General features: G+C 39.0%; 38 protein-coding genes (2 of these 38 running past the window's edge). 18 read left to right on the top strand and 20 right to left on the bottom strand.

Translation table 11 applies throughout. From position 1 onward, the window contains the following. Positions 1-852, bottom strand: the 5' portion of a protein-coding gene (locus tag ACE1ET_RS08430) for a xylulokinase (protein WP_375727944.1). 645 nt of this gene lie to the left of the window's left edge; the window shows 852 of its 1,497 coding nt (coding positions 1-852); its start codon is at positions 850-852; its stop codon lies beyond the left edge, outside the window. A 5-nt stretch (positions 853-857) separates the two neighbouring features. Beyond that, positions 858-1,586: an NUDIX hydrolase gene (locus ACE1ET_RS08425; protein WP_375727943.1), complete on the bottom strand. Its 729-nt coding sequence runs from the start codon at positions 1,584-1,586 to the stop codon at positions 858-860. 345 nt (positions 1,587-1,931) lie between these two features. On the opposite strand from ACE1ET_RS08425, the gene ACE1ET_RS08420 reads away from it, so the two are divergent. Together ACE1ET_RS08420 and ACE1ET_RS08415 are read left to right on the top strand one after the other, a co-directional pair. Next, positions 1,932-2,807 (top strand): tetratricopeptide repeat protein, encoded by an 876-nt coding sequence (locus ACE1ET_RS08420; protein ID WP_375727942.1) that lies wholly within the window; start codon positions 1,932-1,934, stop codon positions 2,805-2,807. Between the two features lie 21 nt (positions 2,808-2,828). Further along, the gene (locus ACE1ET_RS08415; RefSeq protein ID WP_375727941.1) at positions 2,829-3,647 is read left to right on the top strand and encodes a toxin-antitoxin system YwqK family antitoxin; all 819 of its coding nucleotides are present in this window, start codon (positions 2,829-2,831) and stop codon (positions 3,645-3,647) included. Positions 3,648-3,719: 72 nt separating this feature from the next. Here the strand turns inward: ACE1ET_RS08415 and ACE1ET_RS08410 are convergent, their stop codons facing one another. Further along, positions 3,720-4,583 carry a DUF4861 family protein gene (locus tag ACE1ET_RS08410; protein WP_375727940.1) on the bottom strand — a complete coding sequence of 288 codons (864 nt, stop codon included), beginning with the start codon at positions 4,581-4,583 and terminating at the stop codon, positions 3,720-3,722. Positions 4,584-4,767: 184 nt separating this feature from the next. On the opposite strand from ACE1ET_RS08410, the gene ACE1ET_RS08405 reads away from it, so the two are divergent. Beyond that, a complete protein-coding gene (locus tag ACE1ET_RS08405) occupies positions 4,768-5,220 on the top strand; it encodes an FKBP-type peptidyl-prolyl cis-trans isomerase (protein ID WP_375727939.1) in 453 nt (150 codons plus the stop codon). Positions 5,221-5,315: 95 nt separating this feature from the next. Then, complete coding sequence (locus ACE1ET_RS08400; RefSeq protein WP_375727938.1) at positions 5,316-5,681, top strand: DsrE family protein; 366 nt, start codon at positions 5,316-5,318, stop codon at positions 5,679-5,681. Between the two features lie 71 nt (positions 5,682-5,752). On the opposite strand, the gene ACE1ET_RS08395 is transcribed toward ACE1ET_RS08400, so the two are convergent. The 3 genes from ACE1ET_RS08395 to ACE1ET_RS08385 form a co-directional block, all read right to left on the bottom strand. Continuing rightward, positions 5,753-6,757 carry a DUF3078 domain-containing protein gene (locus ACE1ET_RS08395; protein ID WP_375727937.1) on the bottom strand — a complete coding sequence of 335 codons (1,005 nt, stop codon included), beginning with the start codon at positions 6,755-6,757 and terminating at the stop codon, positions 5,753-5,755. A gap of 76 nt (positions 6,758-6,833) precedes the next feature. Beyond that, positions 6,834-7,892 carry a magnesium/cobalt transporter CorA gene (gene corA, locus ACE1ET_RS08390; RefSeq protein ID WP_375727936.1) on the bottom strand — a complete coding sequence of 353 codons (1,059 nt, stop codon included), beginning with the start codon at positions 7,890-7,892 and terminating at the stop codon, positions 6,834-6,836. Further along, complete coding sequence (locus tag ACE1ET_RS08385; protein WP_375727935.1) at positions 7,892-10,120, bottom strand: amino acid permease; 2,229 nt, start codon at positions 10,118-10,120, stop codon at positions 7,892-7,894. The genes corA and ACE1ET_RS08385 overlap by 1 nt, the downstream gene beginning before the upstream one ends. 153 nt (positions 10,121-10,273) lie before the next feature. On the opposite strand from ACE1ET_RS08385, the gene ACE1ET_RS08380 reads away from it, so the two are divergent. The 3 genes from ACE1ET_RS08380 to ACE1ET_RS08370 all read left to right on the top strand — a co-directional run bounded on the left by ACE1ET_RS08380 (position 10,274) and on the right by ACE1ET_RS08370 (position 12,333). Beyond that, positions 10,274-10,966: a DUF1003 domain-containing protein gene (locus ACE1ET_RS08380; RefSeq protein WP_375727934.1), complete on the top strand. Its 693-nt coding sequence runs from the start codon at positions 10,274-10,276 to the stop codon at positions 10,964-10,966. A gap of 84 nt (positions 10,967-11,050) precedes the next feature. Beyond that, positions 11,051-11,794, top strand: coding sequence for a C40 family peptidase (locus ACE1ET_RS08375; RefSeq protein WP_375727933.1), 744 nt, complete (start codon positions 11,051-11,053; stop codon positions 11,792-11,794). A gap of 32 nt (positions 11,795-11,826) precedes the next feature. Beyond that, complete coding sequence (locus ACE1ET_RS08370; protein ID WP_375727932.1) at positions 11,827-12,333, top strand: GtrA family protein; 507 nt, start codon at positions 11,827-11,829, stop codon at positions 12,331-12,333. A gap of 105 nt (positions 12,334-12,438) precedes the next feature. Here the strand turns inward: ACE1ET_RS08370 and ACE1ET_RS08365 are convergent, their stop codons facing one another. The 3 genes from ACE1ET_RS08365 to ACE1ET_RS08355 form a co-directional block, all read right to left on the bottom strand. Further along, a complete protein-coding gene (locus ACE1ET_RS08365) occupies positions 12,439-13,317 on the bottom strand; it encodes a hypothetical protein (RefSeq protein WP_375727931.1) in 879 nt (292 codons plus the stop codon). A gap of 113 nt (positions 13,318-13,430) precedes the next feature. Beyond that, positions 13,431-13,895 carry a hypothetical protein gene (locus tag ACE1ET_RS08360; RefSeq protein WP_375727930.1) on the bottom strand — a complete coding sequence of 155 codons (465 nt, stop codon included), beginning with the start codon at positions 13,893-13,895 and terminating at the stop codon, positions 13,431-13,433. Between the two features lie 67 nt (positions 13,896-13,962). Then, positions 13,963-15,168 (bottom strand): S8 family serine peptidase, encoded by a 1,206-nt coding sequence (locus tag ACE1ET_RS08355; protein WP_375727929.1) that lies wholly within the window; start codon positions 15,166-15,168, stop codon positions 13,963-13,965. A 196-nt stretch (positions 15,169-15,364) separates the two neighbouring features. Here ACE1ET_RS08355 and ACE1ET_RS08350 point away from each other — a divergent pair, with 196 nt between their 5' ends. The 3 genes from ACE1ET_RS08350 to ACE1ET_RS08340 all read left to right on the top strand — a co-directional run bounded on the left by ACE1ET_RS08350 (position 15,365) and on the right by ACE1ET_RS08340 (position 19,743). Beyond that, complete coding sequence (locus ACE1ET_RS08350; protein WP_375727928.1) at positions 15,365-16,978, top strand: thiamine pyrophosphate-dependent enzyme; 1,614 nt, start codon at positions 15,365-15,367, stop codon at positions 16,976-16,978. A 9-nt stretch (positions 16,979-16,987) separates the two neighbouring features. Next, positions 16,988-17,578 (top strand): indolepyruvate oxidoreductase subunit beta, encoded by a 591-nt coding sequence (locus ACE1ET_RS08345; protein ID WP_375727927.1) that lies wholly within the window; start codon positions 16,988-16,990, stop codon positions 17,576-17,578. A 140-nt stretch (positions 17,579-17,718) separates the two neighbouring features. Further along, complete coding sequence (locus ACE1ET_RS08340) at positions 17,719-19,743, top strand: beta-N-acetylhexosaminidase (protein ID WP_375727926.1); 2,025 nt, start codon at positions 17,719-17,721, stop codon at positions 19,741-19,743. Here ACE1ET_RS08340 and ACE1ET_RS08335 read toward each other — a convergent pair. Further along, positions 19,740-22,175 (bottom strand): hypothetical protein, encoded by a 2,436-nt coding sequence (locus tag ACE1ET_RS08335; protein WP_375727925.1) that lies wholly within the window; start codon positions 22,173-22,175, stop codon positions 19,740-19,742. The genes ACE1ET_RS08340 and ACE1ET_RS08335 overlap by 4 nt on opposite strands. 190 nt (positions 22,176-22,365) lie before the next feature. After that, on the bottom strand, positions 22,366-26,016 hold the full coding sequence (locus tag ACE1ET_RS08330) for a pectinesterase family protein (RefSeq protein ID WP_375727924.1): 3,651 nt from the start codon (positions 26,014-26,016) through the stop codon (positions 22,366-22,368). 216 nt (positions 26,017-26,232) lie between these two features. Between ACE1ET_RS08330 and ACE1ET_RS08325 the strand changes: the two genes are divergently transcribed. The 7 genes from ACE1ET_RS08325 to dcp all read left to right on the top strand — a co-directional run bounded on the left by ACE1ET_RS08325 (position 26,233) and on the right by dcp (position 38,148). Continuing rightward, positions 26,233-27,426 carry a M24 family metallopeptidase gene (locus ACE1ET_RS08325; RefSeq protein ID WP_375727923.1) on the top strand — a complete coding sequence of 398 codons (1,194 nt, stop codon included), beginning with the start codon at positions 26,233-26,235 and terminating at the stop codon, positions 27,424-27,426. A 329-nt stretch (positions 27,427-27,755) separates the two neighbouring features. Beyond that, positions 27,756-29,009 (top strand): efflux RND transporter periplasmic adaptor subunit, encoded by a 1,254-nt coding sequence (locus tag ACE1ET_RS08320; RefSeq protein ID WP_375727922.1) that lies wholly within the window; start codon positions 27,756-27,758, stop codon positions 29,007-29,009. Between the two features lie 6 nt (positions 29,010-29,015). After that, positions 29,016-30,500 carry a TolC family protein gene (locus tag ACE1ET_RS08315; RefSeq protein WP_375727921.1) on the top strand — a complete coding sequence of 495 codons (1,485 nt, stop codon included), beginning with the start codon at positions 29,016-29,018 and terminating at the stop codon, positions 30,498-30,500. A 131-nt stretch (positions 30,501-30,631) separates the two neighbouring features. Beyond that, entirely contained in the window at positions 30,632-31,843 is a 1,212-nt protein-coding gene (locus tag ACE1ET_RS08310) for a hypothetical protein (protein WP_375727920.1), read from the top strand. A gap of 210 nt (positions 31,844-32,053) precedes the next feature. After that, positions 32,054-34,981, top strand: a complete 2,928-nt coding sequence (locus ACE1ET_RS08305) for a sensor histidine kinase (protein ID WP_375727919.1) — start codon at positions 32,054-32,056, stop codon at positions 34,979-34,981. Positions 34,982-34,997: 16 nt separating this feature from the next. Then, the gene (locus ACE1ET_RS08300) at positions 34,998-35,741 is read left to right on the top strand and encodes a LytR/AlgR family response regulator transcription factor (RefSeq protein ID WP_375727918.1); all 744 of its coding nucleotides are present in this window, start codon (positions 34,998-35,000) and stop codon (positions 35,739-35,741) included. A 280-nt stretch (positions 35,742-36,021) separates the two neighbouring features. After that, on the top strand, positions 36,022-38,148 hold the full coding sequence (gene dcp, locus ACE1ET_RS08295) for a peptidyl-dipeptidase Dcp (protein WP_375727917.1): 2,127 nt from the start codon (positions 36,022-36,024) through the stop codon (positions 38,146-38,148). A 57-nt stretch (positions 38,149-38,205) separates the two neighbouring features. Here the strand turns inward: dcp and ACE1ET_RS08290 are convergent, their stop codons facing one another. Together ACE1ET_RS08290 and ACE1ET_RS08285 are read right to left on the bottom strand one after the other, a co-directional pair. Beyond that, on the bottom strand, positions 38,206-38,916 hold the full coding sequence (locus ACE1ET_RS08290) for a LytR/AlgR family response regulator transcription factor (protein ID WP_375727916.1): 711 nt from the start codon (positions 38,914-38,916) through the stop codon (positions 38,206-38,208). Continuing rightward, positions 38,916-39,956, bottom strand: coding sequence for a sensor histidine kinase (locus tag ACE1ET_RS08285; protein WP_375727915.1), 1,041 nt, complete (start codon positions 39,954-39,956; stop codon positions 38,916-38,918). The genes ACE1ET_RS08290 and ACE1ET_RS08285 overlap by 1 nt, the downstream gene beginning before the upstream one ends. 215 nt (positions 39,957-40,171) lie before the next feature. On the opposite strand from ACE1ET_RS08285, the gene ACE1ET_RS08280 reads away from it, so the two are divergent. Then, a complete protein-coding gene (locus ACE1ET_RS08280) occupies positions 40,172-41,527 on the top strand; it encodes a serine hydrolase (protein ID WP_375727914.1) in 1,356 nt (451 codons plus the stop codon). A gap of 370 nt (positions 41,528-41,897) precedes the next feature. Here the strand turns inward: ACE1ET_RS08280 and ACE1ET_RS08275 are convergent, their stop codons facing one another. From ACE1ET_RS08275 to ACE1ET_RS08245, 7 genes are all read right to left on the bottom strand, one after another. After that, complete coding sequence (locus ACE1ET_RS08275) at positions 41,898-44,219, bottom strand: ABC transporter permease (RefSeq protein ID WP_375727913.1); 2,322 nt, start codon at positions 44,217-44,219, stop codon at positions 41,898-41,900. 117 nt (positions 44,220-44,336) lie between these two features. Further along, positions 44,337-46,673, bottom strand: a complete 2,337-nt coding sequence (locus ACE1ET_RS08270) for an ABC transporter permease (RefSeq protein ID WP_375727912.1) — start codon at positions 46,671-46,673, stop codon at positions 44,337-44,339. A gap of 59 nt (positions 46,674-46,732) precedes the next feature. Next, the gene (locus ACE1ET_RS08265) at positions 46,733-49,099 is read right to left on the bottom strand and encodes an ABC transporter permease (protein ID WP_375727911.1); all 2,367 of its coding nucleotides are present in this window, start codon (positions 49,097-49,099) and stop codon (positions 46,733-46,735) included. A 170-nt stretch (positions 49,100-49,269) separates the two neighbouring features. Then, complete coding sequence (locus ACE1ET_RS08260; protein WP_375727910.1) at positions 49,270-51,672, bottom strand: ABC transporter permease; 2,403 nt, start codon at positions 51,670-51,672, stop codon at positions 49,270-49,272. 179 nt (positions 51,673-51,851) lie between these two features. Further along, a complete protein-coding gene (locus ACE1ET_RS08255) occupies positions 51,852-54,221 on the bottom strand; it encodes an ABC transporter permease (protein WP_375727909.1) in 2,370 nt (789 codons plus the stop codon). Positions 54,222-54,293: 72 nt separating this feature from the next. Then, positions 54,294-56,696 carry an ABC transporter permease gene (locus ACE1ET_RS08250; protein ID WP_375727908.1) on the bottom strand — a complete coding sequence of 801 codons (2,403 nt, stop codon included), beginning with the start codon at positions 56,694-56,696 and terminating at the stop codon, positions 54,294-54,296. A gap of 18 nt (positions 56,697-56,714) precedes the next feature. After that, on the bottom strand, positions 56,715-57,671 hold the 3' end of the coding sequence (locus tag ACE1ET_RS08245; RefSeq protein WP_375727907.1) for an ABC transporter permease. 1,398 nt of this gene lie beyond the right edge of the window; the window shows 957 of its 2,355 coding nt (coding positions 1,399-2,355); the start codon falls outside the window, past its right edge — the gene reads right to left on this strand; the stop codon is at positions 56,715-56,717.

Genomic DNA, 57,671 nt, shown 5'->3' with positions numbered 1-57,671 from the left:
ATTAACCCTTGATAACGCATCGTATTTCACTTCATCGCTGACCCCGTAAACGACGCCCGAAGTACCCGCTGTTGTGGCAATCTCGCCCGGATTCAGCACATTTAATGACAGGGCGTTGTTGGGCTGATCACCGGCACGGTAACCGATTTTTATTCCGGGAACCAGGCCGAGTTCTTTAGCTGCTCTTTCTGAAACAGTGCTTTGAACCGAAAAGGTTGGGACGATGTCGGGTATGAAATCCGGGTCAATACCATAATGATCCAGTAGGGCAGAAGCCACTTTGTTTTCCCTGAAATCCCATAATATACCTTCTGATAAGCCACTCGCTGTGGTATTAATGATTCCAGAGAGTTTCATGGCAATGTAATCGCCCGGCAACATCATTTTGAAAATGCGCTTATACAGTTCCGGCTCGTTGGATTTAACCCATTTTAATTTCGAAGCGGTAAAGTTACCCGGCGAGTTCAGGTAACATGACAAACACTCTTTGGCACCTAATTCTTCAAATGCTCTGTCACCTATGCCTGCAGCGCGGCTGTCGCACCATATAATGGATGGACGGAGCACATTATGATTCTTATCCACCAACACTAATCCATGCATCTGGTAAGAAATGCCGATAGAATCAATGGTTTTCGGATCAACACCACTGGACTGCATCACATCTGTCAGGGCCAGTTTCAGGTTTTCCCACCATTGTTCCGGTTCCTGTTCGGCCCAGCCGGGCTGTTTGGCAATAATTGCCATCTCCTGTTTCGGGTAAAACGAGCTTGCAACACAGTTGCCGCTTTCGCCGTGGATCAGCGAGACTTTAACCGAAGAACTTCCAATATCAAATCCTAATAAATGCATGTTGTTTAAATAAAAAATCCAATATCTTTTTTGTACTTATTAAACAGTTTCGGGTCGAACCTAAAAAGCTGAGCTGGTTTGTGACTAACGCCGGTTTCCTTCTCTTCAAGCGGAACGATGTATTTGAGGTTGCGGATCTTTTTCCTGAAATTCCTGCTGTCAAGTTCACGTTCAAATACAATCTCGTATAACAGCTGCAATTGCCTTATGGTAAATTTTTTCGGAAGCAGTTCAAAACCAACGGGTTCAGTTCTGAGTTCCCGCTGTATTTCCTCAAAAGCACGTTTAACAATGGCATCATGGTCAAATATCAAATGCGGCAATTGGTCAACCGGGACCCAGTGAAGATTTTCGGATACATCTTTCGGCTCACTCTGATCAATCTTTACCAATGCCAGGTAGGCGAGTGTGATCACACGGTCAATATCTATTCCGGTAGTTTGCCGCAACCAAAGCAGGTCGTTTGGCGACTTAATACGACCCGGTGTTCCGAAAACCTCAAACTGTTTTAAAAACAGCCTGTCCCTTCCGGTATAGTTGTTCAGCACGCGGAATGCCGTATCCTGAGGACTTTCATTATTTCCGATCATATCGCCTGGTAATTTATATTTACCTGAACGAATCTTAGTATCTTCCTGAAGTAGAATATTGCGCTCAGAAAGTAAAACATGAAGTTTTGTCCCGTCAAATCCCAGGATAACACAGTCAACTGATATGTGTGAGAGTAATTTCAAATTGGTTCAATTCAGGGTGCAAATATATTGGTTTTTTACTTAACGTACATTGTACGCTAAGTAAATTGTGTGACAGCAAGGGTTAATTTTTCTGAAGGATTGAATTTAAAAGCGTTGCGGGTGATATGTTTTTCAGCATAATGGATTAAATTTGTAAAACATCAATTGATATACCTCCGGTATCTATTGAAAATCTGAATGGATACATTTTTGGTACAGTATTTGATTTTAGTTAGCGGGAAGTTAAATATTCCCGGCGTGATGAACCTAATCATCAGGGATGTATATAAAATAATAATTTGTTTATTAATCAGCTAACTAATATTTTTGTTAAAAATTAAAATCATGAGAACTAAAATTGCACTACTGACATTATTAACAGGTTTGTTGTCATTCAGCATAAATGCCCAAACATTAGAAGAACATCTGAAAAAGGGTGTTGCTTATATGAACCAAACCAAAAACGAAGAAGCGTTGTCCGAATTTAAACAAGCGATCGCTTTGGATGAAGATAAAACAGCAACACCTTTGCTGTATTCATACGCTGGTATTTGTGCTAAAGCAATTGGACAGGACAATGAAGCGAAAGGATATTTTCAAACGTCTATTGACAGAGGAGTGGATGACAGTGAAGTATTTAACTTGCTTGGAGATATTTGTCGTGACCAGGATGATATGGAAGGTCAGATAAAGACGTATTCAAAAGCAATGGAAGTTTTACCATCAATGTCAAAGGATTATGGTGAAAAACTGGCATATGTTTATTACAAGGCTAAAAAATATCCGGAGCTCGAAAAGTTGACCACAGAGTTACTGAAGGATGATCCGGATAACCAGAAATTAATGCGATTGCAAGCCGTTTCTTTACAAAAAAACAAAAAGATAAACGAGGCAAAAGCTGTTTATGAAAAGATACTGGAGAAAGATCCGGATGATTTGTCTGCCAATGTATTTATGGGAAATTATTATTACCAGGTCGGCAAATCAAAACTTGATAGAGAAGAGGCCGCATATAAAAAGAATGCAAATCCTGACCGGGTTCAATGGAGCAATTATCAGAAAAAATGTAAAGTTATTCTGGATGATTATTATGTTAAAGCGGTCGGTTATCTTGAAAAAGCTTATGCCCAAAAAGAAGATCCTAATTTAAAAAAGTTGCTTTATGCAGCTTATTTTAAACTGGGAGACCGGGCAAATACTGAACGTTTCAGAGATCAATAAATCGATAAAATAAAGAGAATTATGAAATTAACAAAAGCGCTTTTACTGGTATTAATTGCAGTATTCACCTTTGCATCGTGTAATTTTTTTCCAAAAAAGGGAGGTGATTCGTCAACTACTGCTAAAGCAGATGAATCTGGTGATATAAGTTATAATGATACATTTAAGGTTCATTTTAACTATTATGCTGATGGTAAGTCCGTAAAGGAAAAAATTGAAATTAAGCAGGTAAAAAAGGATGGTAAAGAAGTATGGATTAAAGATGGAAGACAATGGGTATATTATCAGAATGGCAAATTGCAGGCTGAGTTTAACTATGTGAACGGCAAACGAGAAGGTGTTGCACATCAGTATTATGGTGATGGTAAAACTCCTTATATTGACTGGTCATACAAGAACAGTAAGAAGGATGGAATAACAATAAAGTATTATCAGTCGGGACGCGTGATGGCTGAAATGCCGTATAAGAGTGACTTTTTAGGAACAGGTTCACAGGATTATGCCGATGATCAGGAGCATACCAAATTAACTATGCCGGAACTAAAGGTTTGGGCTGATGACCAGAGAAGGTACAAAGGTAAATATACCGTTTACGCGAAAGTTGAGGATAAATTCGGGAAAGTGGTACCAAAAGTAAAATTTACAGTAGGTCAGCTTATTCCTGCAGACGGAAGATTATATGAAAATCCAAATCTGAAAGAGATCGCTGCAAAGAATAATGTTGCTTCGGTTACGTATTATGAAATTAATGGATTTCCACCTTCAGTTACAGTTAATGCAAGGTTTTCTTCCAGCAAGGGAACCCCGGTCTTATTAAGCAAGACGATTAAGATTGACTAATTATATAAAGAATTAAAAAAGGGAGCTGATTTTTGATAACAGCTCCCTTTTTTATGTTTTAGAGGGTAAAGGTTATTGTGCCTTTTCTTTTACATAGTCCACAAACTGATCCATTGACTTAAAGCCTTTTTCTTTTTCACAGGCTGATGTAATCCAGGTTGCAAGGTATTTGGTAGGCTTTGAAATCAGCATATACTGTTTATCGGCTTTTGTAACGGTTGTAAAATCTGCAGGATTATACATAATGGCCCCACCAATGATTAACTGAAAAGCGGCAACGTCTTCGGGGTGCAAACCCCAGGTACAGATATAGTTGTCGCCTTCTATAGTTTTTGTTGTAGGAAAATAATTGATTCCGGTAACAAATTCTACCGGTTTATCACAAAGTGCAAAAGCTTCAACTTTAGCTTCTCTGAAACCGGAAAATACCGTAACGCGAATCAGAATATCTACTGAATCTCCTTTGTAAGGGATACCTTCCGACAGCATCTCCATCTGGGAAAAGTTAGCTTCTTTTCTTACACGTGCTATGCGATCTTTCACCGGGTTAAGAAACACTTCTTTCTCCCCATCCCAAAGCCTTACGCCTCCCAGTCCTACAGTTTGCCCAACTTTATATTGATCTGCTCCCCAACCTTCTTTCTGCTGTTCCGGTGTAGGATACCAGCCTGCCTCTTCAAGTTCCAGTCCCGGGCGGGTTTTATTGTACACATCAATGGCGCATTTGTAATCGAAATAAAGCCTTAATCCTATCCACTCATTTTCAATTGCAGGTCCGTGATGTTCGACTAGTTTATACATGTCACCGGTTTCAGAAACAATTTCTTTTACCTGTTTTCCACTTCCTTTTTTACTCAGACTGATGTCTGTCATATTCTGAGCACTGACAAAGCCCAGAAAAACCATAAGAAAAATCCCTGATATTGTTGTTTTCATAAATTTTGTATGTAGTATATTAATAATTTATACGAGATAAATCCCGACCGGAAATTTATCTTTAAAGATAATAAAAAACGATGAAGTGAGTTGTTTTTCATAATTACGTCAAATTCTGTGTGAAATTCCAGAGTTATCCGTCTTTTTAATATCTTTGATTTTTTAATATTGAAATTTTAAACATATGAAATTAAACTATCTTTTGATTGTATTAGCGACAATTTTATTTGCTTCCTGCGATAAGGATCACAGCCGTATGGATGATAAGGAAATTCAGGATTATCTGGATTCTCATAATATTACAGGTGCACAGAAAGATGACTCAGGAATTTATTATGTAATGCATAAGGAAGGAGCAGGTAACCATCCGTATTATTATACTACCGTAATTATTAAATACAAAGGTTATCTGACAGATGGCGAAGTGTTTGACGAGACAGAAGATGATGCTACACTTGAATCAAGGGTAGACCGTTTTGTTGATGGTTTTCAAATTGGACTGAAGTTGATGAGACCTGGAGGTAGGGCAACTTTTTATATTCCGTCACATTTAGCCTATGGATCAGACGCGACCGGCACAATACCGAAATGGGCCATTCTTATTTTTGATGTGGAATTGATTGGTTACAAAGAATAAGAGCCGATAAAAATTCCTGGTTCTTTGTACCATTTGTTTTTTAAGCGAGGTAAAAATTGTAAATTAGCTTATTCGTACAGTTAAATTAAATGATTATGGAAAAGCAATCTCCTATAATACCTGACAGTGAAAAACTTGTTGTGGTTTGGTCAAGTGGTGAGCGTGAAGTTGCTCTGAGAACAGTACTTTTGTATACCTATAAATCCATCACACAGGGATGGTGGCAGGATGTTACGCTAATTGTATGGGGCCCTTCCGCAAAACTACTCCTGGAGGACAGCCTGGTCCGAAACTTCCTGCAAAAAAATATCGACAGTGGCGTTAAGGTAGTGGCCTGTAAATCATGTTCCGATGATTATGAAGCAACAGAGGAACTAACGGGCATGGGCATTGAGGTCAGATACGTGGGAGAACTTACCACTAAATATATAAAGTCAGGAAGGCATGTTATAACCTTTTAATGAAATTATGCACATAAAAGAAAGGGATGTATCATCAGATGCATCCCCTTTGTATTTTGGTTCAACCCGGGTTATTGATTCTGGAAAGTGTATACTAGACCTACACCAAGTAAATTCCGGAACTGAATTTTTGGTGAATATTTAGTAACTCCGTTTTCCACAATTTCGAAACGGATATCGTCATCATAAATCATCTGAGTATTGATGTTCATAGACAGATATTTGTTAAACTGGAATGTTAACCACAATTCCCAGTCGATGTCAATTTTATTCAGGTGGGCATAAGCTGCAAACAGGTCAAGCCTGGTTTTCAATCCAAAACCTTTGACCATATCCGGATGATCATATATAATCTGGGCCAGGGCACCAATTTCGTTTTTTACGTTTTCCCTCCAGGCAAGGCCGTAAGTTTCCGTGCTTTGTAAAATTGTGCGAGCAGAATCCAAAAAAAACTGATCAGGCTCCAAATTTTCATCTACAATTTCGCCAGAATATTGCAGCTCGATAGCTTTATTAATTATTTTCTTATCGTAATATGATTCTTTTACAATCGTTGTTTTTTCTGAAAACGGAGAAATAAAGATCTTCAGTTTATCATCACCAAGGTATTCAAGACCAACAGATGCGGTCACATAAGCCGGAGCTAAAAAATCGGATACAAGAATTTTATTGTTCTCATATTTAAAACCTTCGGTAAACTGAGTTTTAAAATTAAGCAGTGCTGTGTACCGCCATTTTTCACTGAATCCGTTTATACTGTACTTAGAAAGGAAATCGATTTTATCGTTCATTTTGCGTACATTCTGATCTCCTTGTTGTAAAAGTCCGTAGCTAAGGTCCAGCGTATTATTCCACGCACCTTTCTCACCGGCCCAGTTAGCGTTCAGTAATCCACGCCATAGCAGGGAGTTCGAATTATCACCTCCGGCAGCCCAGTAGTTTCCAAAATAAGCATTGGAGTATGTTAAACCAGTTTCACCTTTTATAGTCCAGGGCTTCTTTTCAGGTTGTGCATCCTGCGCAAATGTCGATCCAATAACAGCAAACAGGAATAGTAGTAAAATGAGCTTTTTCATGTTTCATCAAGTTTTTAGATGGTTATTAATTTAATCCGTAGTTAAACAGCAGTTATAATTATATTGTTCGTTTAATCTACAGCCATTTTTTTCGTCTGAAATAGAGCAACATGATGCCGGCCATTATAATCATGACACCCCACATAATAAAATAACTGTATTTAAAGTGTAATTCTGGCAAATAATCAAAGTTTGTTCCGTAAATACCGGCTAAAAATGTCAACGGAATAAATATGGCCGCAAATATAGTTAATACTTTCATCACATCATTTGTCTTATTGCCAATAAGTGTATTTAGTATATTTAACTGATCCGAGTTCATGGTGTAGTATACCTCCAGGGCTTCTGTAGACTGCGTAACCAGGTCGTCGAGATCTCTGTAAAATGAATCTGTTTTTTTGTGCAGCAAATGTGATTCTGAGCGTAACAAGTTATTTGTAATCTCTTTAACCGGTCTTATGGCTTTTCGCAGGTAGTTAAGTTCAGTTTTAAATGAATAAATGGATTTGATAATATCCGTATTTGGATTTTCGAAAATTTCCTTATCCAAACCTTCAATTTTATCGCCAATATTTTCAACCGTATCAATGTATTTATCTGCAATAGTGTCCATTAACGCATACAACAAATAATCACATTTCATATTTCTTAACCTGCCATGCCCTGAACGTAACCTTTCCCTGACAGAATCAAAATATGTTCCTTTTTTCTCCTGAAAGGATATCAGGTAATTATTACCCATAATGAATGAAACCTGATCTGTAAACAGGTGTTTGGTTTCTTCATCGTACCCCACAAATTTCATGGCTACAAAAATATGATTTGTATCGTCCTCCATTTTGGGACGTTGATCGGTGTTCAGAATATCCTCCAGAAACATCGTATTTATACCAAACAAAATACCTATCTCTTCAATGAGTTTCGTATCATGCAAACCATCGATATTAACCCAGTCCATTTTGTTGTCATCAAGCTTTACATCACTTATCTTACTGTACTCATACTCTTCAAGCGTATTTTTATCGAACTGCATCTGACGGATGGTAGGTTTATCCGTTTTTTGTTTCCCCAAAAAAATCAGTGATCCGGGAGAGGTCCCCTGCGATTGTTTCCTGTTCTTTAAAAACCGTGCCATTATACGATATCAATTTGTTTATGTGAATTAATAAATAAAACTGTTCCCAGTTCATCGTAACCCTGAAAGACCTCTTTACCGGTATGTTTAAGCATTTCTTCATGAAAACCGATCATTGTCAGTGCCGCTTCTTTCGACCGTTCATTGATAATTTTCTTAATGCTTTGATTCTCGGGCTGCGTAATAATCTCAATATTTTTTGTGGTGATCTGCAGACGTCCGTTCTGGATGAGTTTTTCAAATTCTTGCTTCGATGTTTCCTCTTCTCCTTTTTTACAAATCTCAAAAATACGGATATTTGATTTATGCCAGTCCGGATGAGCCATAATGATGTAACTTAACAGGACCATCAGGTTGGAGTTTTCCTCATCGGTTGATCTTATCCATACATGTATTCCTTTTTTAGGATCCATGGTTCGGGCTGAACTGCCTAAAATGCACACATCAAAATCGCCGCTTCTTACCAGGGCAAAATTTTCGGCTATGGCATCCAGGTTATCAGGATTACTTTTTTCAAATTCCAGAATAACCATGTTATTTTCCATTCCCGAAATTCCGGGAACCTGAATGGCCTGTGCCACTGCTGTAGTATACGAAGGACTGATCATGGTATCAATGTAAACCTGATTCAGGTCGCTTTTAAATCTTAATATCAGCTGATCCAGCTCCTTGGCAGCCTGTTCATGTGTTTTGGATGAATAGTAACCATGTATCAGATGAATGTAGGTTCCAAAGCCAAAACGGTAAGAAATCCAGTTCAGCAGGTCGAATGCACTGTTTCGCTCAAAGGAATCGTCTGAAATACAAATTGCGCTTGGGCGCCATTCGGTTTTCTTCTTTTTACGTGAATTCTTTTGCAGGTATACCTGCAGGTTCCGGTTCAGCTGGAACAGGGCATTCGAAAATATTGCTTCGAGCCCTTTTCTGTCCTTATGATAATAGTTGATTCCTATGTAAAAAAGGATTATGATAATGGTTGAAAGGATAGCATATAACGGATCTATCATAAACATTACCCATACTGAAATAACAAAGCCGATTAGAGAAATGCCCCAGCGTGACCGAAAAGAAGGTCTGTAAGACGGAGAAGCGCCAAAATGGTTCAGAAAAGAAATAAGGCTCAGAGAGCCATAGGTTACCATAAAGAACATAGAAATGATAGATGCTACAGTGTTAACATCGCCAAGCGCCACAAAAACCATGGCAATAACACATGTTACCAACGTTGCATTGAACGGTTCGCCTTCTTTACCTTTACCTCTTGCCAGAAAGATATTTAGCCTTCTTGAAGGAAGCGAGTGATCTTTTGAAAGTGCCTGAAGCGTTCTTGGAGCCACCATAACCGAACCAATGGCCGAAGAAATGGTAGAGGCTGCCAGACCAAGCGGAACAATTATCGCACCGCCGATAGCAATTCTACTCATTATAAGCTGATCCCCCAGCAAGTCATCCGGGGAGGCTGAAATAGCCAGTTTGTAAACCACAAAAACGTAAAACAACATGCCGGTAAGCGTGGCTGCAACCGTCCCTAAAGGAATGGATTTTGACGGATTACGGAGTTCTCCCGATAGACCTACGCCGGCTGTCATTCCTGTAAATGCAGGAAAAATAATGGCAAATACCATAAAAAACTTATCCGTATTTCTTAAGGTTCCTTCAAAGAGGTTGTAGGAGTTGTTGTGCTGATATTCTGTTGATCCGAGAAAAAACAGCAAAAGTGAAATAAATAAAATGGCTATGACCACATAAAGCGTTTTAACCCCCATATTTGCACCTTTTTTCAGGATGATCCACGAGAGTAAACCCATAGCAGGAATACTTACAACCTGACGTGGTAAATCAAGCCCCCATTTTTCCTGGACAAGATTAAAAAGAGGAGAAAATGCTTCGGTAAATGCAATCACATAAAATGCGACACTGATGGCCTGTGATAAATAAAGAGCAATTCCAATGGTGGCACCAATATTAAGGCCGAAGGATCGGGAGATAATAAAATATTCTCCGCCACCTTCCACTCGCTTATTGGTTGCAATTTCTGAAATGGCCAGCGCTGTTGGAATCGTTACCAGATGTCCAAGAATAATAATCCCGATTACACCCCAGAATCCCATGGTTCCAACGGCCCAACCGAATCGTAAAAATAATATAGCTCCAAGTATGGTGGATATGGCTGTAAAAAAAACAGGTGCTGTTCCAAAGCCCTGTCCTCTGTTTTGATTTTTAGGCATATTACAGTATTTGGTTCTTAAATTTATAAAAAAACTTTAACTAAAATCAATTTATTTTAAACACAGTATATGTTTTTGGTTCATAAATTGACTTTGAATTATTTAGTTTAAATTTGAATCATAATTATAATTTCCTGATTTTAATAAATTAATATGAAGACTTTTATCAGTGATATTTCTAAAAAGGAATTTCCTGTTTCTGAACGCATATCTGCGAAATCGCTAAGGGACACAATTCTGGATAGTATCAAAAAAGATATCCCTGAGTTCTCAGATGAAAGCTATCTGTCTGAGGAGGAGTTAAATTTTTACCGGGAGAAATATATTTCAGATTATCTTCGGACTCAGATAGGAGAACTGACCGAATATGATCAGACGGTACTGGAATCCATTAAGAACCAAACAACCCTTTCTGATAAGATTGATGCTGACGAAGATCAGAAACCAACTCTGGGTCAGAGAGTTGCTGACAAGGTGGCTTCTTTTGGAGGAAGCTGGACATTCATCATCTCATTCGGAGTGTTCCTCCTGCTATGGATAACTGTGAATGTATACTGGTTAATGAATAAGGGATTTGATCCTTATCCCTTTATTTTACTGAATCTTATCCTATCATGTCTGGCAGCACTGCAAGCGCCTGTTATAATGATGAGCCAGAACCGGCAGGAAGAAAAGGACCGTGACCGGGCAAAAAAGGATTACATGGTAAACCTGAAATCTGAATTAGAGATCCGGACTTTACACGAAAAAATAGACCATTTAATCATGCATCAACAGCAGGAATTAATCGAAATACAAAAAATACAGGTCGAAATGCTGAATGATATACTAAAAAAGATAGAATGATTTCTGCCTGTCTTTTAGCCTTAACTTGTTGCAGCATTCAAAATTTGAACTATTAATACATTAAACAGTTAATCGATATCGATTATGAATGATTACGCTATATGTGAACTAAGTATTGTCCCCGTAAGGGCAAAAGCCAGCGAAACTTCAGAAATGGTGACACAGCTTTTATTTGGCGAAACTGCTAAGGTTTTGGAGGTAAAGGATAAGTGGCTGAAGGTGGAACTTACGCACGATAGCTATACAGGTTGGGTTGACCGCAAAATGATTAGCCCGGTTTCATCAGAAGATTACGAAATCCTTGCAAAAGAGGATTGCAAAATACTTTCAGTTCCTTATGCAGAAGTAATAACTTTAAGAGGGAAACAGCTTATTCCGATGGGATCGCAAATGCGAAAGGGATTGTTGTTGAATTATAAAAATACCGATGTTCTGGATAAAAACCTCTCCGTCGGAGAACTGCCGGAGGTAGCACGTTTATTTTTAAATGTTCCTTATTTATGGGGTGGAAGAACCGTATTTGGTGCGGACTGCAGTGGATTTACGCAGTTACTTTACAGAATGACTGGAAAAAATATTCCACGTGATGCGGGTCAGCAAGTGAAGATTGGAAAGAATATCGGGTATATTGAAAAAGTAAAATCCGGGGACCTAGCCTTTTTTGGTAGTTCTGATAAAATTACCCATGTAGGTTTAATCGTCGATAAGCAGCATATTATCCATGCATCTGGCTGGGTGAGAATTGATACCATTGATGCCATAGGGATTTATAATTCAGATTTAAAAGATTATTCCCACAAACTGGTATCCGTAAAAAGATTAGCATAACTGTTATATTTGTAACGAATTAACATTAGCAGGTGACGGTATTACAGCACATAAGAAATATCATTAACGGTGTTATTAACTGGTTTTATAAGCCGTTTCAAAGGGTTATTCCGGGAGAAACATTTCGCTATGCTGCTACCGGTGGTATGAATATGGTTCTGGATATTCTGTTGTACTTTATTTTTTACCGCTATGTTTTTGACAGGGAGATTATCGATCTGGGATTTTATGCGATCAGTCCGCATATTGCTGCATTTCTCGTCGTTTTCCCTATTACATTTACCACCGGATTCCTTTTAGCCAAATACATTACCTTTACTGCATCTGAAGTTGTGGGCAGGGTGCAGCTTTTCAGGTATGGGTTTACGGTAGGAGGTTCCATTCTGTTGAATTATGTGCTTCTTAAGCTCTTTGTGGAATATTTTCACTGGTACGCCACATTTTCCAAGATTGTCACCACATTTGTAGTTGTGGGATACAGTTATCTCGCCCAGCGTTATTTCACGTTTAGAACAGCAAAGGTTTTTGTGAGGAAATAAATTTTTAAGATTTAGGATATAAGACACAAGAACCACGACTTTTCATAAAAACCTCCCAAGACACACATTCCACGCTTCTCTATTCACTTTTTGTTTGATATCCTATTAAGGATGTTCAGCCAAAGTAGTATGAAACCAGAATTTTGCCAGTCTTTTCGCAGAAGAGGATGAGATTCCTCCGGGACCACCACGCATACCTCCCTGCGGCGGGCCGCTCATTCCTCCACGACCACCGGGACTTCCTCCCATTCCCTGCATTCTGCCGCCACCTCTTCCTGATGACATACCCATTCCTCCTCCGCGCTGCGCCTGCCGGTTTCCACCGGGTCCTTGCTGATTGTTGTCTGAAATTTCGACTCCGATGGATAAATTACGGATAGCGGTTAATTCCGAAGTGTTGATTATTCTTAAAGGAATCACAGCTCTGCAAATCATAACATTGGAAGTATCAAGTTCAAAGCTGGCCGAAAAAACGGTCTTCTGAAATTTAAGGTCATAGTCTATTCCGTTGCATTCAGCTTTGGAATAATCACCTTTTATAATTTCTATTCTGAATGGCCGTAACATAGTATTACCGGGTTGTTGCTGAACCGGGCGGGTTGCATTGTTACCCATTTCCAATCCCGGTCCCATTACATTTCTGTTGCCCTGCTGCATACCCTTACCGCGTTGCATTGGTGTTGGAACTTCGTTGGCATAGCTAAGGTAACATGCTTTGTTTTTCTGTTTTACAGTATCAAAATATAGTTTAAACCCTTGTTTCATTAAAGCAATTTGCAGTTTCTGATCGCTTGTAACAAATGTCAGGTAAATGTTTTTGTCATCATTACTGACCGCTAACGATATGCCCGATTTTTTATCAAAAGCATCGGTTTTTACAGGGAAAGAATTATCAGGAGTCCACTTTGAATGGGTTTCAATAACTTTTTTCCCGAATGCTGTTGTTGAGAAAATTAAAAGTGACAGAAGTAAATACGGCTTCATGTGAATGCAGTTTATATAATGAACCGGATAAAACTAATATTTCCCTCCTTTTATTTGAAATAAAATTTATGAATACCCCGAAGAAATAAACTAAACCAGTAAAATATTATATGTTATTCAACAACGGGCAAGTTGAACTTTTTCATTCCTGAGGATAAAAAGAATCCTGCCAGAATAAGAATGATACTGCACAATGTTAATATCCATGGAGGGGAAGCAGGTGTATTTAATTTTATGGTTATGGCAGCAGTTAAAGCCATACCACCAACTATCAGACCGATAACAAGAAGCGACCATCTTGCCCATGGTTCGAATTTCCGAAAGGGTATGCATATCAGGATTTCTCCGGCAATGCCCGTTGAAAGCATCCCGCCTCCTGCAACTTTCATCAATGCGAGATACAGCATATGGAAAGATTCAGGCATATTATCCCATTTTGTACCCAGGGCAGTTTCATGATACGGTATGAATGATTGTGCGAAGATATAACGCAGCCCAAACAGCATCAGCGCCAGATAGGCCAGGCAGAAACAGATGCCTGCTATCTTATATCGGGTATGAGTGGAAATTTTGTCCATCTTTAAAGGTAAAAAATAAAGGGAGGCTTTAAAACTCCCTTTAATAAGTATATTATTTAATTGCTGATCAGTGTACGCCTATCGGATCTGCATTATGATCCGGATCTCCTGATACATATCCATCAGTTGAGATATTGCCCAATAATAAAATACCGGCTGCATGTGGTGCGGCCATCGATGTGCCACTTAAGGTTGCAAACCCACCATTTTTATAGGTAGAGTATATATAAGTGCCAGGTTCACAATAATCAACAGGAGGATTATCATAATTCGAATAGCTTGACCAAACGTCACCTTCACCCATTGCAGAAATGGTGTAAATATTTGTTCCGCTGGCGCTGGCCGGAGATTTTAAGGTTGCACTTGTACTTTCATTTCCTGCAGCTAATGCAAATTTAATTCCTGTAGCTGCTGCCGTTTCAACGGCTAAATTTAATGCCTCTGAATATCCGCCACCCAGACTCATGTTGGCTACGTCACCATTGGACGCATTGGCAGCAACAAAATCAACGCCTGCTATGATGGCATCGTATGTGCCGCTTCCTCTTTTGTTAAGAACCTTCACAGGAACAACCGTGGCATTGGCAGCGACACCGATTACACCAATTTCATTGTCAATGGCACCAATAATACCGGCACAGTGCGAACCGTGTCCGTTGTCATCATCAGGAGTAGTTGTACGATCAACAAAAGTAGCTCCTTTGCTTGCATCTACATTTAAATCCGGGTGATCCAAATCAATTCCTGTGTCAATGATCCATGCTGTTTTTCCTGTCGCATCAACTCCTCCATTCACACGTGCGACACCCCATGGTGTACTTTCTGATGGTGTTGTAGGCGTTGGTTTTTTCTTAATTTTTACATCTGGCTGAACTAATGTAACCACTTGATTTTCTTCAATAAATTTCACAGAGGCATCAGCTTCCAGCTTTTTCAATTGACCCGGGTTAATTTTTACGGAGAAACCCTGCAGGGCAGTTCCGTAAGCAAAACCAATTTCTCCATCTGTAATTCCGGCTCTTTCCAGAATTTTTTGGCTTTTGGCTTTAACAGCTGCCTGTTTTTTCTCATAGCCTTTTAATTTGATTAATTCTCCGGTCAGTTCTTCATCGTTTAAAACAACGATGTAACTGACTTTAGACATTTGGGATGATTTTAATTCAATCCCCTCGGCCCCATCCGGCAAATATTGTTCGGAACATGAATTACTTACTGTAATAAGCGAAACAATAGCAAAAAAATAAATGAGTTTAAGAGAGAATAGCTTTTTCATGTGAGTATATTTTGAGTTTGCATTAAAGGTACAATATTTACAAATAGACATACAGAAAAGGCATATAAAAAATTACTCGAAAAATTAATTAGTGTAAAACGTTCATACAGGCGACATTCATCATATTTAAGCCATATTGGTTTCGTTAATTTTATTGCGGTTTACCATTAGTATCCTATTTTTGAATTAAAATGTCATGAAGAAACTTCTTTTACTTGGGGACGAAGCCATTGCCCAGGGAGCGCTGGATGGAGGATTATCGGGTGTTTATGCGTATCCGGGCACACCATCCACCGAGGCTACAGAGTATATACGCAGTAATGCCGAAGCCATTGAAAGAAATGTGCATCGTCAATGGGCTGCTAACGAAAAAACTGCATTGGAAGGAGCATTGGGAATGTCGTATGCAGGTAAACGTACGCTGGTTTGTATGAAACATGTGGGATTAAACGTTGCGGCAGATCCTTACATCAATGCCGCTGTAACCGGTGTGAATGGTGGTATGTTGGTCCTTGTAGCCGATGATCCTTCCATGCACTCATCCCAGAACGAACAGGATTCCCGCTTTTATGCCGATTTTGCCAATTTGCCGGTTCTTGAGCCATCCGATCAACAGGAAGCTTACGATATGGCTTACGAAGGTCTGGCACTTTCTGAAAAATTTAAGGTGCCTGTAATGATACGGGTCACAACACGTCTGGCACATTCAAGGGCCGGAGTGGAACGTAAGCCGGTGAAACCTGAAAACGATATGCATCTTCCGGATAATTTACGCCAGTTTATTTTGTTACCTGCTTTTGCACGAAAGAAGTATGCTGAATTGCTGGATGCACAGAAAGATTTTACAGCAACTGCAGCCAATTCAACCTATAATAAACTCGTAAGAGGAGGTGACAAAACGGTGGGAATCATCGCCTGTGGAATAGCATATAACTATCTGATGGAGAATTTCCCGGATGGTTGTCCTCATACGGTATTTAAGCTTTGCCACTATCCACCGCCAGTGGATGTGATCAACACTATGGTTGAGGAACATGATGAGCTGCTGATACTGGAGGAAGGTTATCCGCTGATTGAACGCATGGTAAAAGGAATTACCAATGTAGGGCCCAAAATAAAGGGTCGTCTGGATGGCACTATTCCGCGTGCTGGCGAACTTAATCCTGATATTGTTGCCAGAGCACTGGGATCAGAGAGTAATAAGATACACGATATTCCTGATTTGGTGGTCAATCGCCCTCCTGGAATGTGTGCCGGTTGCAGCCATATAGATACCTTTGAAGCTCTTATTGAAGCTCTGAAACCTTATGGCGACGGGCACGTGTTTTCAGATATCGGATGTTATACCCTCGGTGCTTTGCCGCCTTTCAATATCATCAACAGCTGTGTGGACATGGGAGCCTCGGTGACGATGGCAAAAGGTGCTGCCGATGCAGGTTTGTTTCCTTCAGTGGCAGTAATCGGTGATTCCACGTTTACTCATTCAGGAATGACAGGGCTTATTGATGCGGTGAACGCAAATTCACCGGTTACAATAATTATCTCCGATAACGAAACCACGGCAATGACCGGAGGACAGGATTCTGCCGGCACAGGAAAACTGGAAGATATTTGTCAGGGGATTGGTGTTGACCCGGAACATATTCACGTGGTTGAACCACTGAAAAAGAATCATGACAAACTGGTAGGGATCATTGCAGAGGAAATGAAATACAGAGGTGTATCTGTAATTATCGCCCGCAGGGAATGTATTCAGACGCTGAAACGCAGAAAAAACCAGAAGGTACCACAACGCAATTGTCACGTTTAAACATTGAAAATGAAAACAGATATCATTCTTTCAGGCGTAGGAGGACAGGGGATTCTTTCCATTGCCGCAGTTATAGGCTCTGCCGCCATTCATAATAATCTTTATCTCAAACAGGCTGAAGTTCATGGTATGAGCCAAAGAGGAGGGGCCGTGCAGTCAAATCTCAGGATATCCGATAAACCGGTTGCATCTGACCTCATCGCATTGGGCTCAGCCGATCTTATTCTTTCTCTTGAACCTATGGAAGCATTACGTTACTTACCGTATCTCTCAAAGAAGGGCTGGTTGGTGACCAATGCTACACCATTTATTAATATTCCCAACTATCCCGATCTGGATCAGGTGTTGGCGGAGGTCAGAAAACTACCGAACCATGTGATTCTTGATGTGGATGCAGAAGCTAAAAAGATAGGATCATCGCGGGTAGCCAACATGGTGTTGCTGGGTGCTGCCACGCCATTTATCCATATACCTTACGAAGCGTTTGAAGCCGGGATCAGTGAAATTTTTGCACGTAAAGGAGAAGACATCATCAACATAAATATTAAAGCCCTCAGAATTGGGAAAACCATCGCAGAAGAAAAATTGTCAGTAAAATAAGTTTGACCGGGGGTTCCACCTGAAGGGAAGCCCTCGTTACTAAAGTCGCACTCTTACTAACTTAAAAAATCCGTATATTTAATCCCTGTTTAACACAACATAAAATTCCGATTCGGGTTAAATATTAAAACGTAAAAACCATGAGAAGTAAGTTAGTTCTGCTCCTGATATGTGCGATATTTTCTGTGTCAGCTCAAAATACTATTGTTCCGTTACCTGAAAAAATTGAAACTCAGGACGGATTTCTGGTATTAAACCGAGATTTGCCAGTAGCAATTAAAGGAAAGGCTAATGATCAGATGCTGCAGGCTGTTGATCGTCTGAAATCAGGATTGACTTATCGTACCCGCATAACTTTCGATAAGAAGCCGGTTATAAATCAACCTGTTTCATCCGGTTTTATGCTTGAAGCCAAGGAATCTTCCCGTCTGATCCCCGGGATGGACGAATCCTATACCATCATGGTTGATACGCTTGGTGTAAAAATATCAGCTGCTACTTCGGTGGGTGTTTTACATGCTGTTGAAACCGTGTTACAGCTGGTACAGAAAAATGATTCCGTTTGGATAATTCCGGCAGTTAAAATTACAGATAAACCCATGCTGTCCTACCGTGGCCTTTTGCTGGATCCTGCCAGGAGATTTTTATCGGTGGATGCGTTGAAAACAACGATTGATGCCATGGCTGCCGTTAAACTGAATGTGCTGCACCTGCATTTATCCGATGATCAGGGTTGGCGCATTGAATCCAAGCGGTATCCGTCCTTGCAGATTATGGCTTCGGACGGGAATTATTATACACAGACACAGATTAGTGATCTGGTTAAATATGCCTCAAATCGTGGAATCATTATTATTCCCGAGGTTGATATTCCGGGTCATGCCACGGCCATATTAACTGCCAAACCGACCCTGGCATCTGCTGATACAACCTATGTGCTTGACCGGAGTTTTGGTGTTCACAAACCTGTTTTGAATCCTGCAAAGGATGAAACGTATACATTTTTAACCAACCTTTTCCGTGAGATCGACAGCCTGTTTCCCGGGCCATATATCCATATTGGGGGAGATGAAGTGGAGTATGATAACTGGAAAAATAATCCTGAAATTGATGCATTTCGGGAGCAAAAAGGGCTAAAGGATTTTCCGGCGCTTCAGGGGTATTTTGTGAAACGTATGACGGACAGCATTAAACCGATGGGAAAAACTGTCATCGGATGGGAAGAAGTGGCTCGTGACGGACTGGACAAAGAAGTCATTATTCAGTGTTGGAAAAGCAAAGGACTTGCATACAGCTATGCAAAACAGGGTTTGAAAACAATCCTGTCAAACGGATATTATCTGGATGTTTTTAACTCATTAAAGGATCACTATAACAATGACCCTTTACCCAAAGATGTAAACTTTAAACCGGATCAACGGCAAAATTATTTAGGAGCGGAAGCCTGTCTGTGGGGAGAGTTGGTGGATGAACGTATCCTGGGATTCCGGCTATGGCCAAGGATGGCAATGCTGGCAGACCGGTTCTGGTCGACGGAAAAGCGGGACAGGCGATCGCTGGCTGCTGCAACGGAAGCGATTAATCTTCAGCTGATGGAGCATAACCTTAACCAGGTTGGTGCACCATATAGTATTTTATATGAAATTGCAGGCAGCAAAGATATTGCGCCACTAATTGAACTCCGGGGATTGGTCACGCCTGTAAGAGGTTATTACCGTCATGGTTCAGGATATAATAATACGCTTACACCGTTGAATACTTTTGCAGATGCAGCAGATACAGATCCTGCTAATCTTGATTTGTTTTACAATGCACTGCGTGAATTTATTATTGCCGGTTCAAGTGACTCGAATTTTGATCTGGTTGCAGGAAAGTTGTTTGAATGGGAAGAATATTATGAGAAAAATAAGGCATATTTCCAGCAGAATTCCCGGTTAAAGGAATTAGAACCATTGGCAAAGAATCTTTCGGCCACTGCCAGAATTGCCAATGAGGCCATGGAGTATATTGTTCGCGGAAAAGTTCCAAAGGATATCTGGTTGGCCAATGCTAAAAAGGTGATGGAGGAAGCAAAAAAGCCTGTCACAGGGGTACAACTGACAGTGGTGGATCAACTGGAGAAAATACTGATCTTTTCAAAAGAACATGATGTGATCGTATTCTAATCCTTTACTTCATAGATGGCCTGCCCTGTAACAGGAATACCTGTGTGCGTAATGCCCTGAATATCGATATAAATTGTTGAATAAAGGTCTGCATTATAAAAGGTTATTTTTGCAGGTACCGTATCGCTTATGTTAATATCTGGTTCCCAGTGTATGGTTGAACGCAAATCAGGCTGGTTATCCTCTGGTTTTTGGATGTCATAATTCGGAGAATAAAAAATACGGGGAGTAGCGTAACCAGTTATTTTTTCATTAATAGTGTGATATAAATTCTCTACGGAAGGTAAATCATAATTCCGTTTGGTAAACACACTGATTACACCACTTTTCCCCCTCATACCAAAGGCAGCAGCCCCACCAATATCTTTAAGTATTTCAATTTTATCAACACTTTCCAGAGGAATAGTGCTTATCCAATCTGCGTCAATCATAATGCCGTCAAGCAGAAACATTGGAGTGCCTCCACCGCGAAAAGAAACGGTAATATCAGGAAATGTGCTTTCAACTCTGAACCCCGGAATACGGCTTTGGATAAGGTCGAATATATCGAAATATGACAGGTCATCTTCCTGAATGTGGATAACATTGTCGGGATTGCCATACATTCTGAAATTTCCGTCATTTTTTGTTGTTGGTTTAACTTCACCTTTTACCGTAACTTCTTTTATAAGAATGGTATCTGTTAACTGGTATTTCGTTTTAAGCATTTTTTTGTAAAGGGCATCCTCTGTAATGTTCTCCATTATTGCAGGAACTAATTTTTCTTCTGTAGCATTTGCAGGATAAATTTTGGGAGGCGTTGTTTTTTGTGAATCGAGCAAAATCCAACCAACTGTATTTTGTTTATCATTTGTAGCACTTAATACAAGAGTGGATTCTCCCATGAAATTCAGACCTTCAAATGAAAATTTACCCAGCGAATCAGTTTGGGCATTCTTAAAATATCTGTTGTTTCCGGTAAAAATTCCCAGAGCTATGTTTGCATTCGGTATTGGGTTGTCAAACAATTTGTGTCGAAGTCGACCGGAGATTCTCAGGCCTTGTTCAGGTTTGAATTCAGGCTTCCCTGATACAGGAGGAACATATTTCCATAGAAAATCCCGCCATCCCTGGGTCAGAAGTAATAAATCCAAATGCTTTGTTCTGTCAGGTTGGGACGGGTCAAAATAGTAACCCGGCTGTTCAACGTATCCTTTTATTTCTGATTCCAGTAAAAACCACGAAGCAATACTGGAAGCATATGGCTCTCCAAAATCTTCAAAATTCTTATCAATTACCGCCATCGAAAGGTTAGCATATATTGGTTGTACCGAAGAATCGTTAACCGATAATTCTATATCAACCTTTTCTCTGGGCGAATATTCTGATTTATTGGTTTTTACCGTTACGTTTAATGTGTTTTCGTGTTCAACATAAAAAAGCCGTTCACATAACGGGAGGGTATCATTACCATAAATTGTCAGTTTTATTATTCCCTCAGGAAATGCGCTTTCCGGCAATAAGTAACTTGAATTGTTAATGTTTAGGTTTGTTTCAAAAAAAGTTTGATTTCTGAAAGTGCCTCTTAAAATCAGGGGACTTTGAGAGAGCAACGGCAAGGTTTTATGGTTGGTTCCTATATTCAGAATCAGGGATGTGCCGGATGGTTTCAGACGCATGACAAGTCCTGTTTCAAAGCTGGAGGGAAGTTTCACTTTAAATCCGGAACCGTTGCCTGCTTTACCAGTCGCAAAGTAATCCAGATCTTTTTCAGGTTTCAAATAAAAGCTACCCAGGCCAAGATGTTCTGACTTAAAGGCTGAAACAGTGTCTCCCTGTGAAGAAATGATGTACCCGGACACGTCACATCCGTATCCGTTTGAATTAACAGCTTTGAAGGCCATTTTGGAATAGACATTGCGCACAAGACTACCTCCCTCGGGAAAAAACTGAATATCAATGGCAGGCTTTTGGTGTTTTTTATTTAATTCACTACCTGTTGTGTCAGCAAAGTTTTTTACCGATATCTTTTTTAAATAGAAAAAATTCTCCCCGAAGTTTTTCATGTAAGCAGTGTATGCTCTTAAAAAGTATTCGCCTGCAGGAATGCTATCTGACAAGTGAAATGCACCATATCCTGTTCCTTTAATTTGCCTTATGGTATGATGATCCAGAATTAAAGGATCGGGGGAAATCAAATCAACATAAACGACTTTACTATGTGATGTGAGCTGATTTGAAAGGGCTTCGACAAGATAGGACTTAAACCAGATATCATCTCCGGGCTGATAGAGTGACCGATCAGTGTGAAGATATATTTTTTCATAGAAATCATATTGCCCGTTCTTTTGAAAAACAGTATCACTTACAGTTTGGGAATGCAATAAATAACAAAACGGAAAGAACAACAGATAGAATGCAAGAAACAATTTTGCATTAGGTTCTAAACTCAAAGTCTTTTCTGAAATTTTAATTTGGTTCACCGCTAAATAATGTAATCTGATTCGGGTATGTATTGTTAAATAACTGATTATCAATACGAATTTAGGTGTTTTTTAGTTAACCTTATTCAGTGCACTATAATAATTCAAAGTATAAAAAACCCCGAAGCAGACCTTCGGGGTTTATATTTGGTATTTTGATTTATTCAACCATAACTTTTGCCGTGGCTGTTTCTTGGGCTGTTTCAACTTTAACGATCCATAATCCGCGGTTAACCTCCAGACTGGCATCTGAATTCAGAATATAATTCTGAACCAGTGAGCCGTTAAGATTAAACAGTTTAACGTGCGTTTCTGAAATTACGTTTTTTACGTACAACCTGTTTTTTCCGGCATAGACTCCAATGGCAGCATTACCCTGAGGTGCGTCTATGGCAGTTTCCTTATCATTTGCAATAAGTTCCGGTAATGGATCCCAGTTATCACTGCCTTTTGTAAAGTTAAAGGTTGTAATATCGGTTCCATCTGTAAGTTGTGGCTGTGTCAAAACGGTTGACCAGCTTTCCCTGTTGCCGGAATTATCCACTCCCGATTCCTCAACAGTACCATATTCATACATCTTAGTGGACTCACCACCCAGACTGCTTGACCATCCTGCAGGACTTATGAGAGACAGTCCTTCAGAACCTGGGAAATTGGATGTTTCAACAGTTGTATTGTAGAAGACAACCTCGCTGGTTGTTGCCTGCCATGGCCTTCCGAAATAACCCGGTTTTGCCCGGTAAGTTGAAGCGGATTCTGTTCCCGGTTCAGCCGATGTGACAGTACATTCGTACATCAGGTATCCTCTGCCACTGCTTTGTTGTGCAGCTGTCAGGTATGATGCATCAGAAGCCGCATCGCTGACATTCATTACGAGATCTGATTTATAGAATACAGCAGTCATGGCGCCAAAGATGTAATCTACGGCACCCATCATGGCCCCTTTGTACATCACAACTCTGGCAGGAGCAGCACCATAGTAGGAATCCTGACGACCAACAATGCGGCATTTGTTCAGGATCACCTTGTCTGAACTTCCGGTGATGGCGATTGCTGCTGCACGTTCTACAAAACTTCTATCCTGAACGGTGGTATTTCCGTAATCAGTCGGACGGGGCCCTTTGCCTCCAACTTCCCATTCAACCACAACATCCTCCGATTCTTTCTTCGAGATATACTGGTTATAGGAATTTTCGAAAATGATATGATCTGCCTCAAATCCTCCAGCTGTAATAACAACAGTAGCATTCCAGTAAGATCCGTTGGTAGTTCCTGCACCTTTATTTTCGTACGACAGATACCCATTTTCCTTATTAACACGCAGTATATCTGCATTCCATTTCTGATCGTTACCCATGCTGTAATAGTTGTAACCATGGCCATAATAAGACGTTACTCTGACCGCATTTTCTGAGATATCCACACCTTTGTTAAGGAGATCAATATCTGCATTATCCGATGCATTGTTGAGCGATACATTTGACACGTCAACCACAAGCATTTCCTCATAATCCCCCGGATCAACCATAATAGTTACGCGTTCATCATTGGGTCGGTTCATTTTACGCACGGCAGCCAGGGCTTCATTAATAGTCTGGTAGTCTTTATCGGTTCCAACGGTAATAACTTCCTTATAATCTACTATGTTACCTATTTCGATGTTAGTAATATATGTTGTTCCTGCGCTTGAACCTATTGTTATGGTTACAAAACCGTCTTCTGTTCCCTGGTAAGTATAATCTGCAAATTCAAACGTGCTTGTGCTACTGCTGGATGTTGTATAAGGCCCATCTCCTTCTATTGTAAAGTCAGCCGAATAATAAAAAGTAACGCGTATTTTGTCGTCGGCTTTAACTGGCACCTTAATCGTTGCATCAGGTTTTGTGGCCAGATGACCTTTGGCCACTTCGTTGTAAACATCACCTGTAAACAATAAACCCTTGTAGGATGGGTCTCCGTTTGAAATCACCTTATCATCGAAAGACCAGTTTGTTACAGGGTTGAACACCAGGTCTTTGGATACATCTGTGCCATTTACTGTCAGATTGGATGTCATTCGGAGTTCAATAGGATAATCATCCACGCCACTGTAAGAAATGGAATATGTTCCGTCACGCAAGGCTATACCATCAACAGAAGCAAAATCATATACATAACCTTCTTCATTCAAATTAGTGAATGTAAGATTAAGTGCGGATTGTTGTTCAGTTGTTAATCCGGTTGCATTAATCGTTACGTTATAAACCGGTTTGGCTTCAAATACGATATCTGCAGTTGTGCCGGCATTTCCGATGGTTATGGTGTTGGATGGGATATAAAAATCATTCACTCCGGCAGCGGAGATGGTATATTCAACATTCGGTTCAAGATCAACAGAGTAGGTTCCTGCACCTGCATCGATTACCGGATCAGGCGTAAAGATTGTTCCTGCAGCCGGATCTGGTGTATATGTCAGCGAAAGATTATTTATAAGGTCGCCAAGGCCTGTAACTGAACCACTAACCGTATAAAGCTCCACTTTAGAAATGGTCACGTTGTTGGTTGTAGTTGCTTCTGTTACACTGATTACATTTGCACTGCTAATCACAAAACCATTGGCATTAACAAGGCTCAAATTATAATCGTAACCTATTGGCAGATCAACAGTATAGTCGCCGCCGTTCATGGTAGCTGTCCACACCTTGCCGGCTTCATTTGTAAACTGAATGGCGTAGTCACCAGGAATTCCGGTGGCGGCACTCACATCAATAGTTCCGGAAACTGTACTGTATTCTGCATCCTGCCTGTAAATCCGGTAATAACTTGGTTTATCACTGCTATCAAAGATATGGTAGGTTCCTGCATACTTTGCTACGAATTTAACTTCCTGGGTAGTTGTGCCGTTTGTTGTAACCATAGTTACATCATCCTGTAAATCAGGATCACCAACATACTGGAAGTGTATTTCACCTCCACCGTTCTGGGCAATCATGTACAAGGTAACCATATCATCTTCGCTCAGGGTCAGGCTCATAAATCTTCCCGTCGCCGCACCGGAATTCACATAAACGCGCCCGGTATAATCAGTTACGCTGCTTAGGTTTTCATCGTACCGGGTCAGATTGGTGTTTGATGTTCTGAGCCTGTCATTGCTGCCTCCTGTCCAGCTTAAGACTCCTGCAGAGAAGCTTGGCAGTACATTACCAGAACTACCGGTAGCAATAGATTCATTATACCATGAGTTAATTACATCAACAGTCAGGTTGTTGTTATATGTATTTTCATCCAGTTGCTCTGCACCAAAATCCCAAACGTCTATTTTTCCTGTCTGAACAATTTCGGCTGCATTTTCAACGCTCATGCCATGGATGTAGACAGAACCTCCGCTTGACAATGTTGCTGTAATAACACCGGCCGCTCCGGTATATGCAAAACTAACCGCATAAGCATCTGTCCCTCCGTTATTGTCTGCAGCACAGGTTCCCAGTTCGGTTCCTTCAGAATCTGTGAATGTAAACGTTGAATTATCGGCACTGTACTCGCAGGTAACAAATGTGATAATAGCATTACCCGCCACTGAAATATCAAATGTATTACCTGAATAAACAACCACGCCGTGTGTTGCATCGTGATACCAAAATTGTTGTCCACTATTTTTATTGATAGTGAGAAATCCATCGTTCGTTGTAAAATAATCGTATTTGGTATCAGTATTTTGTGGCATTTCGCTTCCATCAGCAAAACTGTAGGTATAAGTTGTTCCGGCAGACTGGCCGAATAAAATACTTACACTACATACCAGGGCAAAGAGTAAGTAAAAAGTTTTTTTCATTATACAATTTTTAAAGTTAGTAATTCAAATTAAGCTAGCATGTAAATTTACGTGATTGGAACAAAACGGAGTAGCATTACATCCTTTATAAGAGGTAAGTAAGTATCAAATTACAGGGTCGTTTGTAACATGGATTTAAAAAATGCAATATTCTTATCAGAAATGGGAATGATGTTTGTTTTTGTTCCGTTATTTTTGAAGTGCAAAAAGACTATTATGAGTGAAAACGTACCTTTAACAGAACTGGAACGGAGGATGGAATCGTTCCGTCGTATTATGAGCCGTAACTATCCTGACTGGCAAACAGCAGTAATATTCAGTAAAATAAACCTGTTATACTTTACAGGATCAATGCCTGAAGGTATGTTGATTATTGAACGTGAAAACGGAGCTACGCTCTGGGCAAGACGTAGTTATGACCGTACGGTTCAGGAGTCGGAATTTCGCAACATAAAGCCCATGAACAGCTACCGCGATGCCGCGCAAACGTACCAACAACTTTCGGAAGAAGTTTATCTGGAGACAGAGTATGTACCGTTGGCCATGTTTCAAAGGTTTCAAAAGCATTTTTTGTTTAAAACCTTTAAGTCCCTTGATTTCCAGATAGCGATGACCCGTGCAGTAAAAAGTGACTGGGAACTGGCTTATATGGAAAAGGCCGGAGCTATTCATCAACGTGTCTCGGAAGAACTTGTACCCGGATTGTTACGTGAGGGCATGACTGAAGCCGATCTGGCCGGTGAATTATACCAGGTTATGGTGCGTGAAGGGCATCAGGGAACTGCCCGTTTTGCCATGCACGATACGGAAATTATTGTGGCTCAGCTCGGATTTGGTGACAATTCGTTATATCCAACTAATTTTGACGGACCCGGAGGAAACCGCGGTTTAAGTGCTGCTGTTCCGGGCCTTGGTAGCCGTACCCGTAAGTTAAAGAAGGGCGACCTGGTTTTTGTGGATATGGGAATGGGAGTGAATGGCTATCATTCCGATAAAACCATGACCTATATGTTCGGGAAATCATTGCCGGATGAAGTTATTGCTGATCATCAACTGTGCGTGGATATTCAGAACCGGGTTGCTGAGATGCTGAAACCGGGGAATACCCCGGAACAGATTTATGAAAGCATCATGGAAAGTTTAAGCCCTGAATTTCAACGAAATTTTATGGGTTATGGAAACCGGCAGGTTAAGTTTCTGGGGCACGGTATTGGGCTAACAGTGGATGAATTACCGGTACTGGCCAAAGGATTTAAAGACCCGCTAAAAGAAAACATGGTGTTTGCAGTGGAGCCTAAAAAGGGCATCGAAGGAATTGGAATGGTGGGAATTGAAAACACATTTGTTGTTACACCGGTTGGTGGACGTTGTATTACGGGAACGAATCCGGGACTTATACTGGTTGAATAACACCTGCGGATTAATGTATATCTGAGGGCGATAATTTTCAATATCTGTTAAACTTACTTCTTTGACTTTTGTGCTGTCAAAATATTAGACAGTTAGATTGCCATGTTTCATTTTGGACCCCAATTCCTTTTATATTATCCTTTTTTTAGATTTAAAATCAGAACGCATATTTTTTATTTCCACTAATGTGTCAAAAACTGATACATGAACGTGTAAAATATATTGACACATCGCAATCACTGATAATGTGTAATATTTTGTTAGTTAGTTAATTATGTAATAACGGCACAGGTTTTGGTTCAGGGTACATAAAAATTCTTCTTATGGGAATGGACAGACAAATAAAGAAGCAAAGCTGGTTACGGAAAAACTATATTCTTGTGATTGTAGGAACGGCTTTCCTTGTTTTTATACTGGCAACCACGGTATTTGGTGATCACCGGTCCACTTTTAAAGTGGATATGGATAAGCTATCGGTTGGAGAGGTTGTCAGGGATACCTTTCAGGACTACATCAGCATTACCGGTGTGGCTGAACCGATACGAACGGTAAGCCTTCATCCTTTGGTAGGTGGACAGGTAAAGGAAAAACTGCATGAAGAAGGTGATGAAGTAAAGGCCGGGGATATAATCCTGACCATGACAAATCCGGAACTGGAGCAGTCCATCATTGATATGCGTTCGGAACTGGATCAGGAGCGCATTAATGTGCAACAAAGCAAGATAAATGAGGAAAAGAACAGGGCTGGTTTTAAAAGCCAGATTTTGGAAATTGAGTTTTCTGTCAACAATGAGCGACGCAATTACGAAGAAAAGAAGTATGAATACGAACAGGGGATGATCCCTCAAAATGCGTTTTTAATGGCCAAGGAATCCTATGAGTTTACCCTTAAAAAACGTGACATTCAGATTGAAAATCTGCACAGGGACTCCTTGTTGAGCGTACTGAACATAAAACGAATGGAAAATAACCTGGAAAGAAACGAGGCAAAATTCCGGATTGAACAAAGAAAACTCGATGATCTGAATGTTAAAGCTCCGGTAGCCGGCAGACTTAGTTCTCTTATAAATGTTGAGATTGGAGGACAGCTTGGGAAAAACTCAGGCATCGGATATATCAGGGACCTCTCGGAGCTAAAGATACTAGCCAATATTGATCAGTATTATACGGGAAGGGTATCACGGCATTTACAGGCAACCTGTACCATAGAAAATAAGTATTATGATCTTTACGTGGATAAGGTTTCATTTGAGGTCAACGGTGGACGGTTCGAAACCGAATTACTTTTTACAGACCACATGCCGGATTTGATCCGTGTGGGTCAGACCTATCACATAAAACTCAGACTTGGAGACTCCCAGGTTGGCATTTTAATACCGCGTGGAGGCTTTTTTCAGAGCACAGGAGGCCGGTGGATATATGTAATAGATAAGTCGAATTCCTTCGCAGAAAAACGGGTGATTCGTTTGGGGAGCAAAAACGATGATTATTATGAAGTTCTTGAGGGACTTGAGCCGGGAGAGAAAGTCATAGTTTCAGGTTATGATACGTTTGGAGATGCCGAAAAACTTGTTTTTAAATAGTCGGTGATGAAAATGAAATTTTATATAAGTATTGCCATTATCATGTGTTGTGTGATTTCTGTTTCAGCACAGGAAAAGGAGGAGACAGTGCTATCGCTGGATCAGGTGATAGAATTGGCGCAGAAGCAGTCCCTGGATGCTTTTATTCAGGAAAACATGTACCTTTCAAGCTGGTGGGAGTATAAAGCATTTAAAGCGCAACAGAGGCCTTGGCTCGAACTGAATTCAAATCCTTTATCGTATAAAAACTCTATTGAAGCCATCACCGATAATACCGGATCATATCTTAAACGCTCCGAAAAGCTTCAATCTGATGGTAGGTTATCATTGACTCAGAATATCATGACGACCGGAGGTGATATTTATATCAATTCCAGGTTGAGTCGTCTCGAAGATTATGCCAATAATGAAATAGGATATGGATATACCCCTTTTTCGGTTGGAATATCACAACCATTGTTTCAGTTTAATACGTTTAAATGGCAAAAAAAGATTGAACCGCTGAAATTTGAGATCGCAAAAAAGGAATATATTAAATCGGCTGAAGACATCGCCATGAAGGCCATCACGGTTTTTTTTAATTTTCTGGATGCGCAGATGTCATATAAAATTGCGGAGTTGAATAAACAGTCAGCCGATACCCTTTACTTTAAAAGCATGGGCCTGTTTGAGCGAGGAGCCATTGCCAGCATGGACCTAAAAAGGCTGGAGCTGAATAAACTCAATACGGAAAATGAATTTGAACGGTCAAAACTGCAACTTGAGAGATATAAGTTTGATCTGAAATCTTATTTAAGGATCTCTGAAAATATGGATCTGAGGCTTTTGGTACCGGATAGCGTTCCTGATCTGAATATAAATCCCGATGCAGCTTTAGCTAAAGCCACAGAGAACAATCCGGATGTTCTGGACTTCAAAAGGCGGTTGATAGAAGCCAACAGGGAAATAGCCCGGGCAAAGGGAACCAATGGCATTCAGTCTAACCTGAATGTTAATTTTGGCTGGAGTAAATCAGGGCAGAATCTCAACGAGGTGAATCATGATTTTGATTCTGACAGAGGAGTAGAATTAAGTCTGTATATCCCGATAGTGGATTGGGGCATGAGCCGTGGACGGAGAGAAATAGCAGAATCCAATAAAAAAGTTACTGCTGCCAGGGTTGAAATAGAGCAGATAAATTTTGAACATGATGTTCTGATGAGTGCCATGGAGTTTAATATGCAGGAAGCACTCCTGGTTAACGCGAGAAAAGCCAATGCCATTTCAGAAAAGACCTACAAGACCGTGGAGGAACGTTTTTTGTCAGGGAAAGTTAATTTGGAAACGCTTTACGCAGCACGTAACGAAAGAGACAATGCCTTAAGGAGTGTATACAACAGGATAAGGCAGTACTGGAGTTATTATTACTATATGCGCAGCATAACCTTATTTGATTTTCAGCAGAAACAAAGCCTTTCCAATGATTTTGACAATAGATTTGGCTTGCAATAGAGAATTTTAATTTGTCCTACGGTTATCGTTTACCTTCATCCCGAATTGGCTTAATAAGCTAATTGCTGTTAAATAAGTGGATTGAATGCATAAAAATTCCCAACTTTGTGCATTCATTTAAATTTCCAGAAATGCGTGCCGGCCATCTTATTCAGATTTTCAGCGTTTTCATGTTTTCATGTTTGATAACCTCATGCCATTTTAAAGGTAAAAACGAAGCACAGAATTATCCGCTTCAAAAAACGGATTCATGTGTACAACATCCGGCTCACAGCTATGAAATATTTATTCCTGAGCACAAAAATCCGGATCAGAAATTGCCATTACTGGTAGCTGTTGATGCACATGGATCGGGTCAAACTGCGGTAAAGCATTTGAAAGAAGCTGTTACAAGTTTTCCTGCTGTTTTGGTGGCATCCAACCTTATACAGAATAGCGATCCAAACTTTATTAAGGAACTTGATGAACTAATTGCTGATGTAAAAAAGCGCTATCCTGTAAATGATCAGGTTTATCTAACAGGATTCTCAGGAGGCGCACGAATGGTGCTTGGATATGCCATGAACCATCCGGTGAATGGTGTTTTGGCTTGTGGTGCATTCTCCGGAACTGATCAGCTTTCAGCTATTAAATGTCCGGTTATGGGGCTGCTGGGAATGACCGATTTTAATTTTCTGGAAACAGTTCAGTACATTTTTGACCCGGCAAAATTGCCTGACAATGCACACGTTGAGTTGATCAACGGATCGCATGAATGGCCTGATAGTAGTAAGTTAACCAATAGCTGGGGTTGGTTCTGGTTACAGGATCAAAACATTGATGAAGCCACAAAGGTTAAGTTATATGTGGATGAACAAAAAGCACGCATTGATTCATTAACGGATGTAGGGCAGTATTTGCAGGCAGCCTGTATAAGCCGGAATATGGGATCTGTTGAAGCATTTGAAAAAATATTTTCCTTTCGTGAGAAGATACGGGAAATAACTTACTCCAAAGATTACAGCAATCAATTGAGTCAGCTTTCTGATGTATTGCGTTTCGAAGTAGGAAAGCGTCAGGAATATAGTCAGGCTTTGTTGGAAAAGGATTCGACATGGTGGAAAAAAGAGATTGATGATTTAAACAATCATGTGGATCTTGAACCGGATAAAATGAAACGAATGGCTTACGCACGCTTGAAAAGCTTTCTGGGCATTGCGTGTTATTCCTATGCCAGCCGTTTTGTTGTACAAAAGAATATTGCGAACCTTGAACAGATTTTAATGGTGTATCGGTTGGCTGAACCAAACAATGCAGATCTGAAACGTTTCAATAAATTTCTCACAGAGTTAAGAGGGCAATAATCAAATTGTCATAGAAAGGAAGTTAATATCCTTCCTGTTATACATCTACGTACCCAAATAATACTCAAATATTGCTTAGTTTTGCTGCCATGGAAGGGATTGAGTCCCGAATATGTAATCAAACATGTTGTTTGCTAAATGAACCAGGTAGATCCAAAATGTTTTGCCGTGCTTTACTTATGAACATATAATTCATAAATTTTGAACACCATGAAACGACAAAACATTTTACTCAGCATTTTGCTCTTCAAACTAATTTTTTTTTCCGCTAAACTGTTGGCAGAAAACCCGGAAGGACGGTTTCACATCAACGAAGGCGATTGGTTCGAAATGCAGGTTGATCTTCCGCTGAACTATTCGGATAAAAGCGGGTCACCTCTCAACTTTTTTAAAGAAGCAGGAAAAACAGAGTTATCCGTATTACTGCATTACCAATTACAGAAGCAGCGTTCAAACGGCAACCAGATTTACAACGTATCCATTCAAAGAATTCAAAGCAAAGTATATGCTTCCAGTTTTAACACCTGGTTGGGCTACGATTCTTACTATCCTCCTTACCGGGATAATGTTAAGTCGGTAAAACCATTCATTCAGTCAGAACTGGAGGTAACTCCCGACGGAAATATTATCCGCTTTGATTCAATTTCCGGATATGCTCCTACATTTAAACTTACGGAAATCAGTCCCAAAGTTAAAAACAAGATTGGAATCTCATTTAACTTTAAGCTTCCAACCCAGTTGATCGAATTGGTTTCAGGCTTCACTACATTTTTACCTCCAAAATCAGGCCCTAAATCAATGACAATACTTAACAGTGAGCAAAAAATTGAAACCAATGACTTTCGCGAAACAGAATTCTATAGCATATATAAAGTAACATCAAACGATACCGTTACTACAGAAGTCAAATATTTAAAAAAAGAAGGGATTCTTATTTCGGATCAGATAGGCAGATTGGTAAATGCATCGTTCCCAATCCCAGCCAACAGCATCATCAAAGGGAAACTTGCGGATCTGGCTAACCGGAAAATAACAATTAGCCTTGAAGGAGACAGAGATGAGGCATATTTCAAAAAAAGGCATTTTGACACCGGTGAAGATGGCTCTTTTAGTTGCCCTGTATTTTTAAACGAACCGCTTTATTTGAAGATAGACATTGGAAGCAAAACGATAAGTTCCTTCTTCGTGCCCGGCGACACCCTGGAAATTCTGGATATACCATCAAAGGTGGAAAGGGTTTCAATCAGAGGTACGCTTTACGACCAGCCCACAGAACCTGGCCATTTGTTTGATGCAATCAACTTTAGGGGCAAAGCGGCTTATAATGCTAAATTATCGGTGGAAATGGATGAGTGGATGACATACATGCCCCTGCCTAAAAATGTCCGGGCTTATTCAACCTACCATGAAACGATCATAAAAAACATTAGATACCTTCTAAACCTGTACAGTAAAAGAGCGACCAAAGAATGTGTCGATTATTTCAGGTCAAAGTGGAATTATTATCTGGCTGCAGATAAATTATATTTTAGGGAAGAAAACGAAACGATACTCTATGAAGATATGTTTTCATCCCATAAAGCTTCAGAGAAAGAAGTTTTTGACTTTCCCGCCGGTTTCTTTTTAGAAGTAGATACATTGCCCACTTTGATGTATCCCTATAAATGGTGTAAGTACTACCAAAGCTTCCTTCACTACGCATTTGATTTTAAAAAACAACGCCTGGAAATGTCGGTTGGAGGACAAAACAATGACTTTTATGGGAACTACTATTTTGCCAGGGCATCCCTAAAAGGTTACCCGCTTTATACTGCCCTTTATAAAGCTTTTGATAAGGAATTAAGAGGTGGCTTTGCAGCAGCGTCAGGAATTGAACCTTTTTACCAGGATTTTATCAATAACTGCAAAGACCCTTCGCTGACCGAGCCTCTGGAACAAGTACATAAAACAGTTTCGGAACTGGCTCCGGGCAAAGCATTCCCGGTACAATCATTCATACTGAAAGACAGTACTGTCTTTAACCTTGCACAATACAAAGGAAAACCCGTTTGTTTGGTTATTATGCGCTCTGAGAAAAGAATGATCAGTTACTATAAAAAAGAAATGGATAAGTTTATGCCTGACGAGGTGGAATTCATATTTGTTTCACTTCCAAATACATATTCAGATAAAAGTCCTGCTGCTGACTCCATAATGACTATGCCCAACGTGAAGGTTATAGACGTGATGGAGCAGGATTTAGGAAGCAAACTTTTAAAAACAAATCAGGATAAAATATTTGTACTTGATAAATGGCTACGAATTGTGGATGACAATGTAAAAAGTCCGCTAAACTATATTGGAAACAAGGCTTTGGAAGAAGCCATACGAAAGGCCATTGACGCCAAACGATACACAAAGGCAGAAAAGGCCTCATTTTATAAAACCGCAGGGTGGAGCTTAGGCTCCATCCTTTTCACACTTTTCATCGGTTTCTTGGTGTACCGGATGCGCATACGCAAAATACGGCGTCAGGAAGCCCTGAAACGACAAATTAAGGAGTTGGAAATTAAGGCTATTCGCTCGCAAATGAACCCGCATTTTGTTTTCAATGCGCTCAATTCCATCCAATCACTCGTAAACAGTTCCCAATATAAAGAAACCAACATTTACCTGGCTAAATTTTCGGTATTGATGCGTAGTGTCCTCAATAACTCGGAACGTAGCATGGTAAGCCTGTCCGAAGAGCTGGAAGCCGTGAAACTGTATTGTGAACTGGAACAATTGCGCTTCGAATTTGAGCTGAGCATTGAGGTCTCATCCGATATCAACAGTGACCTGATTGAAATACCAGGGATGATCATCCAGCCCCTGGCCGAAAACGCGGTTGTGCATGGGTTATCGTCACTCGGTGGAGAGGGAAAGCTTAGCATTAAAGTAGATCGGTGTAAGGACAAAATTTGCGTTTATGTAACAGACAACGGAACCGGCCTGTCGCAACAAAAGGAGGACAAACTGAGCCAAAAAGGCTTTGGATTGAAACTTGTACAGGAACGCCTGGCTATTTTAAACCACAAAAACAAACAGGCCCGACTGACGGTGGAAAATAACCGTGAAAAAGCCGGAACAACAGCTACTCTAATAATACCGGTTGATTAAATTTAAAGACATACAAATGAACATTAAAAGCATTATAGTTGACGATGAACCAAAAAGCAGGAGAAACCTGCGCGACCTGCTTACTGAATATTGCAAACAGGTAGAAATTATTGGCGAAGCAGCATCGGCTCCCGAAGCGTTGAAATTGCTGCAACAAACACAGCCTGATTTATTGTTCCTCGACATTGAAATGCCGGGCGGCTCGGGTTTCGACCTGCTAAAATCACTTAATGACCAGTTTTTCGAAGTGATTTTTGTTACAGCATTCGACAAATACGGCATTCAGGCTGTAAAGTTTTGTGCCATCGACTACATACTTAAGCCCATTGATATATTTGAACTTTCGAAGGCAGTTGAAAAGGCTTCAACTCAGATTAACCGAAAAAAGGAAAACCAGCGCCTGGCAGAACTTGTAGCCAACATCGACCGCGCTGACGAAGAAAAACGTCTGGCCCTTCCCTTATCCGAGAAAATTGAATTTGTTGTGATCAAACACATTATCCGCATGGAGGCCGATGGCAATTATACGCGTATTTTTATTGAAGGCAACAAAGAATATATGGTATGCAAAACGCTGAAAGAATACCATGAAATACTTGAGGCCTACGGCTTTTTGCGAACCCACCAGTCTCACCTTATCAACTGCCAAAAGATATCAGCCTACGTAAAATCAGATGGAGGCTATATTTTAATGGAAGGTGGGGATAATGTTCCCATCTCGCGCCAAAAAAGAGAAGAAGTGCTGAAAAGAATACTTTAAAATACCAAACACCACTTTGAGAATATACATAAGAATTTGAAGCTTAAATTGTAATAAAATAAGCGGTTCGTATAAACAGAACAAGCATAATACTTGTTATTGCAATTGTTTTTTCAAAATAAGTCATAACGATATTTATCAGCTTTTTGATGACAAATTTGACTAATTTTGTGATTTTTAAGGATCAAATAATTAGTTTGACAATCTCAGAATTGAAATGCTGCACAGAAGTCCCGTAACTTTCGCACGAATTAATTATGTATAATTTCAATATATTATCATGAAACACATATTCTATTTGCTGGCAGTTTCGCTCTTGGTATTTACAGCGTCCTGTACAGGTACTAAATCAACAAAAAATGATGAAATGAAGGATAATCCTTTACTCAGTTCGAGTGACCTTCCGTATGGTGCACCGGATTTTACAAAGATTAAAAATGAAGACTTTCAGCCCGCCATTGAACAGGGAATGAAAGAACAGATGGAGGAGATTAATGCAATCGCCAACAGTAAAGAAGAGCCAACATTTGATAATACATTTGTAGCTCTTGAAAAAAGCGGACAAACACTGCATCGTGCGTATGGTGTTTTTAGTTTGTTGGCAGGAGCCAATACCAATCCGGATATACAGCGCATTGAAGAGGAGGAGGCACCTAAGCTGGCAGCCCATTCGGATGCAATATTTTTGAATGATAAACTTTTTCAGCGGGTTAAAAAAATCTATAATGAACGCGAAAGTCTTAATCTGGACCCTGAATCAAAAAGGCTTGTAGAATACTACTATCAGAGGTTTGAACTGGCGGGAGCTAATCTTTCAGATGAGCAAAAGGCAGAACTTAAAAAACTGAATGGCGAGGAGGCAACATTAAGCGCGAAGTTCAGCAATAAATTAATCGCCGCAGCGAAAGCAGGTGCATTGGTTGTGGATGATAAAGCTCAGTTGGCTGGATTATCAGATGCTGAACTGGAGGCTGCAGCAAATCGTGCCAAGGATGCCGGAAAAGACGGAAAATATTTAATTCCGCTTCAGAATACAACGCAGCAACCGGATCTGCAATACTTAAAAAACCGTGATACCAGACATAAGTTATTTGAAGCCTCGTGGAACCGGGCAGAAAAGAACGATAGCAATGACACAAGAGCTATCATCATACGTCTGGCTGAAATTCGGGCTCAACAGGCAAAAATACTTGGATTTAAAAATTATGCTGAATGGGCCCTTAAAGATCAAATGGCAAAAACACCGGAAGCTGTCAACAAGTTGCTGAACAGATTAACACCCGATGCCATGGCAAAGGCCAAGGTAGAAGCGGCAGACATACAGGCTTTGATCGACAAGCAGAAAGGTGGATTTAAACTGGAACCATGGGACTGGAATTTCTATTCGGAACAGGTTCGCAAAGAAAAATACGATCTTGATGAAAGCCAGATAAAGCCCTATTTTGAGTTGAATAATGTTCTGGAGAACGGTGTATTCTATGCGGCGACTCAATTGTACGGAATTACATTTAAAGAACGTAAAGATATTCCTGTTTACCAGGATGATGTTCGCACGTTTGAATTGTTTAACGAAGATGGTTCATCCATTGGACTGTTCTACTGCGATTATTACAAACGCGACAATAAATCAGGCGGTGCATGGATGGGAAACATTACAGAGCAGTCTAAGTTGTTGGGCGACAAACCGGTGATTTACAACGTATGTAACTTCACCAAACCGGCTCCGGGTCAGCCGGCACTAATCAGCTACGATGATGTAACCACGATGTTCCATGAGTTTGGGCATGCCCTGCACGGATTTTTTGCTGACGAAGAATATCCAAGTATTTCAGGAACCAACGTTTCCCGTGATTTTGTAGAACTTCCATCACAGTTTAATGAGCACTGGGCATTATATCCGAGCGTGTTTGCTCATTATGCCAAACATTATAAAACCGGTGAACCGATGCCGGAATCGCTCGTTAATAAGATTAAAAAATCTGTAACATTTAACCAGGGCTATGCCTTTACCGAGTTACTGGAGGCATCAAAACTGGATATGGCCTGGCACACGATCAGTGCAGGACAAAAAATTGAAGATGCCGATGCATTTGAATTGAACGCCTTAAAGGAAGCAGGTGCTTATATGAAAGAAGTACCACCACGTTACCGTTCAAGCTACTTTCTGCACATTTGGGGGAATGGCTATTCGGCAGGTTATTATGCCTATACCTGGGCTGCCATGCTGGATAATGATGCCTTTGAATGGTTCAAGGAAAACGGTGGATTGACCCGTGAAAACGGACAACGTTTCCGTGATATGATCCTGTCACGTGGCAACTCAGAGGACCTTGAAAAGATGTATAAGGATTTCAGAGGGAAAGATCCGGAAATTGAGCCTTTGTTAAAATCAAGGGGTTTATTATAAAACTTTAATCAGTTTAGTCAGGGTCTCACTTCAGGTGAGGCCCTGACTTTTTTCTGTCTAAGATTTTTTCATCCGCCTGCTAAAACTTTCACGATAATTTTTACCAATTGGAAGGGTTTTATTATCCAGTTTTACCTGATGATTTTCAAATGATTTTATTTTTCTGACAGGAACGATATATGACTTATGGATTCGTATAAATTCTTGTTCAGGCAGCTTTGCCAAAAATTCTTTCAGGCTGGTATAAACGATTAATTTGGTATTATTCACCATCACGTTAATATAATTTCCCAATCCTTCAATGTATTCTATTTCACGTATTTTTACCTGATAAATTTCCTTGCCGCTTTTTATTTGAATGATATCTTCCGGAACATTGGATCGTTGCATCGTAGATGATTGATTACGATCTGATACGTTTAATTTCTCTTTTGCTTTCAGGACAGATTTTAAAAAACGGTCAAATTCAAAAGGTTTCAGCAAATAATCTATGGCGTCCAGTTCATAACTTTCAACAGCATATTCTGAATAAGCGGTTGTGAAAATTACCATTGGGCTGTTCTTTAATACTTTCAATAATTCAGTCCCGGTAATATCCGGCATGTTAATATCCAGAAAAACAAGGTCACAGTCATTTTCAGACAAAAAACTGATGGCTTCCAGCGGATTTCTGAATTTATTAACTAATTGAAGGAAGTCTATTTTACCAGCATAGTTTTCAATTATGTCCAGCGCCCTCGGTTCATCGTCAACTGCGATACAAATCATTACAGACTTTTTATTTTTAGTTTAACACTGTACGTTTGCTTATCAAATTCTATAATTAAATCATAATTATCCCGATATATTAAATCCAGCCTTTTTTTAACGTTGATCAATCCAATCTTCTTTTTAGCTTCTCCTTTTTTTGAGGTATGATTTGTATTTTCTACGGTAAAGTTCAGCACATCGTTTACTATACTAATGAGGATATTTATTTTGGAGGATTTTTTATAGTCAATCCCGTGCTTGAACGCATTTTCAACAAAATTGATCAGCAAAAAAGGAGGGATGTTAAACCGCTGGGTATCACCTTTTATTTTGAACGATACTTCAATATTATCGTCTTCCATAAAGCGTAATTTCTGAAGTTCGATATAACTTTTGAGATATTCAATTTCTTCGGTAAGTTTAACGATCGACTTATCAGATTTGTCCAGCATAAACCGCATTAAAGTTGAAAGTTTTGCCAGGCCCGAAGCCGTTTCGGAATCATTATTTTTTAAAGCGACAGAAAACAAGTTATTAAGCGAATTGAATAAAAAATGCGGACTTATTTGTGACTTAAGATAGTTAAGTTCCAATTTCAGGTTTTCTTCAGCAAGTTTTCGTTTTACAATTTCATTGTTAATCCAGTCTTTTATTATGGCGTATAAAATGGATAGCACCATGAAAGATAAATTGATAAGAGATGTGACAATTATTTCTCCGGTTTGAGGCACAACACGTATGTCCGGCAAGATTTGTTTTGCAAATAAAAAGTCAAAGGCATTTTCGAGGACACTAAGTATTATCAGGCTAACAGAAATTAGTGAAACATATCCAATAAGCGAAAGTTTACCCGATTTGAATTTTGGAAATAAATAAAGCAGGTTCAAATAGAATAAAACCATATTTATGACAGTTCCCAAAATGATGGGAACATCCATCAAATTACCATTCAGATAATGAAAAGTCAGCGCATTAAAATGGATAAATAAAAATGTAGCTCCTATCCAGCATAAGGAATGCACTGTTAGTTCAACGTATTTGATGCTACTATTTTTCATGCTGGTTTTAAAGGTAAATAATAGCTGTGATTAATAAGAATTATTTATTCAAAATATAAGTCATTCTATGTGAACGGTCAAATATTCAATATAACACGCATATATGTTTGTAAATGCAGTTCAAACAGGACCCGGTATCATTGGAATAAATAATTTGTTTAAAGCTGCAAAGAATCGTTGATTTGAACTCAATTTAAAGTCAAAAATGAATAACCATGAATCGAACAAAAATCTTTTTTTCTTTGCTGACACTCATTTTTGTTGGGTATATGAATAACCTTTATGCCCAAGAAAACCTGCAGCAACAAACAGATGAATACATAAATGCCTATGTAAAAATGAATCTTTTTAATGGTTCTGTTCTAATTGCAAAGGGGAGTGAAATCTTAGCCAGTAACGCTTATGGATTGGCCAGTTACGAATTCTGCATTCCCAACGTTGCAGAAACAAAATTCAGAATAGGCTCATTAACCAAGGGATTTACAGCTGTGGCAATTATGAAGCTATCAGAAGATCATAAATTGTCGTTGGATGATAAACTCAGCAGGTTTATCCCGGATTATCCACGTGGTGATGAAATTACCGTAAAAAATCTTCTGACGCATACTTCGGGGATCCCAAATCATACTGAGTTTTCGGATTATAATCGGGACAGAAGGGTTTATCATTATGATGTGACGGAAACAATAAGCACAGTTAAAAATAAGAAACTGGATTTTAACCCGGGTGAAAAATCGGCTTACAGCAATTCAAATTATATTTTGCTGGGCTATATCATTGAGAAGGTGAGCAATATGTCGTACGAAAAATATATTAATGAAAATATTTTTCAACCGCTGAAAATGTTTAACTCGGGTTTTGAACATCCGGATAATATCATTAAAAATTTTTCCGGCGGGTATATTTTGCAAAATAATGAATTACACAAATCGCATTACCGGGATATGTCAAATGCCCAGGCATCAGGTGCTTTGTATTCTACTGTAGGCGATTTGTACCTTTGGGACAGAGCATTGTATTCCGATAAAATAATTGGTGAAAAATCGCGGTATTTATTGTTCAACGAATATAAGAACAACTTTACATATGGCTGGGGGATTGTAAATGTTTACAAGCACAAAATGATAGCATTGGCAGGAGAAACAGATGGTTTCAGGGCAAATATCAGCCGTTTTCCTGATGATGATTTATGTATTATTGTCCTTTCCAATTTTGAACATACGCCTTTAAACCGGATTAACAGAGAATTGATTGCCATGGTTTTTGGTGAAAAATATGCAATTCCGGAGATTCAAAAAACGATTGCTTTACCCCATGAAATTATGCAGTCTTACGAAGGAGCTTATGAAGTTAGTCCGGGATTCAACTTTAATATCATAGTTGAAGATAAGCGCTGTTTTTGTCAGCCAACCGGGCAGTCAAAACTGGAATTATTCGCCATAGCAGAGAATGAATTTTTTATTCCGGAAGCTGATGCTATCATCCATTTTACAAAGAAGGATTCTTCAAAAACTGAAAAATTAATTCTCAAACAAGGAGGCGGCGAAGTTGCCGCATTTAAAATAAACTAAAACTGTTGAAGACAATAAATATCTGAGTCTCTAAATGTGCATTATCAGGGATTTTATTAACACATATCTTTAGTGATACAAAATATATTCAGCCACATCCGGTAGTTGCTAAAATGCAAAACCTGATGTGGCTGTTACTAAAAAAATATGGCCTCTTTTATAGGGTATTCAAAATTTTGGTTCGGATGCAATTTGTTCTATCGGCTTAGCCTTATTCATATCGAAGTGCTTCGATCCCGATACGCTTCGCTATCGAGGATTTCGTCACTCATACCTGAGTGCCTCAACAGGATTTCTTGTAGCTGCTCTCCAGCTCTGCACCCCTAAATCCCCTAAAGGGGACTTTAACGTTAATTTTTTATTGTTGCTTTTATTCATATCTCAAACTTTCAATAGGATTTTTAGTTGCAGCCTTCCAGGATTGAAACGAAACTGTCAGTAACGCTATGCCCAAAGCCAGCAAACCTGCCAGGGCAAATATCCACCAGCTTAGGTTCGTTTTGTAAGCAAAGTTATCCAACCATTTATTCATGGTATACCATGCTATTGGCGTAGCAAGAATAAAAGCAATTGCTACCCATTTGATAAAATTTTTGTTAAGCATGACCATCACTTCTGAGATTTTAGCACCATTTACTTTGCGAATGCCAATTTCTTTGATCCGCCGCTGGGAAGAAAAAATAACCAGACCTAAAATCCCGGAACAGGATATTACAATTGCAATGATGGCAAAAATGCCAATGGATTTTGCAAGTTGTTCTTCCTGTATATATTGCTTTTGGAACCAATCATCATAAAATTCATATGTTAAAGGATACTGGGGTAGCAAACTTTTCCATTCGCTTTTTATATATTCCATAGCTGGATTTATGGACCCTCCTCCCAACTGAACACTCAAATTGGTTGGTCTGGTGTCGGTAAAAACGATGCAAAGAGGTGCAATCGCTTCATGTAACGAGCTAAAATTAAAATCATTTACAACAGCTATAATTTTAAATCCTTCCGGCCTCCAATTGTTAAATTTCTTATTATCCAGATCATTCCATTCAAAATATTCGTAGGCCGATTTGTTTATCATACAAACATTGCCATAATCGCCAGGCATTAAATCCCTTCCTTTTATAATTTTTAAGTCAAAAGTTTTTAAGAAAGATGTATCTGCTCTAATATAAGAAACAGCCATATTCTTATCGGGTTTATCAGCGATGTTTGGAGATGCATGAGAGCCAACATCCCCCGGGGTACCTTCAGAGGCTGTAATACTATTTATATAAGGGGAAGACTTTAATCGGTCAAAAAATACAAGTGCTTTTGAATAATCCTGAGAATTTATGTTTGGCAAGGTAATGTTTAAAAGCTGATCTGATTTAAATCCCGGGTCTTTATGTTTTACATAATCGATTTGTCTTGTAATCACAGAGATACAAATTATCAATACAATAGAAGCAGCAAATTGAAAAATGGCAAGGGCCTGTTTAACGTGACTGTCCCCTTTTAATGGCAACATATTGGAATTAATCGACGGGGTATTCTTCAAATATTTCACCATCATAAAGCACCCGATACCACTTAGTAAACCCAAAATAAAGAATGCTGAAATAATGATCAAACCTGTTGGGAAGGACCAGAGTATCCTCAAACTGAAATCTCCGTTAAAAAGCATGTAATACAAAGGGCTCATCAGGAATAATATAAATACACCAATTGCCAGTGCAATAGAAGTCAATAATAGTGATTCAGCAATAAATTGGAATTTCAAGTTTTTTAGGGTTGCACCAAGTATTTTCCTGACAGATATTTGCCGAAATTGCATCGAATATCGGGAAACCGTCAGATTCATATAATTTATTAATGAAAGCACCAGTATAATCAGGGCTATGCCTGATAATAGTTTTATCACAGCCAGATTTCCTTTTTTTGTTGCACTCCCTTTGCCGGTAGTGTGGTCTCTGAGGTAGATATCTTTTAATGGTAGCAAAGTTAGCGATTCAACATAACGTTTATATATATCGTTATTCTGAAGCTTTTGTGCAAAAGCTGCGACATCTGTATTTCTACTTAGTTGAACGTAAATGGTAAATGGCCATCGATACGAACTTTGGTCTTCTAAACTTCTTGCTCCAAATGCAAATTTGAATTTACTATTTTGGGCATTTACAAGCAGATCGGCGTAGATACTTGAATTTTCAGGGAAGTCGTATAAAATACCTGATATGGTGACAGGTTCATTTTTTGCATTAATTATGATCTCTTTGCCCATTGGATCTTCATTTCCAAAAATCCTTTCAGCAGTACTTTCTGTTATGACTGCTGAATTGATATTTTTAAAAGCATGTTTTGGGTCACCTTCTTTAAAGACGAAGGAAAACGTTTTAAAAAAATTATTGTCAACCGACATGATATCATTCAGGTAAAATCCCTGATCATTCACCCTGACCGGTAATTGCATATCCAGTCTCTGACTGATACAGGCGTCCTCTACTTCTGCAAAATTTGAAGACAAAATATCTTTTACCCGGTAATCTATCCTGCTTGAGTTTTTATCATCCACCAATCTGTATATATTATTATAATTTTGGTGAAACCTGTCATAGGAAAACTCATTCAATACATAAATAGTCAAAGCAAGGCATACAGAAATACCAAATCCGAAGCCTATGATATTTATCAAAGAAATCAATTTGTTTTTCATTAAACTTCTGTATGCCGTTCTAATATTATGTAATGCCATGATGTAAATTTTAATATGTCTCTGGTTTTATTACTCAATTTCATTATTCCTCATAAGAAGGAATTATTTAAGCTCTAATTATTCATATCGCAATGCTTCGACCGGATTTTTAGTTGCAGCCTTCCAGGATTGAAACGAAACTGTCAGTAACGCTATGCCCAAAGCCAGCAAACCTGCCAGGGCAAATATCCACCAGCTTAGGTTCGTTTTGTAAGCAAAGTTCTCCAGCCATTTATTCATGGTATACCAGGCGATAGGGGCGGCAATAACAAAGGCTATGACTACCCATTTTACAAAGTCTTTATTGAGCATGGTCATCACTTCTGAAATTTTGGCCCCGTTTACTTTACGTATACCTATTTCTTTGATTTTTAATAAAGAAGAGAAATAGGATACACCCAGCAAACCAAGAACAGCTATCAAAATTGAAAGCAGGGTGAGCAAATTAATAATATTACTAAACCTTACCTCGTCGCGATAGACCGATTTAATACGCTGGTCAAAGAATTCGTATTCGAAGATGGTTTCGGGGAGGTATTTTTTTGTCATTTTTTTCATCAATTCAACCGTTTCAGAAGGGTTACCGGTAAATCGTATAATTGCATGCGAGATTTTATCAGGGGCGTAGTGTGCCACAAAAGGCGTTATTGACATTTGCATTGATTTGTTGTGAAAGTCATTAACCACACCACAAATCTTATAATTTTTGCCTCCAAGTTTAATTGTTTCTTTCAGTGGATCTGTTATACAACGTTGGTCAATAAGAGTTTGGTTTACAATGCATTGGTTTGAGGCATTTTCTTTAAAATCATGACCCTCAATGAAGGATATTTCCAACGTTTTGAAAAAATCATTATCAACATTGATAAACTCTGTTGTTTTTATTTGCTGGTTACCTATACTATCGGTAAATACTTCACCATATATTGTACTAAATTCAGACAGAGGAAGAGAGTTTGTCGCTGCCACATTTTTGATGTTTGAGTGCCTTAATATCTCGGATTTAAAAAGCTTGTAAGCATGAATATCGCCGGGTGCAATATTCATTGAAATGAGAGATTCTTTGTTGAAGCCAATATCGCTTTCACGCATAAAGGTAAGTTGTTTTTGAATAAACATTGAAGCCGAAATCAAGGCAATAAATGCTATTAACTGGAAGGTTAACAGTGAATTAAAAACAATTTTTCCGGTCCTTCCTTTACTGTATTTATTTTGTAGAATTTCAATTGATTTAATTTTTCCACTAATGAATTGATTAATAAATGTTGACAGTAAAATGACAGATAATAAGCATAGTATTACCGCGGGAATGATTTTATTTGAATCCAAACTGGCATTAAAAGCCACATCATTGCCGACGAAATTGAGAAAGTAGGGCTGTGTAAGTTTAAACAATCCGAGTGTAATGATACCGGCTATAAAAGAGTAGATTAAAGCAGAAGTTGAGTTTTTAAGCAATAAATGGAATCTTTTAGCACCAGAAATTTTTTCAATTCCCCAGTAACGCAGCTGCCGTGTTTTTTCAATCGTTGATAAAAGAACATAATTGATAATTGAAATCAGGAGGATTAATATACCCAATGTTGTAAAGATTCGAAGACGTTTGTTGACGTGTAATTTGCTAAGCACCGTTAATAGAATCTTTGGTGTACGTTTTAGCTTGGCAAGTCCGGCATATTCCTGTGATAACTTATTGGCAAACGCTGAAGGTTCAGTTCCGGGAAGGAGTTCTACATAGTTTTTACATTGGTAGTTCCAGTCCGATTTATAATTGTTTTTTCTCTGTGTTTGCATAAAGTGCGGCAGGCTTCCGATCCAATGCAAGCAAACATTAGAATTGCTTGGCGGATTTTCAATGACTCCGGAAATTGTATACTCAATTGGTTGGTCATTTACAATAAGAGAAACAGGGGTACCAATAATGTCGATCCTGCCAAAATATTTCTTTGCAATGTCTCTCGATATTATTAACGGATTTGGAAAATTAAAGCTCTCCCCTGCATTTCCCGCGATAAAATCGAAGCGGAAGAAGTTGAAAAAATCCTGTTCAACAAATCCAATTTCCGAATAGTCTGACTTGATAAGATTGTCTTCCTGTTTTATATATAAAGGTGTTTTTTTGATATCGAAGCTTGTGCTCTTAACTACTTCAGGATAATGATCAGCAAGAGAGTTGAATAGTACATAGGGTAAAGGAGATTGAAAATAGGCTTCGCCAAACTGGTCTCTGCTTTCCAGACTAAACTTGTTTTCGGCAGAATCCTGAAAATGATCGAAACTTGTTTCATGCAGCACATAGTAACCTGTTACCATAAAAACCCAAAGTCCAATTGTCAGCCCTGCTATTTTAAGAACTGAAATATATTTGTTCTTCATCAGGTTGCGAAGTTCTCTGATAAAATATTGTTTAATCATTTTATATCATATTTTAGCTGTGTGATCTTGTTATAATATCTATTCTTTTAATAAATCTTTTACTCATATCGAAGTGCTTCGACCGGATTTCTGGTTGCAGCTTTCCAGGATTGAAATGAAACGGTCAGTAATGCAATTCCCAACGCCAGCAAACCAGACAGGGCAAATATCCACCAACTGAGCGTGGTTTTGTAGGCAAAGCTTTCGAGCCATTTATTCATGGCGTACCAGGCAATTGGTGTGGCAATAACAAAAGCAATGGTGACCCATGTCACAAAATCTTTGTTGAGCATGACCAGTACTTCTGAAACTTTGGCTCCGTTGACTTTTCTTATGCCTATTTCTTTAGTTCGTTGAATCGTTGTAAATGATACCAGACCAAACAATCCTAAACATGCGATGACAATAGCCACAAATAAAAACGAAGTGATAATTTGGCTGAATTGCCGGTCTTGCTCATAGAGTTCTTCGTATTTCTTGTCTAAAAAATGATATTCAAAAGGAACATCTGGTGAAAATTCGTTCCACACCTTGCTTATGTATTTCATGGTTTCGGGAACATTGTTTCCACTGATTTTTATATTTGCTGTACCTATTGATCCGGGATGATAATAGAGCATAAACGGATCCAGCTTGTGGTGGAACGACTGGAAATAGAAATCTTTAATTACGCCGACCACTTTGGCGACCCGGTCGTACATAAAAACTTCCGTGCCAATAACGTTACTGCTATCCAATCCAAAAGCCTTTACAGCAGATTCACTCAGTATTACTGTTTGATATCTGTCTGTACTCATGTCCCACGAAAAATTTCTGCCCTGAACAAGTTCCAGCCCCATTGTTTCAATAAAATCCGGATCAGCAGGCAATTCCTGAAAATATCTGCTGGTACCGTTTATATCGCGCGTGAGTGTTACACAGTACTGACCAAGCTCGCATTGCGACCCGCTTACACTTTTAATATTGGGGTTCTTCAATAATTTCTGTTTGAATTCATTGTAAGGTCGATACAGATTTTTATTCAGTTGGGCGTAAATGATTTGATGATTATCAAATCCCAGATCTTTATTATTCAGGAAGTTAATTTGTTTTGCAATGACAAATACGCTGATTATTAGAGCAATGGAAATAGTAAATTGAAAAATAACCAGTGATTGCCGGGTAAAGTTCCGGTCCTTTTTTGTAAGAGAAACCTTTGTTGTATTCGCTGAAATATTTGAGGTAAGTTTTAAAGCCGGGTATAATCCTGCAATAATTCCAACAATTACAGACGAGAGTATCAGAATGAAAATAACACCAGGGTGTTTGATGTAATTCAGTGCGAAATTGATATGCAACATTCCGCTAATCAATGGTTTGCCTGCCATAATAAAAAGCAAGGCAACTAATAATGCAGCAAATGAATACAAAACCGACTCTATCAGAATATATGATACAAGCTTGTATCGGCTGGCTCCATTAATCTTTCTGATGAACAACCCTTGATATACAGAAAACAGTTTTGCGATAGACAGATTGATGTAGTTGACTATGGCAATAAGTATTATTAACAGGCCAATAATTGAAATATAGCCTACCAACTGCTTCCTGCTGTTATTATAGAAATGTAGATCGGTTATTTTTATCAATCCCAGTTTTCTCTTGGCTGCCTCCGGACTTTTAGGATCAAGTTCATAAACTATTTGCTCGACTTTAGTTCCGAATTCTGCAAGTTTGCTTACAAAAGTATTTTCATTTGTCCCCTCTTTTAAAAGGAGATACATGTTGCAATAACCGTCACGCCAATTTTCATCAGGCATCATTCCATTGGGTTTAATAGTATTTAAAGTGGCAAATGGAATTATGGCATCAAATTTCAGGCTTGAATTTGAAGGAAAATCAGCCACAACAGACTTAACCGATAACGTCAATTCTTTAGAAGGAAAAGTTGCTACATAGTGAATTGTTTTTCCTTCAACATCAGTTTTTCCAAAAATCTTTAATGCCAGCTCCTTTGTGAGAACTATGCTATTGGGCGCATCCAGTGCCGTTTTTAGGTTACCACATATCGTGTTGCATGTAAAAATATCGCCAAAATCGCTGTTGGTGTATAATACATTTTTCACTTTGATGGCATCATTGTCGTCGATGTTGTTCATATATCCTTCGGCATCGTTTGACGTACGCACTATTTTTTCTATTTCAGGAAATTCATTTTTTACAGAATTAAACATTGGCGGTACTATTGAAAAGTTTTCTCCCTGGCTCACTTTGTAAATTCTGTCATTATTTTTATTAAATCCGTCATAACCCAGTTCGTAACTTACCCATATCGAAGTGAGTATGACACAAATGATTCCAACGGCTAATCCTAAAAGATTAATGATGGAAAACACGGGGTTTTTGGCGATACTCCTTAATGATGTTCTAATATGCTTCGAAACCATTTTAGTGCGTTTTATTATTTCTGATGTGACTTTGATTAATTAATATTTACAGTTATCTGATCATTATTTTATTCATATCTTAATGCTTCAATCCCGGTTGTTTGTTTTGTGTCCCGATATGTTTTGCAATCGGGATTACAAACAATACATCGCGATCTCCGCAATTCTCATTACTCATAACTCAGCGCCTCAACAGGATTTCTCGTGGCAGCTTTCCAACTCTGCCAGCTTACAGTCAATAATGCAATTCCTAACGCCAACGCTCCTGCCAGAGCAAATATCCACCAGCTTAAAGTGGTTTTGTAAGCAAAGTTCTCCAGCCATTGATTTGCGGCGTACCATGAAATAGGAGAGGCAATGATAAAAGCAACGAGGACCCATTTCACAAAATCCCTGTTGAGCATAGCCATCACCTCACCAATTTTAGCTCCATTTATTTTACGAATTCCAATTTCTTTTTTGCGTGTATTAACTGTCAATAATGTTAATCCGAACAGGCCTAAAGAAGAAATAATAATCGCGATGATCGCCGTATATCCAATGATCTGACTCCACTGTTCTTCTGACTGATAGCGATTATTTAACTGGTCATCCCAGAATTTAAGATCCAGTTCTTTTTCGGGAATGATTTCTTTCCAGGTTTTCCGAATATAAGGGAGCAACGAAGCCAACTGTTGTGGCTGATACTTTAATAACATAAAATTGCCCCGATATCCATTAGAAGTTGGCTGTCGTAAAATAAGTGGCATAATCCCTTCAGCCATCGAATCGTAGTGAAAATCTTTGACCACCCCGATGATTTGGTACCGGGTTCCACTCATGTTGATGGTATTACCAATAGGATTTTCCTTCTTGTCAAGGGCTGCCAGAAGTTTTTCATTGACGATAGCTAATTTGTCATTGGCATTTGATTCCCTGAAGTTTTCCCCTTCAATTAGCTTTAATCCCAGTGTTGGGATATAGTCGTTGTCAACATTCAATATTCTTGTATCCACCCAATCACCATTGTCTTTAATAACAGCATTTGATGATCTTCCCCCTGTATAGTTTCGGTCGGTTACGGTTAGATTGACTATTGCCGGATTACTTTTTAACCTTTCCCGTAAGGTGAGTTTTTCGTTTTTTGTTAAATGGTAAATCCGAAGATCCATTATATTTTTCGTGGAGAAACCAAGATCCTTGTACTTCATGTAATTAATCTGGCGTACAACTGAAATAGTAAGGATAATCAAAAGAATGGAAAGGCCATATTGTAGTACGACGAATAGTCGGGTAGCTCCACTGCTTTTTCCCAACCTCAGTTTCTTTGATGAAAGTAGGTTAGGCTGAATGTTGACCAACTTGAGCACGGGCAGAATGCTGGTTGAAAAAGCAATAAGAAGCAGACAGCCTACAACGAAAAGCATAACTTTAGGTATGTTAATCAGGCTGGTGTAGATTTCACCAGGGGCCAGGTCTTTAAATGTAGGGAGGAATAATATACAAAGGACGGCGCCTAAAACAAATGCAACGAAGGCCAGGATAGAATTTTCCGTAAAAAAAATGGTGAAGATATTTGTCTTCCTGGCGCCAAGGGTATTCCGGATGCCAACCTCACCAGCCTTTTTAAATGCTTGTCCAAGCGAAAGCATAACGAAATTAATACATGCAATAATCAGGATAAGCAACCCAACAACAGAAAGTATGTACAAGCTGGTTTTATTATTGTTGGTTTCATAATCTGATTGAACCTTATCAAGGTGGGTATTTTTTAACGAAATCATAAATGGTTGAAAAGCTTCTGACCCGGATAATGCTTTATTGTTTACAAGACGTTCAATTAAATCCTGATAATAGGTTTTGATAACCGAACTGATTTGTGCTTCTGTGGTGGCAATATTTTCGCTCCCGATTGTTTGATAAAAGATGGATGAATTGCCAAGTATATTATTTGACCTTGAAAATTTAGGATCATATTTATAAGAGATCAAGGCATTGAATTGAAGGGTGGAATTCTTTGGCAGATTTTTCAATATTCCTGAAATAACAAATAGTTGATCTCCTGAACTCATGAAAGAAACCGTTTTCCCCAATAGTTCTTCAACATTACAGTTATCAATGGAACTTAATTTTTCGGCGAGATTCTCTGTAATAACAACTTCATCGGGATTTTTCAAGAATCGATCAGGATCTCCGTAAAGAACCCTGAAACTGAACATTTTGAAAAAATCAGGTTCGGTGAGACACAAGGTTTCTTCCAGCTTTTGATGTTCAAAACTCATCGTTTGTTTTTGTGCGCTGCGAAAAGCAGTACTATGTCTTATCCCGGGAACTTCTTCTTTCATAACCTGTGACAGATCCGGATTCAAAAGAGTAGATTCATTTTCAGTCCCGTTGGTCCACTTCACCGAATAATTTACCCGGTATATATTGTCCGCGTTAACGTGAAAGTTATTATAGCATAGCTCCTGCGTTACATAAAGAAAAATTAGCAACAAACATGCAAATGCAACAGATAACCCGGTAATTGTAATAACCGAATTAACCTTGTTTTTTAAGATGTTTCGAAATGCGTACGTTATGTTTTTATTCATGGCTTAATATGTTTTTTATTCATACCTGAGTGCCTCAATCCCGACGCTTTGATCGGGATCTCCGCACTTCTCACTACTCATATCGAAGTGCTTCGACAGGATTTCTTGTAGCTGCTCTCCAGCTCTGCACCCCTAAATCCCCCAAGGGGGACTTTAATGTTATTAAGTTATTGTTGCTATTATTCATATCTCAGACTATCTACGGGGTTTTTAGTTGCAGCTTTCCAGGATTGAAAGGATACCGTTAGCAATGCAATTCCCAAAGCCAGCAAACCGGGCAGGGCAAAAATCCACCAACTCAGGTTGGTTCTGTAAGCAAAGTTTTCGAGCCATTTGTTCATGGCATAGTATGCAATTGGCGTTGCAATCACAAAAGCAATCAGCACCCATTTGATAAAGTCGCGATTGAGCATGGCTAATATCTCAGCAACTCTGGCACCACTAACTTTGCGAATACCAACTTCCTTCTTACGCTGTTCAATTAAAAATGAAGAAAGGGCAAACAGTCCCAAACTGGCAACAATAATTGCGAGCAGCGCAAACGTGCTAAAAATATGCCCGGTGCGTTGCACACTAGAGTACGTGCGGTTAAAGTCATCATCGAGAAAGGTATACCTTATAGGTTGATTCGGACAAAATTCATCCCAAACTTTTGTTATCGACTTTATGGCTCCTGGGATGTTGTTGGCGCCTACTTTAATCGATACAATGTCAGGACTACTACCCAACGAAAGACACATACCTCCTATTTTTTCTTTTAGCGATTCAAAGTGAAAGTCCTCAACGACGCCGATAACAGTCCAAATTTTACCTCCATTTGTAATCCTTTTCCCGACAGGATCGTCTAGCTGTAATTGTTTCGCCATGGTTTGATTGATAATGGCATTGTTTGAACCGGTTGACATCTCACCCGAAAAATCGTTTCCAACACTGATATGCATTCCCATCGTTTTTATATAATCTTTGTCAACCGTCCAGTTTTGAGCAGCAGAAAAGCCCTTTTTCCAGCTTTTCCCTTCGTTTACAAAACCACTTCCATTTCTTTTGGCTCCTGCAATTGGCAGGTAATCGCCAACAGAAACATTTTTTACTTCGGGCAGTTTCAGTAATTCGTTTTTTAAAGTTGTAATATTTTCACTTATGGTTTGTGTTTCATGCAGAAGCAGTACCTGCTCTTTGTTAAAACCTACTTTTTTATTAAGCATAAATTTCACCTGCTGACCAATAACGAATGTCCCTGAAATAAGTATAATTGATACGATGTACTGAAAGGTTACCAATGCATTACGCAACCGGGAGTTTTTGCTACCCGTGCTTAGATTTCCTTTCAATACATCAACCGGCCTAAAAGAGGAGAGGTAAAACGAAGGATATAAACCGGTAATAAACCCCACAATCACCGAAGCCAGAAGAAGAGAAGGAAGTATCAGCCACCAGGAATTCCATGGAATTGAAAGAGACTTATCTGATAAAACATTGAACCAGGGTAAAAACACAAACGCCAGTAATATTCCCAAAATAAAGGACAGAAAGCTGACAAAAAATGATTCGGTGATAAACTGTTGGATAAGATTTTGTCTGCTCGATCCAATCGTTTTTCGAAGTCCGACTTCTTTTGCCCTATTTGCAACCTTAGCAGTTGACAGATTAATAAAATTGATGCTGGCAATCGCCAGGATGAAAGCTGCAATAATCCCAAATATCCATACAAAACGAATATCTCCATGAACCAAATCATCATCAATACCCTGAGATTTCAAGTGGATGTCCCGAACAGGTTGTAAATAATAGGAGTACCTTTCTAAAAGTTCATTGGCATTTTTATTTCCTGCTTCAAGCTCTCTTGGAATGAAATAGTTTTTTGTAATCGCAGAAAGCTTTTTTTCGAACTGGGCGGCATCTGTTCCCGGGCTTAGTTTTATGTAGGTATGATAATTATTGGCATTCCACTCCGTTTGTTCTCCGTCCCAGAATTCCACTCCCTTTAAGGATATAAGAAAATCATATTGAAAATGAGACTTCTCTGGAAAATCCATAACACCTCCAATACGATATGGCTTTGACACTTCATTATTAATGATCATTGTTTTGCCAACAGGATTCTCGTTTGGAAAATATTTTTCTGCCTTCTGCTTTGAGATCATGATGGAATTGGGTTCAGCAAGTGCATGCTCCAATTCTCCATAAACCATCGGCACATCAAAAACCTCCAACAGCCCCTGATCGGCATAAGCAAAACCTTCTTCGTATGAATTTTGATTCCGGTCGGTTCTTCTTATTTCATTACTGCCGGCTCCCAAAAGCACTTGTCGATTAATGCGCCCAGCAGCCTCTACTTCGGGAAAATCCTGTTTCAAAGCATTGGCAAAAGGTGCTGGGAGACAAACTTTTCTGTCCCCGCCTTTATGCCATGAAGCAACAATCCGGTATACCCTGCTGGCATCAGGAATTTGTTTGTCGTAGCTAAGTTCATCGATGATATAAAGAGAAATCAGTAAACAAGCTGCAATTCCAAACGCAAAACCCCCGATTTTTATCAGAGAGTACATTTTTTGGTGGAGCAACTCGCGGCAGATGATTTTTAAATTTTTCAATATCATGATAACTACTTTTATTTTCTTTTATTCATACCTCAACGCTTCCACCGGGTTTCTTGTAGCTGCCCGCCAGCTTTGCCAGCTTACGGTCAACAATGCAATTCCCAAGGCCAGTAAACCGGCCAGGGCAAATATCCACCAGCTCAGGTCGGTTTTGTAGGCAAAATTCTCGAGCCATTTATTCATAGCATACCAGGCAATGGGTGTGGCAGCAACAAAAGCAATCAGCACCCATTTTACAAAGTCTTTGTTGAGCATGGTCAGTATTTCGGTTATTTTGGCGCCATTCACTTTTCGAACACCTATTTCTTTCTTTTTCTCATCCATTTTTAAATAGGTGATTCCAAGTAATCCTATTACAGATATAAATAAAGCTATAAAGGCAGATACTGGTACTGTTCTTCTTAGCACTAATTCTTTTTTGTAAAGGGCAGAGATTTTATCATTTAAGAAGGAATAATCAAAATAGGTGTCGCCATAAACTTCGTTCCATTTTTGCTGAATAGTTTCAATTGTGTGTTTATTGGTATGATTCATCTTAATCAGAATAGTACTTGCACCAAGGGAATTGGATCTGTCGATGCCTGTATATATACATAATGGCTCGATTGACCTGTGGAGCGATCTGAAGTTAAAATCTTTTACCACCCCAATCACTTTATAAGTTTCACCTGATGAGCGGGTAAATACTGAGCCAATTGGATGATTTTCAATGCCGTATAGTTTTGCTGCTTTTTCATTTAATAAAATAGAATTTGCAGATGTTTTTTTAGAGAAAAATTCACCTTCAACCAATTTTAAGTTAAGAACATGATTCATTTCTGAATCGCAGTTATAGTATTGTGGGGAATATGAAAAACCATCCGGAGAATCTTCTAGCTCCAGGTCTTTTGTGGGCAGGGCAGTTCCCGGATATGCATTCGCGACCGAGACTGCTTTAATTCCGGGAAGTTTTCTTAATTGATCTGCCAATACGAACGCTTTTGCCCTGTCTCTGTTTGTTCGGTGAATAATCATCACATTTTCTTTATCAAATCCTAAATAATGTGTTGTGATTAAATCAACCTGATTATTAATTACGATAAAAAATATCAATATAATTATCGCGACCATAAACTGAAACCCAACGAACAGTCTGTTTCCTAATATCCTATGCTCCTTAATGTTTACAGTACTTTTTAATATTGAATATGGTATTCTCTTTATATTTAAATAGGTCGGTAGGAATCCGCATATGAATGCAATTAACATTCCGCCAATCAGCAATAAAAGATACAACTCCAAGCCTATGCTGCTATTACCATACTTAAATGTTTCATTAATACCAGTAGAAAAAACTTTATAAATTATTAATGCTATTATAGCTGAAACAGAATAAACTAAAAACGACTCGATAAAAGACTGAAAAGAAATTACGAATTTATTTGATCCGCAAATTTTCTTAATCCCAACAGAAACACTTCTTCTTCGAAATGCACTAACATTGAAATTGATAAAATTGAAGCATGCAATAAACACCAATAAAGCTGAAATCAGTGAAATCAAGATTACATTACTAATATTGGCCTGTTCTTCAAAACCGGCAATATGGCTTGCATACAAATGAATTTTTGAAACAGGCATTAGTTTCAGATTGATTGAATTACCCCTGCTAAACCATTCCTGAACATCCAACTGGTAAGCTTTTTCAACAAATGGAGCGAGTCTGTTGGTGATAAAAGATTGCATTTTGTGCTCGAAATTTTGTGAGTTTACACCCTTTCTCAGCTTTATATACGTGGTATACATGTATCCATCCAGATCATATTTATCACGATTGCTGGTAATTGTAGAAAGCGATCCTATCAAATCAAACTGTAAATGTGAATTTTCAGGATAATCTTTAAAAACGGCTTTTACTTCATATTCCTTACTGTTTATTTTAAGTGTCTTACCTAACGGATCTTCATTTGCAAAATACTTGAATGCACATTTCTGACTAATACAAACCTGATTAGGAGATTGGAGTATGGATTGTTTAAATCCATTTAGAAAGTCAACATTAAACAAACTGAAAAAATCAGGATCGACAAGCAAAAGATCATCTTTAAATTCTTCTCCATCAACTTTTTTTACAATACTCTCCTCATATTTACATGTTCTGGCCATGGTCTCCACGTCAGGATAATCTTCAGCCAGATATGTACCTAGCCCATATGGAGTTTGAATATATTGATCCCTTACACCTTCATCGGTTTCATCAATATACACGTTATAGATTCCTTGATAATTATCGTGAAACCGGTCAAAAGATAATTCATGCCTTATATGAGAAAAAATGAATAACAGGGATGACAAAGCCAGTGTCAGTCCAATGATATTGAATACTGATACTACTTTATTTTTAAGTAAGCTTCGAAAGGAGTATTTTAAGATAGATTTAAACATAATCCATTTAGTTTTGAGTTATTCATATCTCAATGCCTCAACCGGATTCCTGGTTGCAGCCCGCCAGCTTTGCCAGCTCACAGTCAGCAAAGCAATTCCCAATGCTAATATTCCGGCCAACGCAAAGATCCACCAACTCAGGTTGGTTTTATAAGCAAAACTTTCGAGCCATTTGTGCATGGCGTACCAGGCGACGGGTATGGCAATAATAAATGCAATAGCCACCCATTTTAAAAAATCAGTATTTAGCATATTCATCACCTCCAAAATTTTAGCACCGTTTACTTTTCGGATGCCGATTTCCTTAGTTCGTTTTTCACAACTAAAAGAAATTAAGCCCCAAAGCCCCATACACGAAATAACAATTGCAATAGCAGCCAGAAAAGCGAATATTGTTTTAACACGTCTATCGTTTTCATAAAGCTTTGCATACGTCGAGTCCAAAAAGTAATATTCAAATGGAGCTTCGGGATAGAACGATTTAATGGTGTTTCTAACCTCTCCCATTAGCTGGCTAACTCCAATTTTCGTATCGTCGTATTTTAGAAAGACATAGCTGGGTTTTCCTGAGTAAATATAAAATTCAGGTTGTATTTTTTCGTTGACAGATTTAAAATTGGCATTGTCGGTTACGCCTATTATTTTAAATTCGCGGTCCATGGTTTTCAGTGTCATTCCTATAGGGCTCCTCCCGATTCGCCCTTCTGCTTGTTTGTTAATAATAATAGCCATTTCCTTATCACTTTCAATTTCATCTGAAAAATTTCTTCCCTCCAGCATCTTTAACTTCAGGAGCGGGATAAAATCATTGTCGACTTGATTTAGCGAAAAAATTGCAGGGTTATTTTTGTCTCTACCCTGCCAATCAACCTCCGCTGTGAACAATACAGTTGATGAAAAATAATTTTTCCCGGCAACCGACGTAATTCCCGGCAACTGTAAAAGCTTTTCTTTCAACGCCTGGTATTTTGTACT

Origin of the sequence: Quyinboa mangrovi (genome assembly GCF_042219825.1) — a bacterium.
Classification (GTDB): Bacteria; Bacteroidota; Bacteroidia; order Bacteroidales; family UBA5342; genus JBHJHP01.
The sequence above is the reverse complement of the archived record's forward strand: the minus strand, read 5'-3'. Positions and strand labels throughout refer to the sequence as shown.

Excerpts from the sequence above, each read along its gene's own strand:
- ACE1ET_RS08325 (WP_375727923.1), top strand. The coding sequence starts at position 26,233 with ATGAGTGAAAACGTACCTTTAACAGAACTGGAACGGAGGATGGAATCG.
- ACE1ET_RS08380 (WP_375727934.1), top strand. The coding sequence starts at position 10,274 with ATGAAGACTTTTATCAGTGATATTTCTAAAAAGGAATTTCCTGTTTCT.
- ACE1ET_RS08270 (WP_375727912.1), bottom strand. The coding sequence starts at position 46,673 with ATGATTAAACAATATTTTATCAGAGAACTTCGCAACCTGATGAAGAAC.
- ACE1ET_RS08255 (WP_375727909.1), bottom strand. The coding sequence starts at position 54,221 with ATGTACTCTCTGATAAAAATCGGGGGTTTTGCGTTTGGAATTGCAGCT.
- ACE1ET_RS08355 (WP_375727929.1), bottom strand. The coding sequence starts at position 15,168 with ATGAAAAAGCTATTCTCTCTTAAACTCATTTATTTTTTTGCTATTGTT.
- ACE1ET_RS08405 (WP_375727939.1), top strand. The coding sequence starts at position 4,768 with ATGAAATTAAACTATCTTTTGATTGTATTAGCGACAATTTTATTTGCT.
- ACE1ET_RS08305 (WP_375727919.1), top strand. The coding sequence starts at position 32,054 with ATGAAACGACAAAACATTTTACTCAGCATTTTGCTCTTCAAACTAATT.
- ACE1ET_RS08400 (WP_375727938.1), top strand. The coding sequence starts at position 5,316 with ATGGAAAAGCAATCTCCTATAATACCTGACAGTGAAAAACTTGTTGTG.
- ACE1ET_RS08415 (WP_375727941.1), top strand. The coding sequence starts at position 2,829 with ATGAAATTAACAAAAGCGCTTTTACTGGTATTAATTGCAGTATTCACC.
- ACE1ET_RS08320 (WP_375727922.1), top strand. The coding sequence starts at position 27,756 with ATGGACAGACAAATAAAGAAGCAAAGCTGGTTACGGAAAAACTATATT.
- ACE1ET_RS08395 (WP_375727937.1), bottom strand. The coding sequence starts at position 6,757 with ATGAAAAAGCTCATTTTACTACTATTCCTGTTTGCTGTTATTGGATCG.
- ACE1ET_RS08410 (WP_375727940.1), bottom strand. The coding sequence starts at position 4,583 with ATGAAAACAACAATATCAGGGATTTTTCTTATGGTTTTTCTGGGCTTT.
- ACE1ET_RS08350 (WP_375727928.1), top strand. The coding sequence starts at position 15,365 with ATGAAGAAACTTCTTTTACTTGGGGACGAAGCCATTGCCCAGGGAGCG.
- ACE1ET_RS08275 (WP_375727913.1), bottom strand. The coding sequence starts at position 44,219 with ATGAAAAACAAATTGATTTCTTTGATAAATATCATAGGCTTCGGATTT.
- ACE1ET_RS08315 (WP_375727921.1), top strand. The coding sequence starts at position 29,016 with ATGAAAATGAAATTTTATATAAGTATTGCCATTATCATGTGTTGTGTG.
- ACE1ET_RS08310 (WP_375727920.1), top strand. The coding sequence starts at position 30,632 with ATGCGTGCCGGCCATCTTATTCAGATTTTCAGCGTTTTCATGTTTTCA.
- ACE1ET_RS08420 (WP_375727942.1), top strand. The coding sequence starts at position 1,932 with ATGAGAACTAAAATTGCACTACTGACATTATTAACAGGTTTGTTGTCA.
- ACE1ET_RS08280 (WP_375727914.1), top strand. The coding sequence starts at position 40,172 with ATGAATCGAACAAAAATCTTTTTTTCTTTGCTGACACTCATTTTTGTT.
- ACE1ET_RS08285 (WP_375727915.1), bottom strand. The coding sequence starts at position 39,956 with ATGAAAAATAGTAGCATCAAATACGTTGAACTAACAGTGCATTCCTTA.
- ACE1ET_RS08385 (WP_375727935.1), bottom strand. The coding sequence starts at position 10,120 with ATGCCTAAAAATCAAAACAGAGGACAGGGCTTTGGAACAGCACCTGTT.
- ACE1ET_RS08345 (WP_375727927.1), top strand. The coding sequence starts at position 16,988 with ATGAAAACAGATATCATTCTTTCAGGCGTAGGAGGACAGGGGATTCTT.
- ACE1ET_RS08290 (WP_375727916.1), bottom strand. The coding sequence starts at position 38,916 with ATGATTTGTATCGCAGTTGACGATGAACCGAGGGCGCTGGACATAATT.
- dcp (WP_375727917.1), top strand. The coding sequence starts at position 36,022 with ATGAAACACATATTCTATTTGCTGGCAGTTTCGCTCTTGGTATTTACA.
- ACE1ET_RS08300 (WP_375727918.1), top strand. The coding sequence starts at position 34,998 with ATGAACATTAAAAGCATTATAGTTGACGATGAACCAAAAAGCAGGAGA.
- ACE1ET_RS08340 (WP_375727926.1), top strand. The coding sequence starts at position 17,719 with ATGAGAAGTAAGTTAGTTCTGCTCCTGATATGTGCGATATTTTCTGTG.
- ACE1ET_RS08365 (WP_375727931.1), bottom strand. The coding sequence starts at position 13,317 with ATGAAGCCGTATTTACTTCTGTCACTTTTAATTTTCTCAACAACAGCA.
- ACE1ET_RS08265 (WP_375727911.1), bottom strand. The coding sequence starts at position 49,099 with ATGGTTTCGAAGCATATTAGAACATCATTAAGGAGTATCGCCAAAAAC.
- corA (WP_375727936.1), bottom strand. The coding sequence starts at position 7,892 with ATGGCACGGTTTTTAAAGAACAGGAAACAATCGCAGGGGACCTCTCCC.
- ACE1ET_RS08330 (WP_375727924.1), bottom strand. The coding sequence starts at position 26,016 with ATGAAAAAAACTTTTTACTTACTCTTTGCCCTGGTATGTAGTGTAAGT.
- ACE1ET_RS08375 (WP_375727933.1), top strand. The coding sequence starts at position 11,051 with ATGAATGATTACGCTATATGTGAACTAAGTATTGTCCCCGTAAGGGCA.
- ACE1ET_RS08260 (WP_375727910.1), bottom strand. The coding sequence starts at position 51,672 with ATGAATAAAAACATAACGTACGCATTTCGAAACATCTTAAAAAACAAG.
- ACE1ET_RS08250 (WP_375727908.1), bottom strand. The coding sequence starts at position 56,696 with ATGTTTAAATCTATCTTAAAATACTCCTTTCGAAGCTTACTTAAAAAT.
- ACE1ET_RS08360 (WP_375727930.1), bottom strand. The coding sequence starts at position 13,895 with ATGGACAAAATTTCCACTCATACCCGATATAAGATAGCAGGCATCTGT.